The sequence below is a fragment of the Commensalibacter communis genome (genome assembly GCF_947179105.1).
GTDB classification, from domain to species: domain Bacteria; phylum Pseudomonadota; class Alphaproteobacteria; order Acetobacterales; family Acetobacteraceae; genus Commensalibacter; species Commensalibacter communis.
On record NZ_CAMXCK010000002.1, the window covers coordinates 1 to 57671 of the forward strand.

The window sequence follows — 57671 nt, forward strand, 5'->3', positions numbered from 1 at the left end:
CCGCTCCGGTAAAAACACTTCTATACAAATTGAATAGAAGCGTCAATAAGATTCTTAACCTTTTTTTAAGTTTTTTTAAAAAATATCGTTTGGATCCTGAGAAATATAATAATTTTGCCAAAATTGCGCAGCATACTAACTTAAACGTTAACTATTTAAGATTGTTTTTTATGCATTTTTTATTCTCATACATAGCTCAACCTCATCAAACTTTACATTCATTACCAATTGCCATTGAGCTTGCAAGAAAATATCCCAATATTAAAGTCCATGTTGCATGTACAACAGAAAAGCATCTTACATATATTAAATCACTTGCTTCCTTATATCCTAATACGCCTTTACAATATCATCTCTTTGATTTGCCTAACGTATTACGCCAGACCATCGACCAGCAGGGAACGAATGCTGGTTTTAAATTGCTTACTCTATATTTGAATCGTAACTTTTTTAAACGATTCTCAGCTATTATTGTACCTGAAAGAACCTCTTTATATTTGAAGCAATTTGGCGTGACTGAACCAAAACTAATATGGACACGTCATGGTGCTGGAGATCGTGCTATTGGCTTTGCTAAGGACATAAGGAAATTCGATTTTATTTTGATGGCTGGAAAAAAAATCGAACAACGCCTTTTACAACAGCAGTCTATTCGGTCAGGTCAATATCAAACGGGCGTATATGCCAAATTCGATATTATACATAAGTTAAGAGAACAATCCCAACCTACTTTATTCAAAAATAATAAGCCTACTATTTTATATAACCCACATTTTAAACGTCACTTATCCTCTTGGCACAAATTTGGGCATAAAATTTTAGGACAATTTACCAACCAAAATCAATATAACTTGATTTTTGCACCACATTTTAGACTTTTCTATCCTCCATCTAAAAAAGACAATGATAGTTTTAAAGTATACAAGCAATACCCTCATATCCTCATTGATCTTGGCAGCCCCAAAAGCATAGATATGACCTATACAATAGGGGCAGATTTATATTTAGGTGATGTCAGCAGTCAAATCTCTGAATTTTTAGTTAAACCGAGACCATGCTTATTTCTAAATGCACATCACGCCCAGTGGGAAAAAGATGGAAATTATGAGGCATGGAAATTAGGTCCAGTCTTATCATCCCCTCATAATATATTAGAAAAAATAGATAAAACCTTTTTTTTACAAAAAAACTTTCTTCAATTACAAAAAGACTATATACGCAATACATTTGGAACTTTAAACAGCCCGACAGCATATATCGGGGCGAAAGCAATTGTTGATTATCTTCAAATAAGATAGGATAGTGGACTTTCAATAATTGCTTTAGAAAACTTGGTGGAATTTAATTGTGGAAATAACAAATTATCCTACCCCGACTGATTCAGGTATAAAAAAACGTTTTGGAGAGTTTGCTTCGCTCGCTGAAGCGCTTGATTATGCTGCTCAGGGTCAGTCTGGTATTAATTTTTATTCAGCCAAAGGGATTTTATTAGAATCACTTCCTTATTCTTTACTAAAAGAACAAGCCAAAGATACAGCTCGAAAATTATTAACTCTTGGACTTGAAAAAGGGGATCGCGTTGCAGTTATTGCTGAAAGCGATAGTGATTTCAGCCGAATCTTTTTTGGTTGTCAATATGCAGGATTAATTCCTGCACCAATGCCTTTACCCGTCGCTTTTGCTGGGAAGACAGCTTATATCGATACATTGCGTGGAATGATTAAAAATGCGTCCGCAAAAGCTGTTATCACCGCACAAACAATACAAAGTTGGACACCAGATATTATCAATGGTTTTCCTTTGCAATTTGGCGGCACTCCTGCTGAACTAACGCAGGTCGATACAGATTCAACTATAGAATTACCAACCGTTGACAGCGACGATATTTCCTATTTACAATTTTCCTCTGGCAGCACGCGCTTTCCAATGGGAATCGCAGTTACGCAAAAAGCATGCCTTGCAAACGTCAATGCAATTGCTAAATATGGTTTAGTTGTTCGAGAAACTGGTGATCGCTGCGTTTCTTGGCTACCTCTTTATCACGACATGGGATTACTTGGTTTCTTTATCACACCAATAACATGTCAATTAAGCGTTGACCTTTTGCCAACCAGAGATTTTGCTAGAAGACCTCTTGTTTGGTTAGATATTATTAGCCGTAACAAGGGAACTTTGTCTTATAGCCCTTCATTTGGGTTTGAATTATGCGCACGCAGAGCGCCCGCATCAACTTTAGAATTGGACCTCTCGTCTTGGAGGGCTGCAGGGATTGGCGGGGATATGATACGTGCTCATATTTTAGAACATTTTGCAGAGCAATATGCAAAATATGGTTTTGATAAAAAAGCATTTGTCGCAAGTTATGGTATGGCTGAAGCGACATTAGCATTAAGCTTTGCCCCATTAAATACGGGGGTAAAAACAGATACCGTTGATTTGCATATTTTGGAAACAGACGGCATAGCAAAACCTTGTGATGATCCCAATATGAGCACACGTACATTTACACTCTGTGGCCCCATCCTACCTGGCCATGAAATCGAAGTGCGTGATGAGGAAGGAAATATTGTGCCTGAACGTCACGTTGGCAGCGTTTACGTTCGTGGCCCCAGCTTGATGAAAGAATATTTTCGACAAGAAAAAGAAACCAAAAATGTTATCAGTGACGATGGTTGGCTAAGAACAGGTGATCTGGGCTATATGTTAGATAATGAAATCGTTATTACAGGTCGTGAAAAAGATTTGATTATTATTAATGGTCGTAATATTTGGCCTCAAGATCTAGAATGGTCTGCCGAACACCATTTTAATGCTCTCAGAAGTCGTGATGTTGCTGTATTTTCAATTGATACAGACGAACATGAGTCCATTGTTGCCCTTGTACAATGTCGTTTTCTTGATCCAAAAGAACGCCAAACATTACAAGATGAAATGACAAACTTATTCCGTCGCCAACACGGCGTTGAAGTATCTGTTATTTTAGTCCCCCCGCACAGTTTACCCCAGACCTCTTCTGGAAAGCTAACACGAGCACGCGCAAGAAAAATGCTACTCAATGGTGAATTTAATATTAACAATTAGACGTATAAATCAGACTTTGCCAAAATAGAAATCTTGAGCTTCATTGTTAATTAGAATATCCTATTTCTAAACTTTTGAACAAAATGACTGATTGTGATGATTTCACGATCAGTCAATATCAAACCAATCTAATTTAGAAGGTTACACCAATATGACCGAAACAATCGAAAGTGTTTCTCAAATAATTATAGAAACACTGTTAGAGAATCCAAAAGTGCCACGCAATATTACCCCAGAAAGCAAAATTATCGAAGATCTTGAATTCGATTCTCTGGCCGTTATGAATTTTGTGATGGAAATAGAAGACAAGCTTGATGTCTCCGTTCCATTAGATCGTTTAACAGACGTACGCACCATTCATGACCTTGCTGAAGCCATTATTTCTTTAAAATAAAAAGTTCAATTCTTATGGATATATTTACCAAATTTCAACCTCTTCATAATGCCTTTGAACAGTTGATGTCTATTTCTAAACACAATCCGTTTGGAACAACGATTGAAAAAATGATTTCTCCAACAATTGGTGTTATTAATGGTCGGCAAACTTTACTATTCGGAACCAACAACTATTTGGGACTAAGCCAATCGGATGCAGCACGTCATGCCGCAGCCGAAGCCGCTATGCAATATGGTGTGGGAACAACTGGTTCACGAATCGCCAACGGCACTTATTCTTTGCATCAAGAGCTTGAACAAGATTTGGCTAAATTCTTTAATCGTCGTTCTTGTATGGTGTTCTCTACGGGATATCAAGCAACGTTGGGTATGGTCTCCACACTGGCTGGTAAAGATGATTATCTTTTCCTTGATGCTGATTGTCATGCCAGTATTTATGATGGTAGCCGAATGAGCCAAGCTCAAATCATCCGTTTCCGTCATAATGATGCTGATGATTTACGCAAACGTTTACGCCGACTTGGGGATATTCCTGGAAACAAACTGATTGTTGTTGAAGGCGTTTATTCAATGTTTGGGGATATTATTCCCCTTAAAGAGTTCGTTGAAGTCAAAAAAGAAGAAAATGCTTGTCTGATGATTGATGAAGCACATTCTTTTGGTATTTTTGGCGAACATGGTCGTGGGATAGCTGAACGAGATCAAGTTGAAGCAGATATCGACTTTACTGTTGGTACCTTTTCTAAAAGCCTGGGGACTGTTGGGGGATATTGTGTCTCCGATCATCCTCAGATGGATTTGTTGCGTCTTTGCACAAGACCGTATATGTTTACAGCGTCTTTGCCACCAGAAGTTATTGCTGCAACAAAAGCAAACTTAGAGATTATCAAAAATCATCCTGAATTAATTCATAAATTAATGGATAATGCGTCTCGCTTTTATCATGCATTACAAAATGCAGGCTTCCTAACGGGCCCTGATATCAGCTCTGTCATTTCTGTTATTTTAGAGGACTTACCCCAAGCTTCTCAGTTCTGGAATCGTGTCTTGGAATTAGGGGCTTATATTAATCTAAGCTTACCCCCTGCTACTCCAGATAACCGTCCATTGTTACGTGCTAGCATTGCGGCAGCACATACAACTGAACAAATTGATCAACTTGTGCAAATTTATATTCAAGCTGCACAAGATGTTGGCGTAGCTCTGAAAATTTAACAATCAACGTTTAAAAACACCTTGGTGGTATAATCTGATTACAATCCAAGGTGCATTCATCAAGGGGTGCTTTTTTTGAAATGGTGTCAAATGAAGTTCAATTCCTTGATGCCTCTTTATTTTCCATGCAATATATTCAGCCCCCCCTTGAAAAGTAAACGCTGCTTTAATAAGCCTGGCGATATTTAGCGGGCGACCTAAACATTGTCGTAATTTCCATTTTTTATGAGCATCCTCACGTTCCATATCTGCCAAATTGACAATGTAACGATTATCCTGAGTTTTTGTAAAAGGGATCCCCAATCCACGCCATCCTGCTTCTAATAATTGAGTAAAATAATCCTCTCTATTTTCTAAGATGGACATTGGACGATTCTTAGCTTCTACCCTCAGTTCTGCTCGGTAAGTATGTGAAAATAAATTACACCAAAATTCCTTACCTTTGTTCTCTTTGGAACCAAGAAATGCTGCCCACCAAGATGCTGTTGTAACAGCTCTGACTAAACAACGAAAAATATTCTGAGAAGCCGCTTGATCTCTAACCCACAAGATTTTAACAGGTTGACAAAACCGCGCCCACATCGTTGTATCGATGGATTGCAACCCTGTTGCTCGCCTTAATTGTTTTAACGATAGAATCGCAACTTTGGCTCTTAAAGAAACCTCATCATCATTTAATTCATGATATTCGATATTGGGAGGCAAGAACTTGTTTGCATAATAACAGCCTGTTTGATCTTGATACCAATCGGATAAATCTTCACAAACAATATAGAAATCTAACAGTCCTGTTAAGTCTTGCTTCCACAGACTGGATCCATAATAGATAACCCCAATTGGATTCCTGCCTTTTAAAATGGATTTTATAAATTCAAAAACAGGTTTTGGGACATCTTCAATTTGATAAGATGATTGTAAAAGCGAAGTAAGCAACATAGACAACCACTATAAACGAACAAAAGAAAATTCAGGACCGACTGATAAATACACTTGATGGTCATTACCTGTATCATAATGCTCCCCATCCATTATAATTTCCTTTTCTATTGTCATTGAAATGTTCTTTGCAATTCCACTTTGATAAGAAGGGTTATTTCGTAACCATAATGGTGATTTTCCACGTAATAATGCCCAACAAGCAGAAATTAATTTTGAGGGATAAGAACCCACATTTAAATAATGTAACCGTTGATCGTCATGCTTACCTCCCCAAAAAGGCCACATACCACTTGATAAGCTTTGTAAGGTCGTCGCTATAAAAAGAAAACTATTTTCTGAAAGAATTTCTTGCTGATCGTATTGCAGTTCACATTTCTCTCCTTTTAACCACAAATCTCTTGTCTGAGGTGATAAAAGTTTTAACAAGGCAAAGATAATTGTAATCCCAACAGCCCAGTCATGCGCAAAATTTTTAAGAATCGTTGGGTTATGTGCAATATTAATTGCTCTTGTAAAAGCTGCTGCACCCGCAAACATACCTAAAATAGCGGTTTTAGAGGGATCTGACCATTCGATTTTTAAAGCATGTCGATGTTGAACTGAATTAATTAACCGTTGCCTTTCGTGTAAAATTTTAATCCTTTGCAGTGCTTGGACGCCACGCACACCAAAACCAATATCCTTAGCAATTAAATTCGTGTTGCCAGAAGGTAAAATAACCAACTTTGGTATTTTATCCGAATCGTAAGCATGATAAATACCTGTCATTACCTGACTGATCGTTCCATCGCCTCCATCGACGATGATGCATTCGACGTTTTCAGCAGCATATTGAACCATCATTTGGTTCAGCTTGTCGATCGTATCAGGCATACAATAACGACTACCTAACCATCCTAATGCAAACTTAGTAAAGTCTGCATTTTCTTTCTCATTTTGATTTAACCGACTGGTTGGATTTTTAATCAAAGCAATATTTTGTATCACAAACGGTTTCCAACATTCTATATAACTTGTTTTTCAAAAAGAAGAGTCGTAATAAAAAGCTAATATTTTATAACCTTCTCTTGTCTTTTATGAAAAAATCAATAAAAAAATCAACTATATTCTGCCATACTTATATATTATCATAAAACAAAGATCATCAGCTAAAGGATAGTTACTTTTGAAACGTTTTACGATTGCTCATATTTCTGACATTCATTTACCACTAGAAACTATTCAATTTTCAAAGCTATCTCTTTGTAATAAACGTTTTCTGAGTTTTCTATCGTGGAAAAAGAGACGTCTTATTTTACAAAAAAAGAATCTTGATCTGGTTATTGGGGATATGATTGCTCACTCTCCTGACCTTGTTTTGATTTCAGGCGATCTAACAAACCTTGCTTTGCCAGAGGAATTTAAACAAGCTGCAGAGTGGTTACATCAACTCCCTTTTCCAAATGTTCGTGTTGTCCCAGGAAATCATGATTGTCTAGTTAAAACCCAATGGCATAATACCCATGCTTATTGGACACCTTGGACTAAAGCTTATGCCCAAGAAGATTACCCGATTGTAACAAAAACCGATACAACTGCAATTATTGGTATTTCCACGGGCGTACCAACATTACCTTTTTTTGCTAGTGGTTTTATTGGTCGCGATCAATTAGAACGAATCAAAGAAGCTCTGCGCAAAGCAAAAGAAGAAAAACTTTTCCGAATCGTTATGTTACATCATCCCCCCGTGTCTGGAATTACCAAAGAACGAAAAGCGCTTAGAAATAGAAAAGAATTGAAAAAAATTCTACTCGACGAAGGGGCAGATATGATTTTGTATGGTCATACCCATAAGACAACAACGACAAGATTCTTGCATACCAATATTCCAATGCTAGGGATCGCTTCTGCCTCGTCCAACGCTGTTCGTATACAAAGACAAGCTGCTTGGCGTAAAATAACTCTGGAATCACAAGAAGATATGCTACATGTTAATTTTTCAGTGAGAACTGTAGATAAACATCAACAATTTATCGAAAGATCTTCTTTTTATCTAAACCACAAACCTTAGTTTCCTGCCTTGTCAAATAACAAACTATCCTCCCACCATAAGAAAACGCTTTGGTCCTACCTTCTTCCAGGAACGTTGGATCATTATTGCTTGTCTTTGGCGCTACCGACTTTTTTAATTGCTCTTGGTATTATCCTCACAGCTTTAATGCTCGAGCGTTTATTGGTATTACTTGATTTGCTTGCTGCGGATAATAGCCCCCTTAGCACCTTTTTGGGACTATTGACTGATCTTGTACCCCATTATTTGGGACTAGCTATTCCAGCGGCATTTTGCGTGGCAATTTTTGCCAGCGTAAGACAAATGAGCCTCAATAGTGAAATTGAGGCGCTGCTCAGCTCTGGGATCTCATTATCTCGTTACTCCCGCCCTTATATGATGTGTGGAGTAGTCATCAGTATTTTATGTATTATTTTATATGGTTATATACAACCTTATGCACGTTATGATTTTCGGGCTGCTTTTTTTTATGCTTCGCATTCAGGATGGGTTCCCAATATACAAAGTCATACTATTGTGAAACCCGATGATAATCTTGTCATGGTCGTTGATAAAGCGACTGAACATGGAACACGTTTATCGGGTATTTTTATTCGACAAAAAGCACTAGACAAAGTCAAAAACAAAACAACTGAACATATTATTGTTGCAGAATCAGGCTCTTTTTATACGGTTCAAAACCGCTCTAAGATACAACTCAATTTATTTAACGGACAGAATTTGACTTTAAATTCCAACAATAAGAATAATATTACTGACTTTACTAAAGCTGAAAAAAACCTAAAACAACAAGGTAAAAAAGTGACCTTTCGTGAACGTGGGGATGATGAAAGAGAATTAACCATCACAGAATTATTTCAACAACTACGCCATCATACTAACATTACACCTATTGCTGATATAAGAGCAGAATTCCATTTTCGACTGGTCAGAGCATTATCCATTCTTGGCATTCCTATCCTTGCAACTGGACTAGCGATTATGAAAAAACGTAAAAAACGTAATTGGGGATTGGGGGTTGCCGCAGTTACTTTACTCGCATATGACCATATTCAACAGTTCGGCACTGAGCTTGTTGCCACAGGACATCACTCAGCTTTTATTGCATTATGGATGCCGTTGTTCGTATTCTTCATGATGTGCTATACTATATTGCTATTTAAAAGTGGTAATTTACAGTATCTTTTTATTTCTTTATTTAAACGTTCAGCAAAGCATATGGATAAATAGTGAACAAAATGTTTAGACGACATCAATTAATTATTTATCTTTCGTTACGATTACTAAGCATCGTTCTAGGCACTGCTATACTACTGACCATTATTATGGAAGCATTAACCCTTCTTGAGCAAATGTCTCCTATTTTAGCAAGACATTTAGGATGGATTGGAATTGCACATTATATGGGGTTACGTCTACCCTTATTATTTAGCTCTGTTTTACCTCTAAGTATGTTAATTGGCACTATTGTAATGCTGACGCGACTTACATTAAACAATGAGGTAACCATTTTTAAAGCTGCAGGATTATCTTCCCTTGGATTTATAACCAAGCTGTTACCCGCAGCCATACTGCTTGGAGTCATTTGTTTCATCTTTCATGACCAAATCACACCAAAATCAGAACTAAATTTAGCAATTTGGTGGAATAAAACAGACCCTACACCCGAGAAGGGTAAGGGATTTTATTTCTATCAAAATCTTGATATCGTTAGCGTTGATTATATCGCATACGGTGGCAATACAATCAAAGGGTTAACGATTTACAAACGCAAAGATTTTTCTCATCTAGATTCTATTTTAACAGCTGAAACGGCTCAATATAGCAATAAACGATGGCTGCTTTCCAATGCCAAAATATTGCATATTGCACCTGGCGTTCCCCTAGAATTTACAAATCTGACTAAACCCGAAGAAATGATTTGGGAGACACCTTTAACACCACGTACATTGATAGGACTTTCAGTACCTGCCTTGCCTCAGTCTTTACATATCATGCTAAAACAACTATCAAATGCAGCAGAGCCATTCCGGATACCTACAAATACAATTAAAACAACTATTTGGGCACGACTTTTCATTCCCTTTATGTTTATTGTTATGTTGATTATTGCCATTCCTGTCACCTCAATCCCTCCAAGAGCTGGATTAAAAAGCTGGTTGCCTGTATATTGTCTAGGAGCAGGATTGTTGTTTATTATTTTTCAGGAAGTTCTGCGCGCTTTGGGTAAAGCTGGGACATTACCTGCGCCTATTGCGGTCATTCCCTCACTGCTTATATTTATCTTAGCAGCCAGTGCTATTATTTTAATGATTGAAGAAAAAACATGAAAAAACAATCTATCTTTCAAATTATGCGAGACCAAGAGCTACGCTCTGGTCGTAGCTACGATTTAGGTAAAATGAATTTAAAGGAATTATGGGTTGCCTATTTAACACACGGCACAATTTTGCTTTATTTTGGCCTTATTCTTGCCTGCATTGTAGGTATTTATTGTACATTCACAGGATGGATACCCATTCTTAGTTCTACTATCGTTATGATTTTTGGTTTCCCTTTAATTTGGTATATTATCCATCGTTGGATCATGCATGCTACCTTTTTATATCAAATTAAATGGACAGCCTCTTTGTGGAAAAGGATTCATTTTGACCACCATCAAGACCCCCATCTTTTAAACGTTCTATTTGGTTCCCCTTTGAATACAATCCCAACCATTCTGATTGTAGGCGGTGGAATTGGATTGGTCGTTGGTGGAATACCAGGAGCATTTGCTGCCATCGGAACGGCTATATATATGGCTTGTTTTTATGAATTTTTTCATTGTATTCAACATCTTGGATATAAACCAAAATCCCAATATGTATTGCGTATCAAACAATTACACATCATGCATCATTTTCACTTTGAAAAAGGTAATTATGGCATTACAAACTATTTCTGGGACAGAGTATTTGGTACTTTTTATGCTGACGCAAAAAGTCGTCCTCGCAGCCCAACCGTATTTAATATGGGATATGATATCAAAGAAGCGGAACGTTACCCTTGGGTTATGTTAAAAACAGGATCTCCTCCTCGTGATCGTCCTGAAGGGTCTAATTTTCGTGAGCAAAAAAAATCATCCACTCAACAGGAACAAAAGGCAGCTTAGGATATAATATGGAACGTGAAACTGTTAATGCTCTGATATTAGCTGGCTCCAGAGAAGGTCAACAAGATCCTTTGGCAAAACAAGCTCACGTTTCTCATAAAGCGATCTTACCTATATTAGGACGACCTATGATTGAATATGTTGTCCAAGCTTTATCTAAGCTCAGCAACATTAATAAGATTGCAGTAACGATTGAACAACGCTCCATTGTTCAAGATATCCTACCTGAATATATTCAATATTTACCCGCGGCCTTGGGGCCAAGTGACAGTGTAATTCAAGCCATTGAAACCCTTGGAACACCTTTGCTTGTCACGACAGCAGACAATCCATTATTACAACCTGAATGGATCAGCCATTTTTTAAAAGAAGCTGAACTGACAAAATGTGATATCGCCGTGGGTATTGCCCTAAGAGAACAAATAGAAACGGATGTACCAAATACACGCAGGACTTATATCAAACTTGCAGATGGTTCCTTTTCTGGTTGTAACTTATTTTTATTCAGAACTCCTCAATCTATACAAGTTGCAAAATTATGGCAAAAACTTGAGGAACACCGTAAGAAGCCAGTTAAAATGGGCTATTTATTGGGAGGTAAAATCATTTTAAGATACTTATTAAAATGCTTAACCAGAAATGCCCTGAAAAAAAGAATTTATAAACTTACCAAAGCAAAAACTCATTTTGTAGTAATGCCTTGGGGACAAGCCGCTGTTGATGTCGATAAACTTGAAGATTTAAAAGTCGTTCGTACACTCATGCAAAATTAATACATCCATGCGTATTGCCTATATCATCAACTCCATGGAAGGTGGCGGAGCTGCTTTTCCAATCCCAGCGATTTTATCATTAATGCGGGATTATGGGGCAGAGGTTAAAATCTTTGCTCTTGCTCAAAAAGATGGCAAAGCGTTACCAGCTATACGTAAAGCGTTTATACCAGTCTCAGTCAGGGAGGGTGGTTTAAAAGACCATATTCAAAGTTTCCTATGGCTCAGACAACAGCTTCGCGTGTATCAGCCAACCCATTTATGGACTTCTTTAACCAGGGCAACATTGTTGGGGCAACTGGCTGGATTACAACTCGGTATTCCTGTTGTTAGTTGGCAGCATGCTGCTTATCTGAAACCATGGAATTTGAGACTCTTAAAGGCAACACGTTCTTTGTCACAATTATGGATTGGGGATTCAAACAAAGTAACTACTTTGACTCAACAACGTTTAAAAATTCCTGATGAAAAAATAATTACTTGGCCAATTTTCAAAACGTCCCCAGACACGCCCAAAGCAAAGACATGGGAAAAAGGGCAGGTCATTCGAATTGCCTCGATGGGTAGATTACATCCTGTAAAAGGATATGATGTGTTGATCGAGGCATGCCATTTATTAACGCAATATGCTAACGTTCCTCCTTATAAGATTTCTATTTATGGAGAAGGCATAGAGTATGAAAAACTAAAAACACTTATTCAGCATTACCACTTAGAAAACCAAATCCAACTAGCAGGGTTCACACCTCACGTTGCGCAAACCCTTAGACAATATCATTTGTATATCCAGCCCTCTCGTTCTGAAGGGTTTTGTATTGCTGCTCACGAAGCTATGCAAACGGGATTACCTGTCATCGCAAGTAATGTTGGAGAGCTTCCTTTTTCTATCCAAGATTATCAAACAGGTCTGACTATTCAACCAAACAATCCTGAAGCTTTGGCAAACGCATTATATGAATTTTTGCAACAACCCGAATTACTTTATCCTATGGGTCAGCTAGCCAGAGAAACAGTTATGAACAGTTTCTCTGAAGACCGTTTTAACACAATTGGTCAACTAATTTATGAACGTATGAAGCATTTTACTCCACGACAAAATTAATAGCCAATATATTAAGATGTTTTTACCAGCTATATAAAAACATCCATTTTTTTTCTCACATGATATAACGTGTCAATTTTTAATCGTTGGAACAGAGATTGATCCATTTTTTTAGCATCAATTAATGTGTAATTCCCTAACGCACTAAATGTATGTATTCCATGAGAATAAGATCCAAAATTTACATTATCTGCTTTCAGTCTCTTCACAATATGCGCTTCAAACTTGTATGGCGTTAAACAGGTAATCTTTAGAAAAGATAGCCCTCCTCCATAAGTCATTGTACAATCTTGCGTCGGCAAAAGAATCTCGGAATCGGTAACCACGACATTTCCACCAGGTCGAGAACTTGATGGGGTAATACGCACCGGATTCTGAGGATGGGTTTGCCAAGGTCCCATTAAATTTTCAGAAAAAGCAATCGACAAGACACTTTGACGGCTATATCCTGAATTCGCAGGCGTATAGAACATCCACCACAAACCGTTATGAAAAAAAATGCTAGGATCAATGGCCACTTCTGGAAAAGTAAATTCTGATACTGGCTCCCACTGATAAGGAAAACGCTTCGCTTTATATAATGTTGTTTTGCCAGATTTATATGCCTCTGGCAGCATATAAATCTGCCCTTGACCTTTAATCATCATTGGATAAGACAAATGCCATGGCTCTTCTAATACCAACGCTCTATCTAAAAGGCGTAGAGCTTCATCAAGAATCAAAACCTCTATACGCCCGTGCCGATCCCTGTAATCATAGCTTTCAGCGAAAATATAGAATTTACCGTCTTGATGTAACCCAAAAGGATCAGCTAAAAATTGAAACGTAGGTTCTTCACGCAACCAATGAATATGATTAATGCCTTCGTAAATCACTGTTTCCATCGGGGCTTTGATAATCCCTACACGCCAAATATCTGTCTCATAAATAGACACGCGCCGTTTATCCTTTGATTGTTAAATCTCGTCCAATAGGATGACTTCCATTGGTTGCTCTAAATAAGGTTTCATTGCCTTGACTAAATTCTGAAAATGTTCAGTAGTCATATGAAGATCAAGAACTTCTTGGCTACTCCAATGTTCTATGAAAATCACACGATTATGGTTTCCTTGTTCGAAATAGGCGGTATAAAGATGATTGCCTGCTTCTTTACGAGATTGGGCAACGCATTCCTTCACTACTGAAGAAATATTTTCCCACGCACCTGACTTGAGATCACATCTTGCAATTAATCTTAATTCTTGTGACACTTTATTCTCTCCAACTATTTTCTATCATTTCGAGTTTTCTCTGTAGAATTCTATATTCTATTGATATCCATCTTTAAAAAGCATAGAATCTGTGCTTTAAAATAGATATTGCCATCATTTGTTCAAAAACAGAGCATATATCTTATTTGCTTTTTAGCATAGTTTATAACATATCAGAAAAAAAGATATTGATGATATCGCTATTCTATAATTTACAATTTCTTTGTCGAGGTTAATCTTATTATGACGGATGCTCTTTCTCATCGCTTTGAAGCTGCACAAGCTATTGTTAAAAAGGCCGCTGAAATGGCCATGGCAATGCGCCCAGCACCAGGAGGTCCACAAGGATCCTTGAAACATGCTCAAGATTGGTTAACCGAAACAGATGGAAAAGTAGAAGCTTTTATCTCCCAAGAAATTAAAAATCTCTTTCCAGAAGATGGTTTTCAAGGTGAAGAAGAAGGGCAAACCAGAACAGGAGCCCTCAGATGGGTTGTGGATCCTATTGATGGTACATCCAATTATGCTAGAGGTCGTAATCGATGGTGCGTTTCCCTTGGTCTGATGGAAGGGAATACACCAATCTTAGGAATTATCGCAGCACCCCCAGTTCAAGAATTCTATACCGCAAGATTGGGACAGGGTGCCTTCATGAATGGTCAACGCATTCATGCTTCTCCTGTTACCGACCCTAAAATTGCAATGGTAGAGTTAGGGTGGAGTCATGTCAGTAAGAGAGAAGAATTCCTAAAACATGCCAATGCTATTTTAGAAACAGGTGCCATGATTCGTACGCTAGGGTCTGGAACAATGTCTTTGGTTGATGTCGCCAGCGGCAGATTGGACGGACATTTTGAAATGGCGATTAATCTTTGGGATGTAGCTGCTGCATTGGTCTTATTACAAGAAGCTGGGGCAAAAGTCTCCCCATTCCTAGAAGATGGCGGCTTGCATCAACCAACTCCTTTATTAACAACCGCACCTGGACTGGCTGACCTTTTATCCAAAACGGTCAATATGCCTTTACGCACTGCCTAATTTTTTCTATTTCTGAACTTTTTTATGTTTAACAGATGGAACACATGAAATTTTATCAATCTCTTTTACTTTGCTTTACAGCTGCTTTTGGGATCAATCTATCTAATACTGCACATGCCAGTACAAAATCAGAACAATCTTTGGTCGATCATGCAACTTTGGCTGTTCAGGATATTTACAGCAATGTCTCTACAGACAATAATCTTTATAGCCGTCTCAAAGAAGCCAGAGCTGTCATGATTTGCCCAGCAGTCACGCGAATCTCTTTGGTGTTTGGAGGATCTGGTGGCAGTTGTGTTCTATTATCCAGAGACGCCCAAGGATCTTGGTCAAGCCCTGCTTTTTATAAAATGTCCAGTGGATCTTTTGGAATACAATTAGGCGTTGAAAACGCCGAAATCATGCTGTTCGTGATGAATGAAACCAGCTTGCGTTCCTTATTAGATAGCCAATTTACAATGGGCGCCAGTGCTTCTGCAACAGCAGCCACAGCCAATAGTAGCGCAGACAGTGGTGCCGCGAATATCTATACCATTCAAAAAAGTTCGGGATTATTCGCTGGTGCAGCTCTGAAAGGATCTAAGCTTAAAATTAACAGCAAATCAAATCACAATTATTATAATGAAACCGTTGGGCCAGAAGACATCGTGATTGCAATGCGTGTTAATAATTCTGGGGCAGATCCACTAAGACGGATTCTTATGAAATTAAGTAATGAAGCAACATCATCTACTTCTAAAACAAAGACAAAAACGAATAAAAAGCAACAAGATAATGACAGTGGAGATATCGATTCTGGAGCCATTCAATTAGCACCAAGTGGAAATAATGGCAGTATTAAATCAGAAAATTTAGCCCCACCACCAGCTGCTAAAAAATATTAATAATCAATTTATCTAGCCAATTTATTTGGCTATTTTTTTTCTTTATAAGTATGCACGTTATGATTATGCTCAGTCAACGTGCTGGAAAAACTATGCCCACCCGTCCCATTTGCAACAAAATATAGCATATTTCCATCGGCTGGATGTGCTACCGCTTCTAAAGCTGCTTTTCCCGGTGAACAAATCGGAGATGGTGGTAAGCCAGCTATCCAATAGGTATTATAAGGACTTTCAACTTCCCAATCTCGTCTTAATAGAGGACGATCTAACTTTCCATGACCGTCGGTCAATGCATATATAACCGTCGGATCGGACTGTAACCTCATCTCTTTTTGCAAACGATTAATAAATACGCGAGCAATCATTGGTCGTTCGCGAGACAAGGCTGTTTCTTTCTCTACAATTGAGGCAAGCGTTAACAATTCACGTGGTGTTTTAACTTGTACAATTGGTTGGCGATCTTTCCAAACTTGATCCAAAGCCTTTTGCATAGCCACTTGCGTTCTTTGTAATAATTTATCTCGAGAGTATCCAAATTCGTACGCATAGGTCTGAGGTAAAATACTCCCCTCTGCAGGGACTTCAATATGGCCTGTTAAAAACGGCGCTTGATTAATCAAATCTGTAATTTGATATCTCGTTAATCCTTCGGGAATGGTCAGTTCATGTTGTACAGGCTTTGCATGACGCAAGATTTGTAACACTTGGTGTATAGAAGCATTTTTAGGAAAAGAAAATTCTGCTGCGTGTAATGTACCTTGATTTGCGGTCATTTTAGCAGCGAGTTGGAAGACAATTTTATTAATAAAATCATTTCCAATAACATGCTCGGTCTGTAAGTGCTTCAAGATTGCTTCTGTATTACCCTTTGGAATCACAACATTCTTGGTAACTTGCAAGATTCCTGGTCTAGAGTAAATACTTTTTCCGAAAACGAAAATAACAGCAAAGAAAACCAATAATGCGCCCAAAACTATAAAGAATTTACGCATTACGATTTATCCCCAATCTATGAATTAGACCTTTTTAAATAGTAAAGAAGCGTTAGTACCGCCAAATCCAAAACTATTAGATAAAGCAATGTTCACTTGACGTTGCTGTGCTTCATGAGCAACACGATCAATTACTGTTTCTTTAGACGGACTATCAAGGTTCAAAGTCGGTGGCACAACATTATCACGAATAGCAAGCAATGAGAAAATCGCTTCTACCGCACCTGCTGCACCTAACAAATGGCCAATCGACGTTTTGGTTGAAGACATTGCTAGTCTTTTACCAGCATCACCAAATAGACGCTCTACAGCTTCCAATTCGAGATCGTCTGCTTTTGTTGAAGTACCATGTGCATTGACATAGTTAATATCTTCGACGGCAATTCCTGCATTTTTAATTGCGGCACGCATGGCTCTATAAGCACCATCATGACCTTCAGCTGGCGCCGTAATGTGATACGCATCACCAGACATTCCATATCCAATGACTTCACCATAAATCTTTGCGCCACGGGCTTTGGCATGCTCGTACTCTTCAAGAACAACGATACCAGCACCCTCGCCCATGACAAACCCATCACGATCTTTGTCCCAAGTACGAGAAGCTTTTTCAGGAGTATCATTAAATCCCGTAGATAATGCACGCGCAGCAGAAAAACCAGCAATCCCCAAAGCGCATACTGCAGCCTCGGCACCACCAGCAACCATAACGTCTGCATCACCTAAGGCGATCAAACGCGCTGCGTCACCAATTGCGTGAACGCCAGAGGCACAAGCTGTCACTGCAGCATGATTTGGCCCTTTGAAGCCATATTTGATGGAGACATAGCCGGAAACTAAATTGATTAGCGAAGATGGAATGAAAAATGGAGAAACCTTACGGCTTTCACCTTCGTGGACTTTGACCGAAGTTTCATAAATGGTTTGTAAGCCACCAATGCCAGAACCAATCATCACACCTGTGGCACAACGCTCATCCTCAGTTTGTGGAACCCACCCAGAATCTTCTACTGCTTGAATTGCTGCGACTAGACCTAAATGAATAAAGCGATCCATTTTTTTCTGATCTTTCACAGGAATCCATTCTGCAAGATCTAATTTGCCTTCACTTTTCGTGCCCGAAGGCACTTCACCTGCAACACGAGCAGGAAGACCGGAAGCATCAAAACTACTGATCGCGTTAATACCGCTTTCACTAGCAACAAGACGCTTCCACACGTTATCAATACCAATTCCAAGAGGGCTTACAATCCCCATGCCGGTTACAACGACGCGACGCTGACAAATCAATTTACTTTCTGCCATCTGGTTAACCTATGTACCTCTTGAAATTAAGTAACTATATTTAAAAAATTAAGCTGATTGCTTTTGTTTTTCGATATAATCAATCGCATCTTTAACAGTTGCAATTTTTTCAGCTGAATCTTCAGGGATTTCAACGCTAAAAGCTTCTTCAAAAGCCATAACTAATTCAACTGTGTCTAAGCTATCTGCGCCTAAGTCATCAATAAAAGAAGCTTCTGGTGTTACTTTGGCTTCTTCAACACCAAGATGTTCAACAACGATTTTTTTTACTTTATCGGCGATATCGCTCATCTAATTCTATTCCTTCTACTTGCTTTAAGCATTTCTAAGTGATCTTGACTCTGTTATATTTCAAAGGTTTATTATACAACAAACCTAAATTTTGTAATATATTAGCATGGGGCATATCACATTTCTTGGTAATAGCCAAGCCAAACTTAAAATTACATATACTCATTTACATTAACCAAATAAATCTTTATTAACATAACGTCAATACATGATTTTTACAACAGTAGGTTGATTAAATCATCACCATCCCACCATTCACATGTAGTGTAGATCCCGTTATCCATTGCGCTTCATCAGAAGCAAGATAAGTTACTGCCGCTGCAATATCCTCAACTTTACCCATTCGACCACATGGAATTTGCTCTAATAATTTTTCTCGTTGCGCTTCTGAAAGTTGGTCTGTCATTGCTGTTTCGATGAACCCTGGGGCAACCACATTCACCGTAATTCCACGGCTGGAAATTTCTAATGCCAAAGATTTACTCATTCCAATTAATCCAGCTTTTGCAGCAGAATAATTGGCTTGACCTACATTCCCAGTCACACCAACAATCGATGCAATGTTGATAATACGCCCATAACGACGTCGCATCATTCCTTTGATCGCTATTTGACTGAGTTTAAAAGGCACAGAAAGATCAACATCCAAAACCGTTTGCCAATCTGCACCCTTCATCCGTAACGCCAATGCATCACGTGTTAATCCTGCATTATTGACCAAAATATCAATCGGAGCACCAAAAAGCTCTTCTGAGCTGGGGATTAGTGCCGCCACAGACTCCGAGTCTGTTAAGTTAGCCACCTGAATCTTGGTCTTTTCATTACCACCTAATTTTTCTTGGACTTCCTTGAGTATGTTTTTTCTTGTACCAGATAAAACAACTTTGGCTCCTTGGGCAATTAAAGCTTTTGCAATTGCTTGGCCAATGCCACCAGAAGCCCCAGTAACTAGTGCAACTTTACCGTCTAATCTAAACATGTTCATTCCTTATGATTAGCTTTAAGAATTCGAAAAAATAGTCACAAATTGATCAATATCTGCAGGTTCTCCGATTGAAAAAACCTGACGATCTTTGGCGGTTCGGCGCATTAAATTAGATAATACTTTACCCGAGCCAATTTCAAAAAAAACTTCCACTTCTTTATCGATCATGAATTGCATTGTTTCTGCCCAACGAACGGGCGCAGTCACTTGTTTAACCAACAATTCTTGCACTTCTGTCAAAGCGGTATAAGGTTGAGCTGTTACGTTCGCCAACACAGAACAATTGAAAGGTTTCAACATAGCATGGCTAAGTTCTTCTTGCATTTTTGTCGCTGCTGAAGCCATCAAAGGACTATGAAAAGGGGCAGATACTGTTAATTTAACAACCCTGCGTATTCCTTGCTCTGTTGCAAACGCCACTGCTCGATTAATTGCATCCATATGACCAGAAATAACCACTTGCCCATTACCATTATCATTCGCCACGGCAACCAAAGAATCAGGTTCGCTACTATGCTGACAAATCATTTGAGCTTGCGCCATATCAGTGCCTAATAACGCCGCCATACCTCCCATCCCTTTAGGTAAAGCATTTTGCATGGCATCACCACGCACACGCAGCAAAGCAGCCGTTGTTGCAAAATTAAAGACGCCCGCCATACATAATGCAGAATATTCGCCCAAAGAATGTCCTGCGGCAAAAGCAATATTTTTTGCAAGATTCAATCCCGCTTCTTTTTCCAAAATACGGACAACAGCCATTGAATGTGCCATCAAAGCAGGTTGAGTATTCTGCGTTAACGTTAATTCATCCTCTGGCCCCTCCATCATCATTTTTGATAAAGGTTGTTTTAATGTCTCATCTAATTCTTCAAAAACCTCACGAGCTACGGGAAATGCTTTCGCAAGCTTTTTACCCATTCCGACATATTGACTACCCTGACCAGGGAAAAGAAAAGCACTAACTGCCATTGATTATTCCTAAATAAACTATAAATAAAAAAAATAATTGAATAAAATACCAAAACTATTCCATACTATCGCAGGAATCTCACGCAAACGCCAGTTCCAGCATTTATAAAAGTGACGAGACGCATTTCCCAATGCTGCAACAGCGCACGTGCGCCACCCTAGTAAAAAAAACAACCAACGACATCGCGGCAAATGATAAGCGTTCGATACGACAACTAATCGTGTCTGTTTTGGTATAAACCCTAATTTTTTTAACAGATTGCTACACAGCAAAACAGATTCAATCGTTTTTGTCGCTTGCGTTTCACAGATAATTTGTTCCTCTAGCACGTCATTTTCAATCAAAATCTGCTTCATCACCTCAGCTTCGGTTACTCCTCTTTGAGGATTCCCACCAGTAACGATATATAATGGAGAGAGAGACAGTTTTCCATATGCAATCGCAACATATATCCTCATCATCAAAGCACGTTTGGGTGTTCCATCGGCATTTAACGCTGCACCAAAAACAAGAATCGGCTGAGAATTCATTCAGCAACTCTTACAAACAACTGATTAATCGATTGTAATTTTTCAAATGTTTCTTTCCACAAAGGCAGAATCTTTTTCTCTGGAACCCCTCTGGCTTTAACAATTTCTACAATTTCACCCAAGTTACGTTTTCCATCAATTAAGCCTAAAAAACCTCTGGCCTGTGCTGGTAACGGAATCATTACTGTTAATGTTCCAAAGGCAAAAGGCAATAAATTAGATGGCAGTATTTCACTTGCTAGAATCTCACCTGGTTTTTCCCGCATAAAAGGAATGGATTCAAGATCCATAGGATCAACGAAAAACAATTCATCCTCTGACCTACGAATATACACAACGTGCGTTGCCATGTTCCCTGCAAGTCCTTCGGCAATAACTGCCTGCGTGCGAGCATCTAATTGATCGATTTTTTCACGAAATTTAGGATCAGTGATTAAATATTTAGGATCATAACGAGCAGGTTCAACAAAAGCATTAATCTCGAACCCTGTTTGTTGGATCAGATCCCATAATGCATCAACTGTATAAGCACGATCTCTTGGGTTCAATAACAAGTCATAAATACCTGCATCCCCACCGGTTAAATGGTCACCAAAATTACCATTGGCTCGTAACCAAGCTGTTTGAGGCAGATGACGCAACACTCGTTTCGCCATGTCTAAACGTTGTGCAGGCTTTTCTTGAATGGGGACAAGATGAGAAAGCGCATCTTGAAGCATATATACACCCGTGCGACCATGTGGCGCATAGACCATCAGACCGATACCACCACCGATATTTAACGCCCCTTTTAAAATACGCAATGCTTTGTCGGGATCAAGCAAATGGTGCAATACGCCACAGCAATCAATATAATCAAACTTGCCCAAATTAAGTTCAGGCAGATCAAAAATTGATCCTTGTACAAACCGTAAATTAGTTAATTCACGAACTTTGGCACGTTCCTTAACAATCGTTAAGACTGCTTCCGCACGATCAAGACAAATAACTTCACCTGGACAATCCTGGCGCGCCATTTGTTGGGCCATCATAATTGCAGCATCCCCAGTGCCGCAACCTGCAACAAGCACCTTTAATGGATCTGTGATTTTCCTATAGCCACCAAAGACCCAATAATCAATTTCATTTAAATGACTAGGACTACCAATAAATAAACGTTTCTTTTCATCCAAAGGGTTACGCTCTGGATAAGGATAGGCCTCATATTGAGCAGCTAAGCTGATATCATGTTGATCGTGTTTTTTTGTCATTATGTTCTTACTACTAATTTTCCACGTTGCCAAGCTTCTGCCGCTTCATGCGCATCCATTCCATCAACACGCATTGCGTGTTCCATCAACTTCATAACCTGATTGCCCAAAGTCATCTCTTCTAGCTCATCAATCAAATCAGCACCCAGAGAATCGATCAACTGTTTTTTAATCAAAATGATAGCTTTTTGCTCTTGAGCAAAGAGGTTCTTTGAATCTTTTAATTGATAAATCATCTCAGAATCTTCTAAAAAACTTGGCGAATATATAACCATAATCTTTGCTTCTTGAGAAGTCATGGCATCCCTATATCGACTGATTACTTCTTCATCTATAGCAGATTTTAGGACATATCCCACATCTATCAAGCCATACATTTGGAATGCAGATAACACACGATCATAAATAATTTCAGAAACAATCACTTCTCTATCTATGTCGGTAGATTGTAACAATTGATCAATAGATGTGATCTCTGCCTTAAATTTACTAGGTAAGGCTAGAAATAAAAATGGTTGGTATAAATTCCCAATCGCCTGCATAGAAGAGGCCGAATTCAATATGTCGCAATGAACATCTGGGGTCCATAATGTCGCAAAAATATCTATTTCCCCGTTACGAATCTCTTGAAACAAAGCCACAGTTTCGCCCGTTATCAGCTCTATGTCTGCGACACCATGGGCTTCTAATACACGTAAAACAGCTGCTGCTGCTGCTTCATGAACAGGAATATCAAAAAAACCCAATGTTAAAGATTCTTGAGTCACTATTTCTCCACCTTATTTTAGAAATTTATATTAATTATACTAAACCTGAGATTTGTTTTGCGTAAGATTTTTGTTGAAATTTGATAATGTGCATCATTATTCTAGCAAGGATTTTTTGTAATTTCATCGAAGGCATCCAACCAATGGCTTTAAATACCATATTCATCACACGAGCGACATGATGACGTTGATATAAAGACATTGCCTTCACCATATATAACGCAATACAACGTTTATGATTATAAGGCATTCCTTCTGGTTCATTGGTAATATGGAACGCAGATGCTAATTCGTCGTCTTGACTTTCTACAATACGTCCAATTGCAATTTTTGCCCGAGCCCATTTAGATAAATTATCCTGAGGCAAATATCGTCTCATACAATCATAAAATAATTTATAATGACGGAACTCATCCCCTGCTATCTTACGGCAGATCTCCTTTAAAACAGGTTCTTTTACATAATCAGCCAACGCACTATAGTAAGAAGATGTTCCGACCTCAACCATTGCACGGGCGATAAACTCGCCTGCGTGCGAACCCCTTATAGAACTATTCGTATCAAGATCTATTTTATAAAATTCTTTAAACCGATCAAAACTTTTTTGATAGTTCCAACTTGGATCAGCCATCATTGCCCACCGGCCAAGCACTTCACCATGTTGAACTTCTTCCACTTCCCATTGTTCAAACAGCTGCATTAATTCGGCATCATGAGCAAATACATTGTTTAAATAAACTGTGTAATCGACACTATTTCGTTCAACAACCGAAGCCGCTTTGATTAAAGGAACAATTTTTGGATCAATAAGAGATGGATCAAATCGATCCCATTTGATCTGTTCCATATCCCAATGCTTCATAATTTTTTACCTTGAAAAAAGATTAATATTCTTAATTTTCTAGATTATATATTTTTGAGTCCTTTAGAGCAAAAGAAAATATCTGCTCCAACATATTCAACTATATAGTTTATAAGAGGAAACAAAGCATGTGTCGATTATTTTTGGTATAATTGGAGCATTGCTCCATTTTGGGGAACGATCTTTATCAATCACACTAGCCCGAACCCCCTCCATAAAATCAGAACGCATCATTAAATGACTGATGACGCTCAAATCTTGTTCTAATACTTCCCTTAAATCAGATAATTTATTTTGCCAAGCCTTATAGGTAATATGTAAAGAAAAAGGACATGCCTGAGAAATCTCCTTTAAATCCTCTTTTGCCCAAAGAAAATTACTTTGTTTTAAATTAGATATAATTGTTTTTACGTCAGGAGCGTTATAAACACTCTCAACTTCTTGTAAAAAACTAGAATCATATTCTTTTTCACGTTTTAAAAAAGATAAAACATCATTCATATCGCGTTTTTCTAATTGTGTTAAAACATAATCAACCATAGAGGAAGATACCATATAATCGGCAAAACCCAATTTAATCGCTTCTTCGGCATGAAATCTTTTTCCTGTTAACATCATACGCAACCCTGTATATCCAGGTGCTTTACTAAACAGTAAATTACTTCCCGCATCCGGCGAAAGACCAATCATAACCTCTGGCATTGCCAAGACAGCACGTCCAGTCACAATACGATGAGAAGAAAAACAGCCCAATCCAACCCCTCCACCCATCGTAATACCGTCCATAATGCTGATAACGGGCTTAGGGTAGTTAGAAATATAATGAACAAGCTGGTAATTATGCAAGAAAACACCGACAGCTTGCTCATACTGACCCGCTTTTACAAAGGATGCAATTTCACGAATATCCCCACCTGCACAAAAAGCTTTAGCATGTGAACTGTTAATAACTATTTCTTGAATTAATCGGTCTGTTTTCCACAATTCTAAGTGCGATATGATTTCTTGCTGTAATGCTGCGTTAATTGCATTTAAAGACTTAGGGCGATTCAAGGTTAAAATACCTAATTTTCCTCTTTTTTGAGTTATAATTAACCGATTCATAACGCCCTCTCACTTCACTTTGGTAAAATATCTTACATCTTAACCGCAAAATTAACCTTATATAGAATGAACTAAATTTTACTATAACTTCTTTGTATAAAAATAAATATTTTACATTCCAAACATTTTATTGTTTTCATAACTCTTTTCTTAACTTATTTTAATCCTATATACAGCACCCTCTTATCTCGGTGACTTAGCCTGATAATAATTTAAGGATATCTTTATGCTTTCCCATAAAACTCTTAGTGATGACTTCATAATAGAAGAAACCTTCCCTATTCGACACGATTGGACAAGAAAAGAAGTCTCTGCATTATTTGCACTGCCTTTACCAGAATTGATGTTCAAAGCGCAATCTGCACATCGCATTTATTTTGATCCTACAAAAATCCAAGTTTCTACGTTACTTTCTATTAAAAGTGGGGGCTGTCCAGAAGATTGTGCTTACTGCCCACAAAGTGCTAGACATGAGGAAAAAATCAAAGCAGATCGTTTAATGGCAGTTGATAAAGTCCTTGAAAAAGCTAGAGAAGCCAAAGCAGAAGGTGCCACACGGTTTTGTATGGGGGCTGCGTGGCGTTCCCCAAAAGATCATGACTTGGAAACCGTTTGCGCCATGATTGAAGGGGTCAAAGAGTTAGGTCTTGAAACCTGCGTGACCTTAGGCATGTTAAACCTTGAACAAACGCTCAAACTAAAAAAAGCTGGGCTAGATTATTATAATCATAATCTGGATACTTCCGAAGAACATTATGAGAAAATCATTTCTACCCGCACCTATCAAGATCGTTTAGATACCTTGGCTTTTGTGCGTGATGCTGGAATCAAAGTCTGTTGTGGTGGTATCCTTGGGATGAATGAACAAGAAGCTGATCGTGCCAGCATGATTAAAAGCCTAGCCAACTTGCCCAAACATCCTGAAAGCGTGCCCATTAATCTCTTGATCCGCGTCAAAGGCACTCCTTTGGAAGACGCAGAAACCATTGATCCTTTGGATTTTGTGCGTACGATTGCTGTCACACGCATTGTCATGCCACAAAGTTACGTGCGTCTTGCTGCTGGCAGAACCGAAATGAGTCCTGAAATGCAAACGCTTTGTTATTTAGCTGGGGTAAACTCTATTTTTCTTGGTCAACGTTTATTAACCTGTCCAAACCCCGAGAAAAGCAGCGATCTAACGTTATTTAATAAATTAGGCTTACAAATTGCTGATAAAATGGTTGAAGCGTCTGCTTAATAATTTAAAAGGGCTTGGATTATTTCCGGCCCTATTTTTTAGTTATTAATAGCCTTGATATAAATTCTTGTTTGCGCAGGGTCTTTACAAGTTTTATCCAAACAATATCCAGAAATCCATAATTGTCCACTGCCGAACATCATTCCCTGCCAATTTGCAAACATCCCAATAAATTGTTGCTTTGCAACAGTTTTTTTTAACTTTGTGAGTAATAGTCTCTTCGTAATTGTGAATAAATTGCTGTTTATTTTTAATCAAAACACGCTTATTAGCAATGTCAACTTTCAAGGGATATTTAACCACCGCTGCCACAGCGGCTTTATTTTGATGGGCAATATCTTCTTTTAACAGACCTATAAAAGACTGATAATCCTCATGAGACCCAAACAGAAAATCCAATTGAGCATTCATTTGCTCTATTGTGTTAATCTCATCAGTTTGTAATGGTATTGCCACAGCATTTAGTGAATATATCAATGAACCAACCGCAATAAAAGCAATCATTATTTTGATTTTGGTCATGTATCGTCTCTGTCAAATTGAGATAAATTCATTAACATATTCCACGGAACTACATAGAATTGTTAATGCCAATAATTTTAACTCTTATAGCTTGATTAGTTTTTTGATCTTTATCTGGACAGGCGTTAGAATACCAAATTTCGCCGTTTCCAAAAGCCATACCACGGTAAGTTGAAATTAAATCCTTAAATTTTTGTTCTTGCACTATTTTTTCAATTTTGGGCGTAATAATTGCATCATAATGTTCTATAAATTGTTGCTGGTCTTTGATCTGGATCTGTTTTCCATTCAACTGTACCCACAATGGATATTTTACCATTTCTGCAACTGATTTTTTGTCTTTTTGGGTAACATTTTCCTGTAATACATGAAAGAAACCTACCGCAGTATAATGGCAATTAGACGTAATCGAATGATCTGATTGCTTAGAATTCACAATATTATTCTGTGGTTTTGCTGATTGTGCCATCAACTGAGTTGAAAATAAGATTGAACCAGCACAAAGACATAGTTTGATACTTATTGCTTTTAAATTCATAACCATTGAACTCCTAATTTTCGGTTAAATTTGGGCTTTCCATCGCAATAATCTTAGGGCGTTCATTACAACACAAACACTACTTAACGCCATTGCTCCACCTGCCACCGCTGGGCTGAGTAATCCAAAAACAGCCAAAGGTATACCGATGATATTATAAATAAATGCCCAGAACAAACCTTCTTTAATCCGTTGGCGTGTTTTTTGGGCAATATCTATTGTTGCAGCGACTAAACCTGGATGATTACGCATTAAAACAACACCTGCTACTTCAGCGGCAACATCCGTACCTTCGCCAATCGCGATCCCTAAATCTGCCGCTGCCAATGCGGGGGCATCATTAATTCCATCACCAACCATTGCAACAGAGCGCTTTTGACCAGCTTCATTGCCTAACTGAACAATAAACTTTTGTTTATCTTCAGGGCTTAGGTTCGCATGAATCTCATCTACCCCGACAGCGTTTGCAACCTTATACGCAGCTTGTTCATTATCGCCCGTTAAAATAACAGTCTTAACTTGCTTTGCTTTTAATTGGGCAATGGCTTTATCAGCACCTTCTCGAATATGATCTTCAAATGCAACGACACCTAATAGTTCATATTTCTCGTCTTTAAAGCAAACTAGCCAAGAAACTGTTGCGCCTTGAATATCGCTAGGTAACTGACTTCCATCCAATCCCAAATTTTCAAGCATTTTGTGATTGCCAAAAAGAAAGATAGCATCTGTTATCTTACCACTAATCCCTCTGCCTTGGTCTTTAATCACACGAAAAGATTCGGGGGTTATTAATTCTATATTTTCAGCTTGCGCTTTATTTAATAAAGCCTTTGCCAAAGGATGCTCACTACCCAAAGACAAACTGGCTGTCCATTGTAGAATTTGCTGTGCATTGAACCCTTCAGAAGGAATAACCGAAACAACTGATAATTTCCCTTCGGTCAAAGTGCCTGTTTTATCAAACCCTACAACTTGAATATGTGCTGCACGCTCTAATGCCTCGGCATCCCGAATCAAAATTCCAGATCGTGCTGCAGCCCCACATCCTGTCGCCAATGCTGTTGGTGTTGCAAGTCCCAAAGCACAAGGGCATGCAATCACTAACACAGCAGCTGCATGCAGTAATCCTTCAACCAAATATCCATCAATCCACCACCCAAAAAATGTTACCAAAGCAATCACAATCACGATAGGCACAAAGACAGCACTGATACGATCAACCAACTTTTGAATAGGTGCTTTGGAGGCTTGTGCATTTTCAACCAATTGCACAATACTAGCTAAACGTGTTTCCTTACCTGTTTTTTCAACTTGAATTAGTAAACGACCATTGGCGTTCAAAGAACCGCCTGTTACTTGGTCCCCTTTATTTTTCTCAACAGGAACAGCTTCGCCAGTCAACATCGATTCATCAACAGCACTTTCACCATCATAAACCACACCATCACAAGGAATACGCTCTCCTGGACGAACCACAACGATATCCCCAACATTCATGGCTTCACTTGGAACAATTATTTCTTGCCCGTCCACCCATTTACAAACTGTATCTGGTCTTAAGGCTTGTAAAGCACGAATAGAGGATGCTGCTTTATGTCTGGCACGTTTTTCCAACCAATGACCAAACAGAATAAAGGTAATGATTAAAGCTGAGCTCTCATAATATAAATGAGGTTCGGAATGTGCTGTTGGATTTAAATAATATCCAATTAATAAAACCGTACTAAGACTCCAAGCTGCACTGGAACCCAACGCAACCAATAAATCCATATTTCCAGCACCTGCTTTAACGGCACGATACCCAGCAATATAAAAATGCCTTCCTAACCAAAATTGAACGGGCGTTGCCAATAAAAACTGTATCCAACCTGGTAACATCCAGCCATGATGGAGTGATCCCACAATCATAGAAACCACTAATGGTAAGGAAAATGCAGCCGCAATTACCCATTGCAGAAAATCTTTATGCTGAGTCGCTTCAGAGCTATCCTCGATTTTTTCTTCTGGATTAATCCATTTCGCTTCATACCCTGCATTTTTGACAGCAGTTTCTATTTCGTTTATTTTTTGCTGAATGATATCGGGGTTTTGTAAAACAACTCTGGCTTGTTCCAGAGTCAGATTAACACTGACTTCATCTACCTCTTCAACACGCTTTATGACTTTTTCAACACGCCTGACACACGACGCACAAGTCATCCCTGAAATTGAAAAATCAACTGTTTTCGTAAGAGAAGATTCATCTGACATCTTTACTTCATCCTGTTTTTGTAGCCTAATATAAAAATAATTCTTATTATCATATAGTATATTTTTTAAACGGAGTTACAATCATGCAAACTTATAAAGTTGAAGGAATGACCTGCCAACATTGTGCCAAAGCAGTCAAAGAAGCTGTCGAAGCATTATCCAACGTTGACGAAGCAACCGTTAATTTAGAAGCCAAAACAGTGACTATAAAAGGAAATCCAGACCATGCAGCACTTAAAGCTGCTATTGAAGAAGAAGGATATGAATTAATATAAAAGAAAGCCTCTTATTTTACAGTAAGAGGCTTTTTATTTTTAACGAAACAATATAGTTACACTAGTGATGGTAAGGAAGGTCCATAATAGTAAAATAGTGTCATCACAATAGCCACAACCAAGAATCCTAATGCCATTGTACCAAAAAATAAAACAGCTTGTACACCATTGGTATTTTTTGCTTTTACTTCATATCCTTGCGCAAAGAGTAGTCTTTGTATTTCAATTAATTTTTTATCAAATAGAGAATCATCTTTTAAAATTATCTTAGCCTGACCTGATGCAGGATTAACTTCTGCAGACTTTACACCCTCTATATTTTTAATAAAATTATCAATATTCTGCAGGCTCAACTTCGAACCTCTATCCTCAAGAAAAAACTCAATCGCTTTTGATGGGCTACTCAGATTATTTTGCATCATATTGTTCCTTTTTATAAAAAAACCAAAACCATATATAATTATAACAAATTTTTAAGTAAATTAAAAAAGTATTTACTCTATTTGATAAACATCTCCACTTGATACAAAATTTATAGATTACATCCTCTATATCTATCAGCTTATAAATCAAAATCGTATAGATACAGATCATGATGATTATCACATAACAGATCAGTTCGAAAAAAAAGATATACCCTTAAAATACAGAGAACTTAAAGTAACTTGTTTACTTATATAAACGCAGCCAAAAACTTGCCAATTTATAGCAATATTTTTCTGACCAACATGAGCATGATAAAAAAATGAAAAGAAAACAATCACACGTAAAATAGCTACAAATTCTATTACAAATATTGCGCAACGCTCACCCCATTATAGTGCTTGTGACATTTCTTAACAGGGTTCTGTTATCGTTAGTTGGTAACCTGCACGATAAAGCATCGCTTCTATCTCAAGGCGTTTTCCTTCGGGAAAAACTAATTCAATATACTCGATTTCTTTAAATAGCTTAAGAAGGGTTTTAATCTTTTGAATACTTAATTCGGGTCACAACTTTTTTTACATAAAATTCTATAATTGTAGCTGAAAAGGTAAACTCACCTAACAAATGACTAATCCTCTCCCAAGCAGACCATTAAATATGCTAAAATTAATATTGACTATCTAATAATCCAATTAGATGCGCCTTGATATTGAGCCATTCTCCTGCAACAATGCTGTACATCACCGTGTCACGAATAGTACCATCTTTTCTTAAAGCATCGCCACGAACAACACCGTCTTTTTTAGCACCCAACCGTTCTATCGCACGTTGGCTTTTCAAATTAAAAATATCTGTACGCCATCCCACTGTTCTCGCTTGTAACGTTTCAAAAGCATATTCTAGTAACAACAATTTACAGATTGTATTTACACTTGTTCTTTGCACTGACTTTGCATACCAAGTATATCCAATTTCCAATCGTTGGACGGCTGGCAAAATATCATGGTAACTGGTCGTCCCAATTACACGATTATTTTGGTCGTCGATAACAGCAAAAGCAAATCTTTTTCCTATTTCCCTAGCTTGCAAAGCCGTGTGAATATAAGAATTAACCTCTGAATAACGTGGTGTTGAGGTAACTCTTAACTTCCACAACTCACCATCTTTACATGCTTGTTGTAATCCCTCTTGATGAGCAAGAGACAGTGGCTCTAAATGAATATTATCCTTTTCGAGCCGAACGGATGAATTGGGGAAAAACTGTTGGTTCATCTGCAAAATTACCTAAGACTGGTTAAAATCAATAGTACGAATATTTTGAATAAATTGTCGAATCAACGTAGGATCTTTTTCGCCTTTACGACGTTCTACACCAGATGACACATCAACCGCTTTTGCACCAGATTGTTGGATCGCTTGAACCACATTTTCTGGCGTTAATCCACCCGCCAATAGCCAAGGTTTAGGCGCATTCCATGCAGAAGTTAATTGCCAATCGAAGGTTCGTCCATTCCCGCCAGGTCTTGAATCAGAGTGATTGGGTGGTGCTTCTATCACCAAGCCGTCAATTGAGCAAGTTTTAGGAAGATCAGAGCGCTCTTTGATACCTTTAGCCAACCAAACAGGAACATCAAATGTTTCACGAATAGTTTGTGCAATTTCTGGTGTTGTATAAAGCTGTAAAATATCCAGTCTAACTGTTTCTAGAACGCGCTTCACCTCATCAAGCGTTGGTTTTACAAATAACCCAACCCTTGATATCCCCTCATTGTAGTAATCGGGCAATTGACGTACTTGATCGATGGAAATAAATCGTGGTGAAGATTCATAAAATACCAACCCAACCCAATTGACTTTAAGCGTTGCTAATAACTCATAAATCTCAGGATCCTTCACCCCGCAGATCTTAATCGCAGTCACCCTCTATTATCCTTGTAATTCATGAATAATTTGTTTTGCCATTTCTGCTGGGTTTTCTGCCCTCGTAATTGGACGACCAACGACAATCCAACTGGCGCCGGCTTGATGTGCTTGTATGGGTGTCATTACACGTTGTTGGTCATCAGCAACCGCATCTGCCATTCGAATACCAGGGACTACTAAAACAACGTCATCGCCTAATTGCTCCCTCAAATATGCTACCTCATGTGGGGAACAAACCAAACCATCTGCTCCAGCCGCCAATGCCATTTTACCCAATAATAACACTTGTTCCAGCGGAGATACAGAAATACCAATAGAGCCTAAATTCTCTTGGTTCATACTGGTTAAGATCGTAACAGCCAGTAAGATCGGTTTACTTTCGCTGGAAAAATGCTCATCAACTGACCTTCTTGCAGCACGGATCATATCCTGCCCGCCCAACGCATGAATAGTAAGCATTGCGGGTTTTACAGACGCCAAACTTGCAATCGCAGAAGCAACAGTATTAGGGATATCATGCAATTTTAAATCTAGGAAAATTTTTCTGCCCTGAGCGAGGCGACGTACTTCATCAAAGCCACACGCATAGGTATATTCCATCCCTATCTTTATCATTTGCCCAGTTGCATCAGCAATTTTTGCCCATTGTTCCGCTTGAACAGGGTCTTTGGTATCTAACGCAAGGATCAGTCCTGTATTTTTAATCATTTTTACACTATTTGGTTAAGGTCAATATTTCTGCGTCAGTTTCTGCGGACTGTCCAATTGTTGTTACAGGTTCCTGAGGAGTTTGAACAGGTGCGTGTCCAGCAACGGGCTGTGTTAAATTGTTAATATATTGTTCACGCAATTCGTTTAGTTTTTTTTCTAATTCTTGAATTTGTTTGTTAGCTGCTCTTACTTTTCGCCATTGTTTAACAATAGCAATAAACATCACTAAAACACCAATGATAAAAGAGGCTAGCCCCAGTAACAAAGCAAAAGTTCCAACAGAAACTTTCCAACTTAACAAAGGGAAATACATTTGTACGGGTTCTTCGTTAAATATTAAAAACACACCCAAAATAGCCAAAAACGGTACAATAATTATTAAACGCAACACTTAAAATATCTCCTTAAATTATCTAATTGAGGTATCATTTTCAAAATAGTATATAATATATTTTAGAATATAGATAAGCAATTTTACATCAGCAAAATTTAAAGCTACTCAATATTTCATAATACTCTGATGTGTCTCCACTCATAATATTAGTAATTCTAAATATGTAAGCATATCATAACGATATCAAATTAATTTCAAAATTCAGTAATCCTACTTTAAAAAAACGGAGCACTAATACCATATCACAAACAAATCTCTCATTTCCTATTCTGAAAATATAAATAAATTAAATTCTAATTTTGTCTTCTGTGTAATTTTTGTTATATAATTTCAACAAGAATAATTCATATACTTAAATAATAAAGAATAAATATCATGCCTAAAAAAAACCAGACTGTTAAGACAACCAAACTATCTGATCTTCAACTACACACCCAATACATCAAAGAAATAAGCCTAAAAATCCCAGCAGCGCCTTATATTTTTGAAAATATACCCCCCTCTCCTAACTTAACAGTAACTGTTGATGTCAATGCACAACAACTTGTCGAAGAACAACCTAATTTCGAAGTAACTGTATTTATTTCTTGTGTTAGTACAATCACCGACGATAATCTTACGAATTCTATTTTCAATTTACATCTTCAATATGCTGGAATGGTTACCTTTCCAACGCTTGAAACTTCTAATCTAGAAGATTTATTGATGGTGCATACTCCTGATTTACTTTTCCCAGAAATTAGAAATACAGTTTTGAATATTACTAGATCAGCAAATTTGCCCCCCGTGACTTTACAACGTATTGACTTTGCAACTATGTGGAAAGAAAAAAAAGAAACTAGTCCAGAATAAATACTTTAAACTGAATATTATGCCTTATTAAATACCAACAGGATATTATTGATTATGACTCTTAAAAAAATTATTGGTCAACCTGATGCAGGGGGTATTACCCCTATATCCTCACGCATTGCCTATGAAAATCGTTGGTTAAAAATACGCGAAGATATAATTAAATACTCAAATGGTTTGGATGGAATGTTCGGGGTTGTTGAACGTAATGAGTTTGCAGTTATTTTACCCCTGCATATTGAAAATAATGAAAAAACGGTAACCCTTATTCGTCAATACCGATATCCTGTTGGGGAATTTATGTGGGAACTGCCAATGGGTATGTGGGAGTTAAAACCCGATGCAACCCCTGAAATGGTCGCTGTGGGAGAACTTGAAGAAGAAACAGGTCTCCGTGCAAAAAACATGATTCACGCAGGCAGTTTTTACCAAGGCGCTGGCTATTCCACGCAAAAAGGTCATGTTTTTCTGGCAACCGATCTGACTCAACATACAACAAATCGTGAAGCGACTGAACAAAATATGACTTGCCATTCTGTACCACTTGTTCAATTTGAACAAATGATTAAAACAGGTGAAATTACTTGTATGGTTACTATTGCTGCATTCTGTTTATTACGCAGTAAAAAAATGGTTTAAACTTATTTACTTTATCTTAATTACTGGTCATGAACGGGAAAATACAGTATGGCAGCAGAACAAATCGGGCAAACACCATCAACTTCATCCAATTCACTGTTAAGACAAGTAACGATTATCGGAATTGCGATGATATCTGGACTAATTTTAGGCCTAATCTGTCATGCTTATGGTAAAAATATTTATATTACAAAAACTACAGACTTAGTTACATTCATTATGGGGGCATCCGATTTAATCGTTCACCTTTTCTTACGATTGATTAAAATGATTGTTGCCCCTCTTGTGCTGGCCACGTTGATCGCTGGGATCAGTAATGTACAAGATACCAGCACCATTAAAACAATTGGTATTAAAGTCATTCTGTGGTTTATCGCTGCATCTTTTGTTTCTTTGGCTGTGGGAATGGTATATGCCAATATTGTTCAACCTGGTGTTGGCTTTACTGACAATCCTCCTCCTATTGCTGCTGACCATTCTAGCTATCATTTTGATATTGTAAAATTTACCCTTCACATTGTACCAGATAGCATCGTTGATGCTATGGCCAAAAATGACATGATTCAATTGGTCGTTTTTGCAGTGTTCTTTGGCCTAGGTCTGGCAAGACTACCAGGAAAATCGGCACAAACGCTGCGCGATGGAATTGATGCGATGGGGCATGTCATGTTAAAAGTCACTGATATGGTGATGAAAATTGTTCCTTTGGTTGTTTTTTCATCTTTACTTTCCATCGCGACCCAAAATGGCGTCCAAATCATTGAAAAGTACGGTATATATTTAATAGAGTTCTATATACTTGTCCTTATTATGTGGGCCATATTAATCGGCGCGGGATATTGTATGATGGGGAAAAAAGTATTTAAACTTCTCCCTTTTATTTCTGAACCTGTTTTAGTTGGTTTCTCAACAGCCAGCAGTGAATCTGCATTCCCACGTTTATTAGAAAAACTAACTGAATTTGGTGTTTCCCCAAAAATATCTGCTTTTGTTCTGCCTTTAGGATATAGTTTCAATCTTTGTGGAACGATGGTGTTTCTTTCATTTGCAGCAATCTTCATTGCCCAAGTTTATCATGTCAACATGCCTTGGGATAAACAGATGATGATGCTCCTTGTGATGATGATTAGCAGCAAAGGGATTGCTGGCGTTCCAAGAGCATCAACTGTTATGCTGGCAGCTGTAATGCCAGGTTTTGACATTCCCGCAGCAGGGCTTGCGTTGATTGTAGGGATTGATCAGTTTCTTGACATGGCCAGAACTGCAACCAGTGTATTAGGAAATGGAATTGTTGCTGCGATTGCCGATGAATGGGATCAAAAAGAGCAGCTTAAAAAAAGCAAAACGACAACTCTATAATTTTTTATTGTACAAAATTTTGAAAAAAGATTAATCATCATGAATACATCTATTGAAACACAGCTTATCGATGGTAAAGCTTTTGCTGAAAAAATGACTAAAAAAGTCGCAGCTCAAGTGGCAGAATTACAACAAACGACAGGGGTAACGCCAGGTCTTGCGGTTATTCTTGTTGGTAATGATCCCGCCAGTGAAGTTTATGTGCGTAATAAAACGAAACAAACACATAAAGTTGGTATGCGATCATTTATGCATTTGCTTCCTGAAACAACTACTCAACAAGAATTGTTAACCCTAATACAAAGATTAAATAATGATCCAGATATTCATGGTATTCTTGTTCAATTGCCGTTACCAAAACATTTAGATTCAGATCCTATTATTCAGGCAATTTTACCTGAAAAGGATGTCGATGGACTGACTGCATATAATGCAGGAAAATTGACCCTTGGACATACAGATGGATTCATTCCATGCACCCCTTTAGGATGTTTGTTATTATTGCAACAAGAACTTTCAAATCTACGTGGATTAAATGCTTTGGTTATTGGTGCCTCTAATCTAATGGGCAAACCTATGGCACAACTGCTCTTAAACCAAGGTTGTACAGTCACAATAGCTCATATTGATACTCGAAATACAGAAGAGCTGGCAAGACAAGCAGACATCCTGATCGTCGCCACAGGATGTAAAGAACTGGTCAAAGGGTCTTGGGTAAAGAAAGGTGCCGTCATTATCGATGTCGGAATAAATCGAATCACAACAGCAGAAAACAAAGTAAAATTGGTTGGTGATGTCGCTTTTCATGAAACATTAGGTATCGCAAGCAAAATTACGCCAGTACCAGGTGGGGTGGGTCCAGTAACAATATCTTGCTTATTATACAACGCCTTAAGTGCAGCCAAAAAGAAAAAGTAACGATAAAGAATTATAAATTCTACATAAAAAACAATCATAAAACTTGTAAAACGTTCTTTCAGACATTACCTACATATTTAAATTATAAATAAGCTGGTGCCATACTTTCTTTATAATTCACGAAATATTATAATGGATTAAAAACAAAATGTCTGAAATTGAAACCCTATCTCTTTTATTTGACTCTGCTTGGTATCTTGCAACATATCAAGATGTTGCAATGGCAAATTGTGACCCATTAGATCATTACCTTTCTTTCGGATACCGAGAAGGACGTAACCCTAATCGTTTTTTTAACACTAACTTTTACCTAGCCTCCTATCCTGATCTTGCACAATCTTCAATCAATCCTTTTATCCACTACATCTTATATGGTGCTTCAGAAGGTAGACTTCCCCGTTCACCTGGTTCAATGCCTTTACCTCCAATTACTTTCGATATTTTTCTACAAGAAGAACTTATTGAGATTGAAGATACTGATACATCAGAAAGTATATTAGAAACTCCTGAAGAGCCTATTGAAGTTCAAGCAGAACAAGAACAGGAACAAGAGGAAGTAAAAGAAGAAATCGTTGTTGCCCCACCAGCAAAAGCTAAAACAACAACCAAAAAAAATCCTAAAGCGGCACCAAAAGCTAAAACTTTAAGCTCTGCAACTAAAAGAAAACGTACGACCACAAGCTTGAAATAAGTGGTTTATTTGAATAGGTATCATGATCGTTGATTTTTTTTACGATGATGATACCTATTTGATTTCTATTTTGCTTTTAATAAACGTTTTTGGTAAGGCGACAAATGTTTTCCCAAAGGAACATCAGAACCACTAGTTTGATAAGACGCATTTATAATTTTTAACTTATATTGATTATTCAAAGAGGGTGTATGAGAGTGATAATTACCAATCGCTTGCATTAAATCGCCGTTCGTTTCTTTTAAATACAACTTCATAATTGCCCCCGCCACAGCAATATTATAGCAACTATCTTCTTTTAACCTTTTATAAATTATATCTCCAGTTTCGCCTGTTGTGCGTCGTAATGGCTCTATCCATCGTGTATTAATTTGCATCACACCTAAATCTTGTGTTCCATTTTTATTGTTCGAAACAATACCAGGTGCACCGCCCTCAACACGCTGTATTGATGGCAGAACATTGGGTGGCAGATGATGAAAAGACGACACCATCACCATACATTGAAGATACGGGGCAACCATAAATAACCTATTATTTTAATTTACTGTCATCGTAAAATTGAACATAAACTGTGTTACGATGACTTGCAGTCATTATTAAATCTTTATACTATATATCAAACAATAAAGGATAAAAAATGACACGCATTTCAATCGAACTCATCCCTCGAGATAAAGATAGCTTGACGCTCGATATGAATAATATCAAGGAATATTTTTCCGTCGCAGATACCATTAATATTCCTGATCTGATGCGTTTCCCTTTACGAAGTTGGGAGGCTTTTGATATTACGTATCCTTTATATCCAAATACAATTCCTCATATCAGAGCCATTGATATTGACCCCAATGCGCCATTACCAGGATATAATCAGTCGAACCTCGAAGAAATATTGGTTATTCAAGGTGATCCACCAGCAGACCTCCATAAAGTAACATATCCCAATACAACGGAAATGATCTTACGTCGCTATCAAAAAGAACTGCCCCATCTTACTTTATATGCTGCATTTGACCCATACCGTCGCTCTCCTAAAGAAGAATTGGAATATATCCAATCTAAAGAAGCAGCGGGAGCAACAGGTTTTTTTACACAACCTATTTTTGATGAAAAGATGCTAGAACTTTGCATGGATTGGCTACATGATAAAAATGTATTTTGGGGATTGTCACCCGTTGTTGGCCCAAAATCGAAATCTTATTGGGAAGTCACCAATCGTGTTATTTTTCCACATCATTTTGAACCAACATTAGAAGCCAACATCGCTTTCGCCAAGCGTGCATTGCAATTAATCAAACAAACCAATAGCAATACTTATTTAATGCCATTACGGGTTAAACTTGAGAAATATTTACCCCCCTTGATGGATGTTTTTTTATAGTTTAGCGGATTGTAGCGCATACAAAATACGCACCCAAGACCGTATCCCCTTATGAAAAGAACGTAAATTATATTTTTCATTGGGGGAGTGAATGCAATCATCAGCATTTGCAAACCCTACTAAGAACGATTCAATCCCAAATTCACGTTGTAAATCATTCACGACAGGAATGGCACCACCACTACCAACAATGGCTGTTTCGCAACCCCATTCGTCTTGTAAAGCCTGACAAACCGCTCCCAAAATAGCACCCTCTAGCGACACCATGCCAGCTCTTGACGCACCATGAGATTCAAATTCAACTCGGCAATCTTGAGGAATAAGAACAGACACAAAATCGCGGAAATTCTTTCTAATTTTAATAGGATCTTGGTGTCCTACTAACCGAAAAGAAATCTTGGCAGACGCTTTTGCTGGAATAACGGTTTTGAATCCTGCACCTTGATAGCCACCACTGATCCCATTAATTTCACACGATGGACGACACCATGTTTGCTCAATGGCATTAAAAGCCTGTTCACCCGCAGACTCTTTTAACCCAATAGGGGATAAAAGCGCTGCATCCGTTTTACCAATTTCCTGCCACTTTGCTCTAATTTCAGAAGGAATTTCTGGCACGCCTTCGTAAAATTCTGGAATGGTGACACGACCTTGATCGTCTCTTAACGCTGTAATGATTTCAGACAAAACTTGAATAGGGTTACGTGCAGCATTACCATAAATCCCTGAATGTAAATCTCTATTAGCAGCGTAAATCGTTACTTCTTCACCAACTAATCCTCTCACCATTGCGGTGATTGCAGGCACATCTGCTGTTGCCATATCCGTATCGCAAATAAAGGCCATATCAGGATGTAAATGTTGTTTTTGTTCAGCTAGAAAAGCTGGCAGGTGTTCTCCACCACTTTCTTCTTCACCTTCCAAAAGCACCGTAATCCGAACAGGGAACTGACCCGTTTCTGTATAAATTGCACGACATGCTTCTAAGAACGTTAATATTTGTCCTTTATCATCGGAGGATCCTCGGCCATGAATCACATCTTGTCCTAAATTACCTTTAAGCATACATGGTTCGAAAGGAGGAATTTTCCACAATGCAATCGGATCAACAGGCTGAACATCATAGTGACCATAAAATAAAATATGTGGCGCATTCGTTGCCGAAAGCTCTTGTGCAAGGATAATAGGATGTCCTTCTGTTTCACAAATGCGTGTGACAAAGTTGAAAGACGTTAGATATTCTTTTAACCAATTGGCTGCATTGCGACATTCATGTGCATAAGTAGGGTCGGCTGAAATGCTAGGAATTTTTAATAATTCAAATAATTTTTCTAACGATTCAGATAGTCCTCGATCAACAGATCCTAAAATTGTTTGCAAAAATATTTCCTTTCTTTATCCATACAACCATTTTATGATTATAATCATTTTCCAAAAATAAGAAAAATCTATCTTTACCACGGACAGGATTTTTAAATTAAGAACTGTACTCTCACATAATGCCTATCAATAGCCTTAAACCCAGCCCAATTACATTAAAAATTCTCGCTGTTGTAATATTTAATCTGATTTGTTACATCAATGTCGGTATGTTCTTTACCGCGATATCAGTATTCGTGCATCAGTCCCTCCACTATAATTCTGTTATTGCTGGAATGGCCGTATCTGTGGCTTATATTGGCACATTTCTGACGCGACCAAGTGCAGGTAGATGGATTGACACCAAAGGGGCAAAAAGTTCAGTCATTATCGGATTATGTGTCAGTGCTATTGGTGGTATCTTTACCCTTATTTCAACGTTATTTACAACCTTTCCAATAGTAACATTACTTATTATTATCCTCGGGCGATTATGTATAGGTGCCTCTGAAAGCTGGGCCTCAACGGGAACTAATCTTTGGAACATCAGTCGAACAGGAATAGAAAATGCAACGCATGTTATTTCTTGGAACGGGGTGACTTCTTATGGAGGAATGGCGATTGGGGCACCATTAGGTATCTTTTTATTAAACCTTCCGGGTCATTTTGGTGGACTAACCACGATTGCTATTGTCACAATCGTTCTTGCTGGCGTGGGTGCTGTGCTTGCATCTACTTATTCTAATATTGCTCCCACCCCGTCGACTATTCCTCCGCTTCCTTTCACCACAGTTTTTATGCGCGTGTTACCTACTGGTTCAGGTCTTGGGCTAGCAACCGTTGGTTTTGGCAGTATTCAAGCGTTTATGGCACTTTATTTTGTATTTAATGGATGGAACGGTTCTGGTTATGTCATTACTCTTTTTGGAATATGTTTTGTTTTCATTCGTTTTATTTTTAAAAATGCTATTCATAAATATGGTGGATATATGGTCTCTATTGTTTCCTTGAGTATTGAGACAATAGGACTATGTTTCATTGCATTTAGCCACTCTATTATCGGAACATATATTGGTGCTGGATTGACTGGTTGTGGATTTTCACTGATTTTTCCTGCTCTAGGCATTATTGCTATTGCCACAGTCGGTGCAGAAAACCGAGGATCCGCTTTGGCATGTTTTGGTCTTTTTCTTGATATCGCTCTCTTTATCGCAGGACCATTATTAGGATTTATCTTATTTCATTGGGGATATTACTGGTTGTTCCTAAGCGCTGCTATTTTCACCTGTGCAGGAACAATATTAACCTATATTTTGCACTATCAATCAAAATATCGTAACCTGACAGCATCTAATCAAAATCACATTATAAAAAGTTAAATTAATGTCTACATATACACATTCTGTCACAGTTTTTTGTGGGTCTCATCTGGGTAATAATCCAGCTTTTGAACAAGCTGGCAAAGATCTTGGAAAAGGCTTGGTGCAAAATAACATTCGTCTTGTTTTTGGAGGTGGAAATGTCGGTATTATGGGCGCTGTTTCCAATACTGTCATCGATCTAAACGGCGCCGTAAAAGGCATCATCCCCAAATTTTTACAAAAAAAAGAAGGGGAACATTCCCGCGTTCAAGATCTTATCGTCACCCAAGATATGCATAAAAGAAAAGAAATCTTATACCAAGAAGCAGATGCATTTTTGTGCCTGCCAGGCGGTATCGGAACTTTTGACGAGTTTTTTGAAATATTAACCTGGAAACAACTACATCTGCACAATAAACCCATTATCATTGTCAATATTGAAAATTGGGCAGAACAAGTTTGTAATCAACTAAAAGCAATAGTCGATCAAGGGTTCGCTGATGCTGGCATCTTAAATCTATTCGAACTTATTCAAGATGTGCCAACCACTTTAAATCGTTTACAAGAATTATTTGACTAAGCTAATTTAACTTGATCATAATCCATTTGCTAAAGATTATGATCATCCATCACGAAAATTTAGTTTACTTTGTTAAAAAATCTTTATATCGCCAATCGTTCCAATTTTCTTTTTCATGGAGCTTTTAGCGACGATACAATTCCAATAAATTTTTAATCTTGCGAGAGATATTTTAAAATTTATTTCATAATAGTCAAATTGTCGTTTAACAAACGAATAACTTCATCTATATTTTCTCTTGGACTTAACACATTAGAGTTAATCGATGCAAAGAGTAATCCTGTTATGTTTAAGCGATCTGGTATGTCATATTGGGTCAAATCCTTTTTATTAATAAATACAAGAACCTCTTTATAAGCCTCAAAAATCTGACAAACTAGTCCCCAAGTTCCATGTGCTCTGTCAAAATCATGTAACCAATTATTTATAATAAAAGAGCATACCACTCCAAAATACATTGCAGAATCTGCCATATGTTTTATAAATATATAGTACCAATTATGTTTGTTTTCGTACATATTATCAAAACATACCGAAAAAACACTCAAATACTCTTTTAAAAGATGATTGTAGAACGCGGTCTCTTGTGCGTTATCAATCCCTTTCATATCTTTTGCAATCACATCTACGATGCATGTATTAGTAATACAAATTATATCAGGTCCGCCAGAATATACAGGATCAATAAATGCAAAGGCATCACCAGATAATGCCGTTCGATTTTCTGATATACAATATGAAGATATACATGCATATTTTCTTAAATACTTAAAATCAAAAATAGGATTTTTTTGTTTTAAATAATTATAAAAAGTTGGCTCATAACATTAAAGCCATTCCTATGTTTTCTCTAAAGTCGACAACTCATCCCACTGATATATATTTTTACCAAAAGCTGTACCTATGCTAGTTTTACTTTCTGACAAACGTAAAACCCAGATCCAATATCCTTTACCATCTATATGTTAAGAACTCACGCTTCTATCGATACCATAAAACGCATCAGGTATGTCCACAGGATAAATCTCATTAACTAGTACCGCTCAATCGACCCGAAACCAAACTGATGAATTCGGTAAAGGATGCTTAACAGATAGACCGTATTTTTGAGTTAAAACTCTTTTCATACCAGAGGCATCAATTAACCACTTTGTCTATAATTTTCTTTTCTCTTTTCCTAATTCAACTACATAAATATTTTTAATGTGCTCTCTTCTTCAACTTTAATAAAGCGTGTATTTTGTAAAATTTCCACTCTATCTTTGATTGATTAAAAGCATCATTTTCAAGACGTCCCCGTTCAAATTGATAAGAACTCTGAAATGGAAATGAGCTAATACCCATCTCTTTATATGAATCGCCATCGGTATTAATAAATCGCATTCCCATTTTAAGAAAATATTCTTGATCGACATACTTAGCGCCAAATATTTTTCTTAGATAATATGCTCCAATCTCAATTGTCACCTCCCCAACTTTAAAAGAAACTTTGTTCGTGCGGAAACTGGCTTTCATGGATTATACAAATAGGAATATGGGGATTTCTTGCAACAATTACTGAGCTAAAGATAATCCTGTAAAACCACCACCAATGATGATTGCGTCATATATCATTATAAACCTCTACGTTAATAATTGCGATTAAAAAATTATCAACGTAGAGGTTTGTTTCGAACAATGAAACCTTTAATGAATCAAATACCCTCAAACATATTTTTATGATGCACAAAACTATTTAATTGTGCGTAAGCAACCCCAGCATCTATACCAAGTTTAATTAGCCCAGCGATCTGGCCTGGATTTGACAACAGACTTTTTGCCATTTGAATTCTATTTAAATTGCCATCATGGGACAAAGCCATACAAGCAAGAGGTGGTAAATCCCTTGCTGCCGAGTCACAAACAACTCTTAAAACAGCAAAGGGGATTTGGTGATCTTCACAATATTGCGCAACAATACCGCTTTCCATATCAAGTGCCACACAGCCCGTCTTGCAAAAAAGCTCTTGCTTTTCAGCAGAAGCGGTTATGATTTCATCACTATGTAACAAAGCACCGACTTTAATTTTGGACTTTTCCGCACCTAGTTTCAACCGCAAAGCTGGGTCTGAAACATAATCTTTTCCATTTACATGAATAACATTAGGTAACAAAATAGTACCGGCTTTGATTAATGGATCCAAACCTGCGGCAAAACCAAAAGAAACAATCGAAGTAACATTTGCCATAATCAAACGATTCAAAGCGATTTTTGCCCCTTCTTTTGTTGCCCCACTTGCCTCTATAGCCGCAGGATACAAATGACGAGCTAATTTCGCCTCTGATTGCATCCCAACCAAAACGCCGATACGTTGTTGCATTTAAAATCCTACCTCGACTTTACCTATGTTACTGGATTGTAAATTCCGATAACGTGACAAAGCAAATAATGGAAAAAATTGACGATATCCATGATAACGCAAATAGAAAACTCTTGGAAATCCAACAGCATTATAAGGATCTTCATTCCACTGACCATCAGCTTCTTGATTTTCCATCAACCATCGAATACCTTTTTGCACTGCTGGGTGTTGATGTTGCTTTGCTGCCATCAGTCCCAGTAAAGCCCATGCTGTTTGAGAGGGAAGACTGGTATGATGCTGACCAGGAGTTGCACCTTCGTAAGATTCTTCGCTTTCACCCCAACCCCCATCAGGGCGTTGCACACAAAGCAACCAATCAACCGCTTTTTTAACCGCAGGATCTTCTTCAGAAATGCCGACAGCATTGAACGCACATAATGCAGACCACGTTCCATAAATATAATTTGTTCCCCAACGACCAAACCACGCACCAAATTTTTCTTGTTCATCGCGCAGATATTGAATACCACGATCAATAACTGGTTTATCCTCTGGATGGCCTAATTGTGCAAGGAAAGAAATACAACGGGCCGCCACGTCCACTGTTGGTGGATCAAGCAAAGCACCATGATCGGAAAACGGAATGTGATTCAACAGCATTTTGTTATTATCAATATCAAAAGCACCCCAGCCACCATTAGAACTTTGCATTCCAATAATCCATTGGCGTGCACGTTCGATAGATTCCTGATGTTCAGGGTTGCCTTGTCGATGAAGCAGCATTCCCACTACGGCTGTATCATCAACATCTGGATAATAGTCATTGCGATACTGAAATGCCCAACCACCAGGCGCCACATCAGGACAATTAATCGCCCAATCCCCTTTGACATCCAGAATTTGGCGATCTTTTAACCACTCTGTTGCCTTAGCAAGCTTTTGCACTGTTTTTTCACGATCAGCAGCGCGAATACCAGAGGCTGTTTCGAACATTGCATGTCCTGTCAACGCGGTATCCCAAATTGGTGATACACAAGGCTGGCAGTAGGCTTCGTCGTCTTTAACGACCATCAATTTTCTAACTGATTCCCAAGCAATTGCTGCCCGAGGATCATCATCACGCATACCCATGCAACGAAATGACATCACAGTATTAGCCATTGCAGGATAAATCGCGCCTAATCCATCTTCACCATTAAGGCGTTTTTCAATGAATTCCACTGTCTTTTTTTGAGCATATTTACGTAAACAAGATGGAAATATTTTTTCGGCAGGACGAACGACTTTGTCAAGATATTTAAATAAATATCCCCACTGAGAACGAAATGGTCCTTTGATCCATTCTTTAATTTGATCTGGAGGCGTTACAAAAAGTTCTTGCACATGAATATTATGACGATTAACGGCTCTGCCCTTCAACGAAACCAACAAAACTAAAGGCGCAATAACGGTTCTGGACCAATAAGACATATTCCATACAGAAAATAACGCCCATTTTGGCATTAACATCAACTCCACTGGCATTGCAGGGGTTGCATGCCAAGGAACTTCACCAAACAAAGCCAGCTGGGTGCGTGTGAAAACATTGGATGCTTCGGCTCCACCATGTGCTAAAATTGCCGTTCTTGCACGCCTCATATGAGGGGCATCGATATCATCACCAATCGCTTTGAGCGCAAAATAGGCTTTCACCGAAGCTGAAATATTAAAATTCCCACCATAATAAAGAGGCCATCCCCCATGATCGCCTTGAATACGACGTAAATAGACCCCAATTTTTTCTTCTAACTCTGTATCAATACGATCAAGAAAATGTTCTAATAAAACATATTCAGCGGGGATAGTTGCATCTGCTTCTAATTCAAAGACCCAATGTCCATCGTCATTTTGACGATCTGCCAATATATTTTGTGCTTGTAAAATAGCATGATCTAATGCTTCGTCCTTAATCGTATTTTCCAAAGAGTCAACATGGTCAAGCATAATCAAATATTTCCTTTTTATTGATACAATACAAAGTATTTTTGGATAAATATTTATCCTCTTTGAGAGTAATAATATCGTTTCTTAGAGGGGCTGAGAAGAAAAAATAGCTTCCGCGGCTCCAAATCCAGAACGAATAGCTCCTTCGATTGTGGCTGGCAACCCTGTTGCAACCCAATCACCTGCTAAAAATAAATTGTGATATGGCGTATAACAGGACGGACGGCGATGATTTTGCTCTACTGTCGCAACAAAGCTCGCTCGCTTTTCCCACAAAAGACGATGATTAGGGATTTCCTCGGGTAAAGCTGTTTCTACCACAGGAGATAAAACTTCTTTGACCTCTTGCCAAATCAAAGAGGCTAAATTCTCAGGCTGACATCCCATAAAACGATTTGCTGCACTTACTGTAATAGAAATTACGCCTGGTTTGACAAATATCCATTCACTAATACCACCAATGACACCCACAAATTTGGCTTTATCTATACTACCCTTCACTCGCAAGTCAGGATCAACCGCATAGTGTAGGTTTAATATACTTTCAAATTGATTCGGTACTTTTACTTTTGGACATACTGTACCCAATATTTGCTCTGCAACGTGTGCATTCAGTGCCAAAATAACACTATCATCAGGACCCACCTCAATTTTATCATTATTCATCACAAAATAATCAATTTTACCCTCTTCAACATGCAATTCTGAAAGGCGTGATTTTGTATGAATTTTACCACCCTGCAAGCTAATTAAAGAGATTGCAGGTTGTACAAATGTTTCCGATAGACCTTCTTTCGGAAAATATGGAATACAGGCTTTACCACCCTTCATCAAAGATTGGCGCATCACTGACCCAAGCAACAAAGCACTACCTGCATCACAAGACGTATTCAAAGCCGAAACCGCAAAAGGTTTTAATAAGCGACGGGCAAATTGTCCATTCACCAAACAATCAGCAACCGTTTGTTGGGTGTCTGCTTTTAAAAACTTCCATAATGCAAATAATTCTGGAAATTTAAAATCAGGAACACGATGTTTTGCAAAAAATAACCACCAAGGAAAACTCCCTTTGGAAAGTAATAAATCCCAACGTTTTCCAACTTCTAAATCAACAAATGGAAATAACGGATATCCCGACCCAATCAAACTATTGGTTGCATCAATCATCCGTAGATATTTAAAAACAGCCTCATTTCCTGACAAAATTAAATGATTCCCATTATCAATGGTTCGATCTAATTGAGCGTCATAAAAAGAGCGGGCTCTACCCCCTAAACAAGGGCTACTTTCGTATAAAATAACCTGAGCATCAGATCGTTGAGATAAAGAAACCGCAGCAGATAAACCTGCTAGTCCACCACCAATAATATGAATATGTTTTTTTGCCATTATGAAATATCTATCTCTTCAATCCAATAAAGCTGACCAGCAAGCCAATGCCCGTTACTGCAACTTTTTCAAATATTGATAAAGAAGCTCTTTGAAAAGGTTGCTTCCAACCTAATTTTCTTTGTTTAATCAATACATACCCGTAAGTAATCGCCATAATCGTTGCAGGCCGCAGCGACTTTTGACTACATTGTGCTGTAAATCGACGAGCTAATTTATAATGATCGGCAGCTCTATAAGCCAAAATATTACAAACTTGATCCACACCAGGATGATTGATACATTTTTTTGGTTCTAAGGGTAAACGAAACCGTTCTAATAATTCTTTAGGTAAATATAAGCGACCCCGTTCAGCATCTTCTTTAATATCACGTAAAACATTTGTTAATTGTAGGGCTCTGCCTAAATGATAAGCAACTTCTTGAGCGGAATTCGAACTATCACCAAAAATACATACGGCTAGGCGACCAACGGCCGAGGCAACACGATCACAATAAAGATCCAACGTCTTTTCATCTGGGGCAACAATAGGATGCTCTACATCCATTTCCATGCCATCAATAATATCAATAAAATCTTGTTGTTTCAGGCTAAATCGTTGGATCGTTGCTAATAAAACTTTCTCAACTGCGTCTTCTGAATGCCCATCATATAGACGAGGCATTTTATCGCGCCACTCTTGTAATAAACGCCGCTTTGTTGAAATATCGCCCTCTTCATCCGCAATATCATCAACAATACGACAAAAGCTATAGAGCGCATACATACCATAACGACGCTCTGGTGATAAAACCTGCATTCCAGCAGCAAAAGAGGTCTTTGATTTGCAAACAATATTTTCTACATAAGTCAAATCAAGTTCGCTGCACCCCATAATCTGTGCAGCTTCAGCTAACGGCTTACGCATAATGTCTGATCCGACCTTTCTTTTGTATGACAAAATTCAATAAATGTCACAAATACCAAGTTACTAATAAATATACAACCTTCAGCTATATATCTTTTTTTTCTAATTAGATACAGGTGAATGGTATCCGACATATCACATATTTTTACATAAAATGACGAAAAGATTTCAAAGTAGAACATAAAACATCCTTTTTGCTGAGCTTTACACGCCCTGCCAAGGGATCCTCTGTTCTTAACCGTTGGGTCAAAAATTTAGCCAAATAAACAATCACTGCAGATTCTAAACGTAAACGCCGATCACGTGTCAGACGAGGCAAATCTTCTGCTTCTTTATTTAATGCATCAATATAATCCAGCAATCTATTAAATATTTTCCGCAAAGGAAAACTGGTTTTATCAGCCAATATATCATCAATAGTCACTTGATATTCTTGCATTAAATCAGACGGAATATAGCAACGATCTAGTTTTATTAAATCCGTTTTACAATCTTGCAAATGATTCAAAATTTGCAAAGATGTGCATAGCGCATCAGAAGCTGGTATCGTATCTGGCCCTTCTTTATGTAATTTTAACAAAAAATGCCCGACAGGATTAGCAGAATAACGACAATAATTTACCAATTCATCTAATGTTTTATATCGAGTTTTGACTGCATCTTGACGAAAAGCAATAATCAAATCCGTTGCCGTATCAAAAGAAACACCTTTTTCAATGAAGCTGTTATGTAAACGCCGCGCCGTCCAAACATCAGACCGATCTGGCGCGGGAACGTCTTTACATAAAACCGCTTCCATTCCATTTAATCGATTAATCTTCTCTTCTGGGGTCAGGGTTTCAGAATCCGCTATATCATCAATGACTCTTGCAAAATCATAATAGGCTTGGACATGGGGTCTGAGTTGCCGGCTAATTAATAAAGAACCTACGGGGAAATTTTCGTCTTTAGCCGCTTTTCCAGAAGAAACGTCTTCTTCTCCCCAAACTGAAGAATCATATAAGGTCGATTTACTTGGTTGAGAAGCCATCATTTATTATCACTTTGTGCATTGGTTTGTTGAATTTGATCAGAGCTTACCATATCTGATAGTTGAATATGTAACTCTTTTTTATCCACTCCGATCGCTGGATCTGTATATGACCTGCCTTTCCACATCATTCCTGTGCCACGGTAATAATTCATTGCTGATCCAATTGTTGCCAGTAAATAAAACAAAGCAATCAATGGAAGTGCAAATATCCATAAATATGACAAACGAAATCTGGATAACGTAGGAATAAATGAACCAATCGAAATACAATATGTAGCGATTGCAAAATGTTGCGTTAACCCATGCGTTGTTATCATGAGTATAAATGGTGCAAACCACATCAAAGACATTAAAAGAATTGTTAATAAAAGAAGCGGCACAGAATAGCGTAATTGCACATAAGCCGTTCTGGTAATCATATTCCAAATATCACTTAATAGCTCATAAGGTCGCAGTGAACGTGCAAGACTGCTATGCCCGAGATAAATATTACCGCCATTTTGTTTAACAAAACTTGCCAACGTAACGTCATCAATCAGCGCAGACTTTAAAGCAGCAATTCCACCTATTTTCTCAAGCATTTCGCTGCGAAGTAAAACTGTTCCGCCTGCTCCGGCTGCGACTGAAGAGCTTTTTTTATTTACTTGAGCAAAAGGATATAGCATGCAAAAGAAATAAACAAAGGCTGGAATAAAGGTTTTTTCATAAATATTTTCACATCTTAGTTGAACCATTTCAGAAACTTGATCCAATTGATCGACCAATGCTTTATGAACTAATGTGGTGAGATGAGAAGAATCATGTTCAATATCAGCATCAGTAAAAAAGAAAAATGTATTTTCGGTAGAATATTGCTGCTTAATATAATCTATACCTGTGGATAGTGCCCATAATTTACCACTCCATCCTGCAGGACGCAAAGCGGTTTCAATCACTTCTAATCGATTTTGAAATGCAGAAGGTAAGCTTTTTTGATAAGCTCTAACAATATCGCCTGTATGATCAGTACTCGCATCATCAACGACTAAGACTTTATATCGCCCTAAATAATCTTGATGTAACAAAGAATGGGCGACACGCTCTATTGTCTCGGCCTCATCACGTGCAGGGATAATAACAAATACATCTGGCCATTCTTCTATCGAATCGATTATTGATTTTGAATAAGGATATAAAATTGGCTCTCTGTGCCAAAAACGCCCGTGAAATAGAAATAACCAAATCCAAATAATAAAAGAACATATTGCAACGATCATCATCATAAATACTCTTAATCTACTATTCTATATTCGAATATCTGTTCTAAAAAATTACGTCATTCTTTTAACTTCTCATTCAATATTTTTTAACGCACATATCCTTGTTGGCGAAACCAATCGACGGCATCTTTGATTGCCTCATGAGCGGGACGATGACGATATCCAAGTTCCCTTTCAGCCTTTGCAGAAGAGAAAAACATTTTTTTATAAGACATCAATAACATTTCACGAGTTACGCGTGGTTGTATGCCAAAGCGATTAGCCATCCACTCTGAAGCAATCGCCACAGGCCAAATCAATTTTTGGTTTAAACGCATCAACGGTGGTCTGACGTTCGCAATCTTAGAGGTCATCGCAAAAAAATCTCGCAGAGACATATTTTCTCCGCCAAGAATATATTTTTCACCAATCACGCCTTTTTCCAAAGCCAATAAATGCCCCTCGGCCACATCATCCACATGGACAATATTTAGCCCCGTATCCACATAAGCTGGCATTTTCCCTCTGGTGCAATCCAAAATCATTTGCCCTGTGGGGGTTGGTTTGATATCTCTTGGGCCAATAGGCGTGGATGGATTCACAATGACCGCAGGCAGTTGATTTTCTTGAATCAGTTTTAAAACAGCTTGTTCAGCTTCATATTTTGATTGTTTGTAAATTCCAATAATCTTATGCACTGGTGTTGTTTCATCCGCAATGCTGCCATCACCAACCAATCCTAAAGCCGCAACAGACGAGCAATATACAATTTTTTCAACCCCTGCCCTTTGAGCCGCCAACATTAAACGACGAGTACCCTCTACATTAATCTTTATCATTTGAGCAGGATCAGGAACCCATAAACGATAATCTGCAGCAACGTGAAAAAGATATTTGCATCCTCTTAAAGACTCTTCAAAAGCCTCTGGGTTTAATAAATCACCCTCAACAACTGTTGCATCCAGTCCTTGTAAATTGGCTTTGTTACTATTGGGGCGGGTCAATACTCTTAAATGATGGCCTCTTTCAACCAATTTTCTTGCAACAGCTGAACCAACAAAACCTGTAACCCCGGTAACGAAAGTTGAGGTAACCATAAAACCCCCCGATCAAAAAATATAAAAATTTCACATATAACGTTGAATCTGTTATTGAATAATACGTTAAAGAATATTGTAATCAATTTTATATATAATTACTATGTATTCCATTAAACGCAATAATAACTACTCTATATAAAAGATGCACGGTCTACTTTGAAAAAAATTTCAATAATTTTATTTTTTCTGGGGCTCAGCCTCATTATTGCTGGTGCTGCTTGGATAGGTGCGGATAGTATCTTTAAATCTGTATTTTCTATTGGATTAGACAGACTTCTCCTATTATGTCTATGGCAGTTATTGATTATTGTCGTGTTAAGCTGGGCATGGCATTGCATCTGCCCAGAACTGGGGATCATAAGACTTTTTTGGGCAAGAAACCTCAGAGAAGCTGCTGCTACATGTTTGCCCTTTTCACAAATTGGTGGGATCGTGCTGGGAGTACGTGCCGTTTGTTTTAAAGGCTATCGTTATATTAAAAACCCACCGACGCTATCCACCGCTCAGGGGATCAGTTCCAACATTGTTGATATTACAACGGAAACATTGGGACAAGTTGTGTTTATTATCATTGGCATCACAATCTTGCTCGTCGGAGGGTATCATACACAATTACAAGATATCCATCTTTTGGGCGCACAAATCAACCTTAAATGGTTTATCATTTTTGGGGTGCTATTGCTAATTTTTGGGTTAGTTCCTTTTATTTGGACACAAAGACAAGGCAATCTTTTCTTTCGTAAAATAGTCAATGGACTAAGCTCTAATATTGCCCAACAATGGAGCGGAAAAATTGTTTCAAGCGCAGATTCTTTACAAGAAGCACTAGACCAAATCTGGGCGCACCCAAAACGAGTAGTTTATAGTTGTACGATCCATTTTATTGGATGGGTTGGCAGTGGTATAGGAACGTGGATGTGCTATCATTTCCTAGGGACGAATATTACCTTGCTTGAAGCCATTACCATTGAAGCCCTTGTTTGCGTGGTTCTTTCTATTGGATTTTTAGTTCCTGCCAGTGTAGGAATACAAGAAGGTGCTTATGTTATTATCGGAACGATTTTTGGAATTGATCCTTCTTTATCTTTTGGGCTATCGATCTTACGCCGTGCACGTGATTTAATCATTGGTATCCCAACCTTACTATTGTGGCAGATCGGCGAAATTCGATATTTACGTCAAAATCCTCAAAAAGATACCGAGCTCAACATCACTTCCAATTAATCCATTTTCTTTGTTTTCACTTTTCAAATTGATCATATATCATGAACACTCCTCTCTTTCACCGCGTTACCGTTATTGGGCCAGGTCTAATCGGTTCTTCTATTTTAAGGCGTATCCAAAAAGATCGTTCTATCGCAACCCATACCGTTGCCTATGATAATAATCCAGATGTTTGTAAGCATGTTCAAGAACTGCAAATCGCAGATGAAGTTTGTTTTGACCCAAAAACCGCAGTTGAAAATGCCGATTGCGTTATTTTATCCATTCCTGTTGGCGCGATGGAAGAGGTTACCAAACGAATTGTTCCTTACATGAAAAAAGGAGCAATATTGACTGATACGGGGTCTACCAAAGCTTCTGTCATTGCTGCTATTGAGCCCCATCTTACACCCGATATTGTCTTTGTTCCTGCACATCCTATGGCAGGAACGGAATTCTCCGGTCCGGATGCTGGTTTTGATACGTTATTTGAAAATCGATGGTGTTTGATTACCCCCATCCCTAGCACAACGCAGGAAGCTACTGATAAAATCATTGCTTTTTGGAAAGATATGGGGTCGAATACACGTATCCTTTCAATCCAGCATCACGATAAGGTCTGTGCTATCGTCAGCCATTTACCGCATCTGATTGCCTTTACAATCTGTAATACTGCCGATAGTTTAGAAGAAGAAACAAGGTCTGAAGTGCTTGACTATGCTGCCTCTGGTTTCAGAGACTTTACCAGGGTTGCGTCGTCTGATCCAACGATGTGGCGAGATGTTTTCATCAATAATCGTGAAGCCATATTGGAAATGTTGGCACGCTTTACAGAAGATGCCCAAGCCATGGCAAAAGCTATCCGATGGAAAGATGAAGAATATATCACAGAAACCATTCAAAAAGGTCGTCGCATTCGTAAATCTTTGATCGAAAACAAACAAGTGCAATAATCTATTCACCAAGCTACACTCACTACAAAAATTATAGACAAAAGGCTGATTTAGACATTGTGAATCAATATGGCAACGGTCTCTTATGGACAGCTTACCTTAACCTGAGAGAACATTGTTATATTACATAATATCTATTACAACGTGGAGTAAACCCAGATTGTAAAAACAAAATCGGGCGTTCTCCAAGAAATTTCACAAATACTATATCCAAGAATACTGATCTGATCGAAATATTTAAAAACGATTAAAATATTGCTACTTTGCCTACTATTTTTAAAAATTATCTAGAAGCTGGGATTTCAGTTAAAAGCAGATCACGTTATTGACAGACAGAGTTTCAAATATAATAAAAACAGATATAATAATAACTAATCAACCCTATATTCTTTGATGATGTAAAATACGCAAGGTGTCGTAATGACAGAATCCGTTCCAACTTCAGAAATATTAACCGTCAAGCAACTTATCAGCAGCTTTGATTGGAACAATACCATATTAGGTTCACAGGATTCTTGGCCACTAAACCTACAAGCAATATTATCATTGGTTCTCAATACGTCTTCACCTATGATTATTTATTGGGGAAGGGAAAATATTGCTTTATATAATGATGCTTATGCAAAATTAATCGGCACGAAACATCCTGCTTTGCTGGGCAGACCATTAATCAATATATGGCCAGAACGTAAAGCTCATTTCAACCAAGTTGTCAGCGCTGTCTATCAAAAAGAAACCATTCGATATACAAGCAATTATCAAATTCCTGGCACACCCCTTCGGCATTCGACACCAACTCAAATCGAAGTAACTTACAATCCAATTCTTGGAGACCAAAATCAAGTTCAAGGCATGTTAAGTATTGTTACAGAATCAAGTTTATCAACCACTTCACCCACTCAAACAATTGAACAACTTATCGGTGGATTAGCGCACGACTTTAATACGTTACTGGCTGGTATTATTGGTAACCTAGAACTAATGCAAATGCGTATTGAACAAAATAAAGCTAATTTATTACCTCGTTATATTCACGCTGCCCAAAAAGCTGCAACGCAAGCCACTGAAATTACCCATCAGCTTCTTTCATTTTCAAGAAGACAAATTTTAACACCTCATATCGTAGATCCTAATCACACGATACAGGCTTTATTAGATACTTTTCAAAATTGTATCAAAGAAGGCAAGGATCATATCAAGGAACATATTAACTTACAAATTCAGCTAGAAGCTGATATCTGGTCTGTTTTTTGTGATCCAGAACATTTAAAAAATGCGATTTTGCATATCTTTCAAAATGCCTGCGAAGCCATTCATTCGTCAAATGGTAAAATTACTATAGAAACCCATAATGTTATCATTACACCGTCACATCCTCTTCGGAAATTTGTTAATCACGGAGAATATATTAGTATTGTCGTACAAGATAACGGGATTGGAATGTCTCCTGATATTATTAACAGAGCAACAGACCCATTTTTTACGACTAAACCTTTGGGAAAACGAGCTGGCCTTGGGTTATCGATGGCTTATGGCTTTACCAAACAGTCCAAAGGACATTTAACCATTGATTCTAATCCAAAAGCAGGAACGACAGTTAGTCTTTTTTTGCCTCGACACTATAATTCGATGACCATACACAAATTGAATAGCAATCCTATGAAAGCTAACTTACTTAAAACATTGCTTATTTCACAGAATAATCATCTATGTATGTTGCTTAGTGAAAACCTAAAAGACTTAGGATATTCAATGACTATTGCCCAAACAACCAAAGAAACCTTTACTTTACTCAAAAGTAATAGTCAATTCAACTTTGTGGCAATTGATACCCGTATTTTACCCAATACACCTACGGATTTTTTATCAACTATTAAGACAAGTTATCCTCAACTCCCTATTTTATTTATTACAGGATATGAAGAAATACCCATCATATTTGATTCATTTATTCGCGAACAAAATTTTATCATTCGCAAGCCCATAACCCATACCGTGCTTGCAGAATGTATCAAAGCTATTGAAGATTCTAAAAATCATTTAATTTCATAAAGAGAGATAAAAATATCTCTCTTTAAAATAATTAATTACTGAATATCAACCACACGAATTAAATTCGTACTGCCTGCTTGACCAAACGGCATACCTGCAATAACAACCATATGATCGCCCTTTGTAACGACCTGATAACTTTGAACAATACGTGATGCCTCTGCTACCATGTCTTCGACAGAACATGCTGGATTATCAACAGTAATGGAGTGGTAAGGATGAATCCCCCAAACCAGAGCAAGCTTTCTAGCAGATTCCAAGGTCGGAGTAACCCCAAAAATCATTGAATCAGGGCGTTCTCTGGACATACGTTGTGCTGTTTTCCCTCTACGCGTAAATGCAACAACAGCTGGGGTTTCCAAGGTGTTGCAAATCTTTTGAGCAGCAGCAACAATCGCATCTGCCACATTGTTATGTGGTTGTTCACGCGTTGCTTCCATCAATTTACGCCATTCTTCGTCTTTTTCAACACGACTAATGATACGATCCATAATCATGACAGCTTCTTTAGGATATTGTCCAGCAGCACTTTCAGCAGAAAGCATTACCGCATCTGCCCCCTCAAAAACTGCAGTTGCAATATCGGATGCTTCTGCACGTGTTGGCGTTGGAGATGAAATCATACTTTCTAACATTTGGGTAGCAACAATTACAGGTTTACCCAATTGGCGTGCTTTGCGAATGATCTTAATCTGAGCCAATGGCACTTCTTCTGGAGGCATTTCCACCCCAAGATCACCACGAGCAACCATCACACCATCCGTTAATTCAAGGATAGCATCAATATTTTGCATTGCTTGTGGTTTTTCCATTTTGGTCACAATCCATGCACGACCATTGGAAATATCTTTGGCCTCTTGAACATCTTCTGGACGTTGCACGAAGGAAAGACCAATAAAATCGACCCCGAGTTCCAATGCAAACTTAAGATCTTTGTGATCTTTTTCTGTTAAAGCAGGAATTGGTAAAATCATATCGGGAACGTTGACCCCTTTATGATTAGACAATGGACCACCAACGAGAACCTCGGTTTCAAGGAAATCTTTGCCAACTTTGCGAACAATTAAGCATAATTTGCCATCATCAAGCAGTAAACGACATCCAGGTTCAG

Annotated in this window: 59 protein-coding genes (1 of these 59 running past the window's edge); 25 read left to right on the forward strand and 34 right to left on the reverse strand. The window is 38.0% G+C overall.

All coding sequences use genetic code 11. The annotated features are described in order from the left end of the window. Window positions 1-170: 170 nt before the first annotated feature. The 4 genes from PQG52_RS04580 to spt all read left to right on the forward strand — a co-directional run bounded on the left by PQG52_RS04580 (window position 171) and on the right by spt (window position 4692). On the forward strand, window positions 171-1298 hold the full coding sequence (locus PQG52_RS04580; protein ID WP_271828611.1) for a sensor domain-containing protein: 1128 nt from the start codon (window positions 171-173) through the stop codon (window positions 1296-1298). 49 nt (window positions 1299-1347) lie between these two features. After that, window positions 1348-3081, forward strand: a complete 1734-nt coding sequence (locus PQG52_RS04585; protein WP_271828183.1) for a fatty acyl-AMP ligase — start codon at window positions 1348-1350, stop codon at window positions 3079-3081. 151 nt (window positions 3082-3232) lie between these two features. Further along, window positions 3233-3475, forward strand: a complete 243-nt coding sequence (locus tag PQG52_RS04590) for an acyl carrier protein (protein ID WP_271789542.1) — start codon at window positions 3233-3235, stop codon at window positions 3473-3475. A 14-nt stretch (window positions 3476-3489) separates the two neighbouring features. After that, entirely contained in the window at window positions 3490-4692 is a 1203-nt protein-coding gene (gene spt, locus PQG52_RS04595) for a serine palmitoyltransferase (RefSeq protein ID WP_271789543.1), read from the forward strand. A gap of 3 nt (window positions 4693-4695) precedes the next feature. On the opposite strand, the gene PQG52_RS04600 is transcribed toward spt, so the two are convergent. Next, window positions 4696-5628: a hypothetical protein gene (locus PQG52_RS04600; protein ID WP_271828184.1), complete on the reverse strand. Its 933-nt coding sequence runs from the start codon at window positions 5626-5628 to the stop codon at window positions 4696-4698. A gap of 9 nt (window positions 5629-5637) precedes the next feature. Continuing rightward, on the reverse strand, window positions 5638-6618 hold the full coding sequence (locus PQG52_RS04605) for a diacylglycerol/lipid kinase family protein (RefSeq protein ID WP_271828185.1): 981 nt from the start codon (window positions 6616-6618) through the stop codon (window positions 5638-5640). 178 nt (window positions 6619-6796) lie between these two features. On the opposite strand from PQG52_RS04605, the gene PQG52_RS04610 reads away from it, so the two are divergent. The 6 genes from PQG52_RS04610 to PQG52_RS04635 are packed head-to-tail and all read left to right on the forward strand — an operon-like array spanning window position 6797 to window position 12707. Beyond that, window positions 6797-7681, forward strand: a complete 885-nt coding sequence (locus PQG52_RS04610; protein ID WP_271828186.1) for a metallophosphoesterase family protein — start codon at window positions 6797-6799, stop codon at window positions 7679-7681. A gap of 9 nt (window positions 7682-7690) precedes the next feature. Further along, window positions 7691-8911 (forward strand): LptF/LptG family permease, encoded by a 1221-nt coding sequence (locus PQG52_RS04615; protein WP_271828187.1) that lies wholly within the window; start codon window positions 7691-7693, stop codon window positions 8909-8911. 8 nt (window positions 8912-8919) lie between these two features. Next, window positions 8920-10011: an LptF/LptG family permease gene (locus PQG52_RS04620; protein WP_271828613.1), complete on the forward strand. Its 1092-nt coding sequence runs from the start codon at window positions 8920-8922 to the stop codon at window positions 10009-10011. Beyond that, the gene (locus PQG52_RS04625) at window positions 10008-10832 is read left to right on the forward strand and encodes a sterol desaturase family protein (protein ID WP_271828188.1); all 825 of its coding nucleotides are present in this window, start codon (window positions 10008-10010) and stop codon (window positions 10830-10832) included. The genes PQG52_RS04620 and PQG52_RS04625 overlap by 4 nt, the downstream gene beginning before the upstream one ends. Before the next feature lie 8 nt (window positions 10833-10840). After that, complete coding sequence (locus tag PQG52_RS04630; protein ID WP_271828189.1) at window positions 10841-11605, forward strand: nucleotidyltransferase family protein; 765 nt, start codon at window positions 10841-10843, stop codon at window positions 11603-11605. Window positions 11606-11612: 7 nt separating this feature from the next. Beyond that, a complete protein-coding gene (locus PQG52_RS04635) occupies window positions 11613-12707 on the forward strand; it encodes a glycosyltransferase (RefSeq protein WP_271828190.1) in 1095 nt (364 codons plus the stop codon). A gap of 29 nt (window positions 12708-12736) precedes the next feature. On the opposite strand, the gene PQG52_RS04640 is transcribed toward PQG52_RS04635, so the two are convergent. Continuing rightward, a complete protein-coding gene (locus tag PQG52_RS04640; protein ID WP_271828191.1) occupies window positions 12737-13642 on the reverse strand; it encodes a glucosamine inositolphosphorylceramide transferase family protein in 906 nt (301 codons plus the stop codon). A gap of 21 nt (window positions 13643-13663) precedes the next feature. Continuing rightward, window positions 13664-13957 (reverse strand): putative quinol monooxygenase, encoded by a 294-nt coding sequence (locus PQG52_RS04645; protein WP_271828193.1) that lies wholly within the window; start codon window positions 13955-13957, stop codon window positions 13664-13666. 243 nt (window positions 13958-14200) lie between these two features. Between PQG52_RS04645 and PQG52_RS04650 the strand changes: the two genes are divergently transcribed. Both PQG52_RS04650 and PQG52_RS04655 read left to right on the forward strand, forming a co-directional pair. Next, on the forward strand, window positions 14201-14995 hold the full coding sequence (locus tag PQG52_RS04650) for an inositol monophosphatase family protein (protein WP_271828194.1): 795 nt from the start codon (window positions 14201-14203) through the stop codon (window positions 14993-14995). A 44-nt stretch (window positions 14996-15039) separates the two neighbouring features. Then, window positions 15040-15879: a lipid-binding SYLF domain-containing protein gene (locus PQG52_RS04655; RefSeq protein WP_271828195.1), complete on the forward strand. Its 840-nt coding sequence runs from the start codon at window positions 15040-15042 to the stop codon at window positions 15877-15879. A gap of 29 nt (window positions 15880-15908) precedes the next feature. On the opposite strand, the gene mltG is transcribed toward PQG52_RS04655, so the two are convergent. The 10 genes from mltG to PQG52_RS04705 form a co-directional block, all read right to left on the reverse strand. After that, window positions 15909-16871: an endolytic transglycosylase MltG gene (gene mltG, locus PQG52_RS04660; RefSeq protein WP_271828196.1), complete on the reverse strand. Its 963-nt coding sequence runs from the start codon at window positions 16869-16871 to the stop codon at window positions 15909-15911. A 24-nt stretch (window positions 16872-16895) separates the two neighbouring features. Further along, window positions 16896-18176: a beta-ketoacyl-ACP synthase II gene (fabF, locus tag PQG52_RS04665; RefSeq protein WP_271828197.1), complete on the reverse strand. Its 1281-nt coding sequence runs from the start codon at window positions 18174-18176 to the stop codon at window positions 16896-16898. Window positions 18177-18224: 48 nt separating this feature from the next. Beyond that, complete coding sequence (locus PQG52_RS04670; RefSeq protein ID WP_271789557.1) at window positions 18225-18467, reverse strand: acyl carrier protein; 243 nt, start codon at window positions 18465-18467, stop codon at window positions 18225-18227. A gap of 232 nt (window positions 18468-18699) precedes the next feature. After that, entirely contained in the window at window positions 18700-19446 is a 747-nt protein-coding gene (fabG, locus tag PQG52_RS04675) for a 3-oxoacyl-[acyl-carrier-protein] reductase (protein WP_271828198.1), read from the reverse strand. A 21-nt stretch (window positions 19447-19467) separates the two neighbouring features. After that, window positions 19468-20424, reverse strand: coding sequence for an ACP S-malonyltransferase (fabD, locus tag PQG52_RS04680; protein ID WP_271828200.1), 957 nt, complete (start codon window positions 20422-20424; stop codon window positions 19468-19470). 18 nt (window positions 20425-20442) lie between these two features. Beyond that, window positions 20443-20955 (reverse strand): YdcF family protein, encoded by a 513-nt coding sequence (locus PQG52_RS04685; protein ID WP_271828201.1) that lies wholly within the window; start codon window positions 20953-20955, stop codon window positions 20443-20445. Next, on the reverse strand, window positions 20952-22205 hold the full coding sequence (locus PQG52_RS04690) for a class I SAM-dependent methyltransferase (protein WP_271828203.1): 1254 nt from the start codon (window positions 22203-22205) through the stop codon (window positions 20952-20954). The genes PQG52_RS04685 and PQG52_RS04690 overlap by 4 nt, the downstream gene beginning before the upstream one ends. Beyond that, a complete protein-coding gene (locus PQG52_RS04695; RefSeq protein ID WP_271828204.1) occupies window positions 22205-22972 on the reverse strand; it encodes a glycine betaine ABC transporter substrate-binding protein in 768 nt (255 codons plus the stop codon). The genes PQG52_RS04690 and PQG52_RS04695 overlap by 1 nt, the downstream gene beginning before the upstream one ends. 34 nt (window positions 22973-23006) lie before the next feature. Then, window positions 23007-23834, reverse strand: coding sequence for a ferritin-like domain-containing protein (locus tag PQG52_RS04700; protein WP_271828205.1), 828 nt, complete (start codon window positions 23832-23834; stop codon window positions 23007-23009). 96 nt (window positions 23835-23930) lie between these two features. Next, window positions 23931-24938, reverse strand: a complete 1008-nt coding sequence (locus PQG52_RS04705; RefSeq protein WP_271828206.1) for an enoyl-CoA hydratase/isomerase family protein — start codon at window positions 24936-24938, stop codon at window positions 23931-23933. Window positions 24939-25164: 226 nt separating this feature from the next. Here PQG52_RS04705 and bioB point away from each other — a divergent pair, with 226 nt between their 5' ends. Further along, on the forward strand, window positions 25165-26178 hold the full coding sequence (gene bioB, locus PQG52_RS04710) for a biotin synthase BioB (protein WP_271828207.1): 1014 nt from the start codon (window positions 25165-25167) through the stop codon (window positions 26176-26178). Between the two features lie 93 nt (window positions 26179-26271). Here the strand turns inward: bioB and PQG52_RS04715 are convergent, their stop codons facing one another. The 3 genes from PQG52_RS04715 to PQG52_RS04725 are packed head-to-tail and all read right to left on the reverse strand — an operon-like array spanning window position 26272 to window position 29488. Beyond that, complete coding sequence (locus PQG52_RS04715) at window positions 26272-26700, reverse strand: hypothetical protein (protein ID WP_271828209.1); 429 nt, start codon at window positions 26698-26700, stop codon at window positions 26272-26274. Between the two features lie 49 nt (window positions 26701-26749). Further along, window positions 26750-27238, reverse strand: a complete 489-nt coding sequence (locus PQG52_RS04720) for a hypothetical protein (protein ID WP_271828210.1) — start codon at window positions 27236-27238, stop codon at window positions 26750-26752. A gap of 24 nt (window positions 27239-27262) precedes the next feature. Then, window positions 27263-29488 carry a heavy metal translocating P-type ATPase gene (locus PQG52_RS04725; RefSeq protein ID WP_271828211.1) on the reverse strand — a complete coding sequence of 742 codons (2226 nt, stop codon included), beginning with the start codon at window positions 29486-29488 and terminating at the stop codon, window positions 27263-27265. A gap of 83 nt (window positions 29489-29571) precedes the next feature. Here PQG52_RS04725 and PQG52_RS04730 point away from each other — a divergent pair, with 83 nt between their 5' ends. After that, window positions 29572-29763 carry a heavy-metal-associated domain-containing protein gene (locus PQG52_RS04730; RefSeq protein ID WP_271828212.1) on the forward strand — a complete coding sequence of 64 codons (192 nt, stop codon included), beginning with the start codon at window positions 29572-29574 and terminating at the stop codon, window positions 29761-29763. 56 nt (window positions 29764-29819) lie between these two features. Here PQG52_RS04730 and PQG52_RS04735 read toward each other — a convergent pair whose 3' ends face one another. The 5 genes from PQG52_RS04735 to PQG52_RS04755 all read right to left on the reverse strand — a co-directional run bounded on the left by PQG52_RS04735 (window position 29820) and on the right by PQG52_RS04755 (window position 33214). Then, entirely contained in the window at window positions 29820-30185 is a 366-nt protein-coding gene (locus PQG52_RS04735) for a heavy-metal-associated domain-containing protein (RefSeq protein WP_271789570.1), read from the reverse strand. A 670-nt stretch (window positions 30186-30855) separates the two neighbouring features. Then, the gene (locus PQG52_RS04740; RefSeq protein WP_271828213.1) at window positions 30856-31461 is read right to left on the reverse strand and encodes a GNAT family N-acetyltransferase; all 606 of its coding nucleotides are present in this window, start codon (window positions 31459-31461) and stop codon (window positions 30856-30858) included. Window positions 31462-31473: 12 nt separating this feature from the next. Beyond that, entirely contained in the window at window positions 31474-32109 is a 636-nt protein-coding gene (locus tag PQG52_RS04745; RefSeq protein WP_271828214.1) for a phosphoribosylanthranilate isomerase, read from the reverse strand. Between the two features lie 6 nt (window positions 32110-32115). Beyond that, on the reverse strand, window positions 32116-32820 hold the full coding sequence (gene pyrF, locus PQG52_RS04750) for an orotidine-5'-phosphate decarboxylase (RefSeq protein ID WP_271828215.1): 705 nt from the start codon (window positions 32818-32820) through the stop codon (window positions 32116-32118). A gap of 7 nt (window positions 32821-32827) precedes the next feature. Beyond that, a complete protein-coding gene (locus tag PQG52_RS04755) occupies window positions 32828-33214 on the reverse strand; it encodes a LapA family protein (RefSeq protein ID WP_271828216.1) in 387 nt (128 codons plus the stop codon). Between the two features lie 378 nt (window positions 33215-33592). Here PQG52_RS04755 and PQG52_RS04760 point away from each other — a divergent pair, with 378 nt between their 5' ends. The 5 genes from PQG52_RS04760 to PQG52_RS04780 all read left to right on the forward strand — a co-directional run bounded on the left by PQG52_RS04760 (window position 33593) and on the right by PQG52_RS04780 (window position 37676). Continuing rightward, window positions 33593-34069 (forward strand): protein-export chaperone SecB, encoded by a 477-nt coding sequence (locus tag PQG52_RS04760; protein ID WP_271828217.1) that lies wholly within the window; start codon window positions 33593-33595, stop codon window positions 34067-34069. Between the two features lie 54 nt (window positions 34070-34123). Continuing rightward, a complete protein-coding gene (locus PQG52_RS04765) occupies window positions 34124-34708 on the forward strand; it encodes an NUDIX domain-containing protein (RefSeq protein ID WP_271828218.1) in 585 nt (194 codons plus the stop codon). Window positions 34709-34756: 48 nt separating this feature from the next. Continuing rightward, a complete protein-coding gene (locus tag PQG52_RS04770) occupies window positions 34757-36067 on the forward strand; it encodes a dicarboxylate/amino acid:cation symporter (RefSeq protein ID WP_271789577.1) in 1311 nt (436 codons plus the stop codon). Between the two features lie 39 nt (window positions 36068-36106). Beyond that, complete coding sequence (folD, locus tag PQG52_RS04775) at window positions 36107-36985, forward strand: bifunctional methylenetetrahydrofolate dehydrogenase/methenyltetrahydrofolate cyclohydrolase FolD (protein ID WP_271828219.1); 879 nt, start codon at window positions 36107-36109, stop codon at window positions 36983-36985. Between the two features lie 148 nt (window positions 36986-37133). Then, window positions 37134-37676 (forward strand): hypothetical protein, encoded by a 543-nt coding sequence (locus PQG52_RS04780; protein WP_271828220.1) that lies wholly within the window; start codon window positions 37134-37136, stop codon window positions 37674-37676. Between the two features lie 65 nt (window positions 37677-37741). Here PQG52_RS04780 and PQG52_RS04785 read toward each other — a convergent pair whose 3' ends face one another. Further along, window positions 37742-38200 carry a lytic transglycosylase domain-containing protein gene (locus tag PQG52_RS04785; RefSeq protein ID WP_271828221.1) on the reverse strand — a complete coding sequence of 153 codons (459 nt, stop codon included), beginning with the start codon at window positions 38198-38200 and terminating at the stop codon, window positions 37742-37744. A 116-nt stretch (window positions 38201-38316) separates the two neighbouring features. On the opposite strand from PQG52_RS04785, the gene PQG52_RS04790 reads away from it, so the two are divergent. Beyond that, window positions 38317-39060 carry a methylenetetrahydrofolate reductase gene (locus PQG52_RS04790; protein WP_271828222.1) on the forward strand — a complete coding sequence of 248 codons (744 nt, stop codon included), beginning with the start codon at window positions 38317-38319 and terminating at the stop codon, window positions 39058-39060. On the opposite strand, the gene PQG52_RS04795 is transcribed toward PQG52_RS04790, so the two are convergent. Continuing rightward, entirely contained in the window at window positions 39055-40446 is a 1392-nt protein-coding gene (locus tag PQG52_RS04795) for a M20/M25/M40 family metallo-hydrolase (RefSeq protein ID WP_408869540.1), read from the reverse strand. The genes PQG52_RS04790 and PQG52_RS04795 overlap by 6 nt on opposite strands. A gap of 113 nt (window positions 40447-40559) precedes the next feature. Here PQG52_RS04795 and PQG52_RS04800 point away from each other — a divergent pair, with 113 nt between their 5' ends. Together PQG52_RS04800 and PQG52_RS04805 are read left to right on the forward strand one after the other, a co-directional pair. Next, a complete protein-coding gene (locus tag PQG52_RS04800) occupies window positions 40560-41798 on the forward strand; it encodes an MFS transporter (RefSeq protein WP_271828225.1) in 1239 nt (412 codons plus the stop codon). Window positions 41799-41802: 4 nt separating this feature from the next. After that, on the forward strand, window positions 41803-42360 hold the full coding sequence (locus PQG52_RS04805) for an LOG family protein (RefSeq protein WP_271828226.1): 558 nt from the start codon (window positions 41803-41805) through the stop codon (window positions 42358-42360). A 179-nt stretch (window positions 42361-42539) separates the two neighbouring features. Here PQG52_RS04805 and PQG52_RS04810 read toward each other — a convergent pair whose 3' ends face one another. The 9 genes from PQG52_RS04810 to hpnA all read right to left on the reverse strand — a co-directional run bounded on the left by PQG52_RS04810 (window position 42540) and on the right by hpnA (window position 52349). After that, on the reverse strand, window positions 42540-42983 hold the full coding sequence (locus PQG52_RS04810; protein ID WP_271828227.1) for a hypothetical protein: 444 nt from the start codon (window positions 42981-42983) through the stop codon (window positions 42540-42542). A 577-nt stretch (window positions 42984-43560) separates the two neighbouring features. Then, window positions 43561-43827: a hypothetical protein gene (locus tag PQG52_RS04815; protein WP_271828228.1), complete on the reverse strand. Its 267-nt coding sequence runs from the start codon at window positions 43825-43827 to the stop codon at window positions 43561-43563. Between the two features lie 227 nt (window positions 43828-44054). Beyond that, complete coding sequence (locus tag PQG52_RS04820; RefSeq protein WP_271828229.1) at window positions 44055-44720, reverse strand: phosphorylase family protein; 666 nt, start codon at window positions 44718-44720, stop codon at window positions 44055-44057. Further along, a complete protein-coding gene (shc, locus tag PQG52_RS04825; protein ID WP_271828230.1) occupies window positions 44721-46685 on the reverse strand; it encodes a squalene--hopene cyclase in 1965 nt (654 codons plus the stop codon). 84 nt (window positions 46686-46769) lie between these two features. Beyond that, window positions 46770-48074, reverse strand: a complete 1305-nt coding sequence (gene hpnE / locus PQG52_RS04830; protein ID WP_271828232.1) for a hydroxysqualene dehydroxylase HpnE — start codon at window positions 48072-48074, stop codon at window positions 46770-46772. A 10-nt stretch (window positions 48075-48084) separates the two neighbouring features. Further along, window positions 48085-48981, reverse strand: coding sequence for a presqualene diphosphate synthase HpnD (gene hpnD, locus PQG52_RS04835; RefSeq protein ID WP_271828233.1), 897 nt, complete (start codon window positions 48979-48981; stop codon window positions 48085-48087). 145 nt (window positions 48982-49126) lie between these two features. Next, the gene (gene hpnC, locus PQG52_RS04840; protein WP_271828234.1) at window positions 49127-50014 is read right to left on the reverse strand and encodes a squalene synthase HpnC; all 888 of its coding nucleotides are present in this window, start codon (window positions 50012-50014) and stop codon (window positions 49127-49129) included. Then, a complete protein-coding gene (locus PQG52_RS04845; protein WP_271828235.1) occupies window positions 50011-51276 on the reverse strand; it encodes a glycosyltransferase in 1266 nt (421 codons plus the stop codon). Before PQG52_RS04845 ends, hpnC begins: the two co-directional genes overlap by 4 nt. 83 nt (window positions 51277-51359) lie before the next feature. Next, window positions 51360-52349: a hopanoid-associated sugar epimerase gene (hpnA, locus tag PQG52_RS04850; protein WP_271828236.1), complete on the reverse strand. Its 990-nt coding sequence runs from the start codon at window positions 52347-52349 to the stop codon at window positions 51360-51362. A gap of 159 nt (window positions 52350-52508) precedes the next feature. On the opposite strand from hpnA, the gene PQG52_RS04855 reads away from it, so the two are divergent. From PQG52_RS04855 to PQG52_RS04865, 3 genes are all read left to right on the forward strand, one after another. Beyond that, window positions 52509-53576: a lysylphosphatidylglycerol synthase domain-containing protein gene (locus PQG52_RS04855; protein ID WP_271828237.1), complete on the forward strand. Its 1068-nt coding sequence runs from the start codon at window positions 52509-52511 to the stop codon at window positions 53574-53576. 41 nt (window positions 53577-53617) lie between these two features. After that, entirely contained in the window at window positions 53618-54508 is an 891-nt protein-coding gene (locus PQG52_RS04860) for a prephenate dehydrogenase/arogenate dehydrogenase family protein (protein ID WP_271828239.1), read from the forward strand. Between the two features lie 420 nt (window positions 54509-54928). Beyond that, on the forward strand, window positions 54929-56560 hold the full coding sequence (locus PQG52_RS04865; RefSeq protein WP_271828240.1) for an ATP-binding protein: 1632 nt from the start codon (window positions 54929-54931) through the stop codon (window positions 56558-56560). A 35-nt stretch (window positions 56561-56595) separates the two neighbouring features. Here PQG52_RS04865 and pyk read toward each other — a convergent pair whose 3' ends face one another. Further along, window positions 56596-57671, reverse strand: the 3' portion of a protein-coding gene (gene pyk / locus PQG52_RS04870) for a pyruvate kinase (protein WP_271828241.1). 370 nt of this gene lie beyond the right edge of the window; 1076 of the gene's 1446 nt are visible here — the last part of the coding sequence; the start codon falls outside the window, past its right edge — the gene reads right to left on this strand; the stop codon is at window positions 56596-56598.

Coding starts and splice junctions, on each gene's coding strand:
- PQG52_RS04580 (WP_271828611.1), top strand. CDS start 171: ATGCATTTTTTATTCTCATACATAGCTCAACCTCATCAAACTTTACAT.
- PQG52_RS04590 (WP_271789542.1), top strand. CDS start 3,233: ATGACCGAAACAATCGAAAGTGTTTCTCAAATAATTATAGAAACACTG.
- spt (WP_271789543.1), top strand. CDS start 3,490: ATGGATATATTTACCAAATTTCAACCTCTTCATAATGCCTTTGAACAG.
- PQG52_RS04600 (WP_271828184.1), bottom strand. CDS start 5,628: ATGTTGCTTACTTCGCTTTTACAATCATCTTATCAAATTGAAGATGTC.
- PQG52_RS04620 (WP_271828613.1), top strand. CDS start 8,920: ATGTTTAGACGACATCAATTAATTATTTATCTTTCGTTACGATTACTA.
- PQG52_RS04625 (WP_271828188.1), top strand. CDS start 10,008: ATGAAAAAACAATCTATCTTTCAAATTATGCGAGACCAAGAGCTACGC.
- PQG52_RS04630 (WP_271828189.1), top strand. CDS start 10,841: ATGGAACGTGAAACTGTTAATGCTCTGATATTAGCTGGCTCCAGAGAA.
- PQG52_RS04635 (WP_271828190.1), top strand. CDS start 11,613: ATGCGTATTGCCTATATCATCAACTCCATGGAAGGTGGCGGAGCTGCT.
- PQG52_RS04650 (WP_271828194.1), top strand. CDS start 14,201: ATGACGGATGCTCTTTCTCATCGCTTTGAAGCTGCACAAGCTATTGTT.
- PQG52_RS04655 (WP_271828195.1), top strand. CDS start 15,040: ATGAAATTTTATCAATCTCTTTTACTTTGCTTTACAGCTGCTTTTGGG.
- mltG (WP_271828196.1), bottom strand. CDS start 16,871: ATGCGTAAATTCTTTATAGTTTTGGGCGCATTATTGGTTTTCTTTGCT.
- fabF (WP_271828197.1), bottom strand. CDS start 18,176: ATGGCAGAAAGTAAATTGATTTGTCAGCGTCGCGTCGTTGTAACCGGC.
- PQG52_RS04670 (WP_271789557.1), bottom strand. CDS start 18,467: ATGAGCGATATCGCCGATAAAGTAAAAAAAATCGTTGTTGAACATCTT.
- fabG (WP_271828198.1), bottom strand. CDS start 19,446: ATGTTTAGATTAGACGGTAAAGTTGCACTAGTTACTGGGGCTTCTGGT.
- fabD (WP_271828200.1), bottom strand. CDS start 20,424: ATGGCAGTTAGTGCTTTTCTTTTCCCTGGTCAGGGTAGTCAATATGTC.
- PQG52_RS04685 (WP_271828201.1), bottom strand. CDS start 20,955: ATGAATTCTCAGCCGATTCTTGTTTTTGGTGCAGCGTTAAATGCCGAT.
- PQG52_RS04690 (WP_271828203.1), bottom strand. CDS start 22,205: ATGACAAAAAAACACGATCAACATGATATCAGCTTAGCTGCTCAATAT.
- PQG52_RS04700 (WP_271828205.1), bottom strand. CDS start 23,834: ATGAAGCATTGGGATATGGAACAGATCAAATGGGATCGATTTGATCCA.
- PQG52_RS04705 (WP_271828206.1), bottom strand. CDS start 24,938: ATGAATCGGTTAATTATAACTCAAAAAAGAGGAAAATTAGGTATTTTA.
- bioB (WP_271828207.1), top strand. CDS start 25,165: ATGCTTTCCCATAAAACTCTTAGTGATGACTTCATAATAGAAGAAACC.
- PQG52_RS04715 (WP_271828209.1), bottom strand. CDS start 26,700: ATGACCAAAATCAAAATAATGATTGCTTTTATTGCGGTTGGTTCATTG.
- PQG52_RS04720 (WP_271828210.1), bottom strand. CDS start 27,238: ATGAATTTAAAAGCAATAAGTATCAAACTATGTCTTTGTGCTGGTTCA.
- PQG52_RS04725 (WP_271828211.1), bottom strand. CDS start 29,488: ATGTCAGATGAATCTTCTCTTACGAAAACAGTTGATTTTTCAATTTCA.
- PQG52_RS04730 (WP_271828212.1), top strand. CDS start 29,572: ATGCAAACTTATAAAGTTGAAGGAATGACCTGCCAACATTGTGCCAAA.
- PQG52_RS04735 (WP_271789570.1), bottom strand. CDS start 30,185: ATGATGCAAAATAATCTGAGTAGCCCATCAAAAGCGATTGAGTTTTTT.
- PQG52_RS04740 (WP_271828213.1), bottom strand. CDS start 31,461: ATGAACCAACAGTTTTTCCCCAATTCATCCGTTCGGCTCGAAAAGGAT.
- pyrF (WP_271828215.1), bottom strand. CDS start 32,820: ATGATTAAAAATACAGGACTGATCCTTGCGTTAGATACCAAAGACCCT.
- PQG52_RS04760 (WP_271828217.1), top strand. CDS start 33,593: ATGCCTAAAAAAAACCAGACTGTTAAGACAACCAAACTATCTGATCTT.
- PQG52_RS04765 (WP_271828218.1), top strand. CDS start 34,124: ATGACTCTTAAAAAAATTATTGGTCAACCTGATGCAGGGGGTATTACC.
- PQG52_RS04770 (WP_271789577.1), top strand. CDS start 34,757: ATGGCAGCAGAACAAATCGGGCAAACACCATCAACTTCATCCAATTCA.
- folD (WP_271828219.1), top strand. CDS start 36,107: ATGAATACATCTATTGAAACACAGCTTATCGATGGTAAAGCTTTTGCT.
- PQG52_RS04780 (WP_271828220.1), top strand. CDS start 37,134: ATGTCTGAAATTGAAACCCTATCTCTTTTATTTGACTCTGCTTGGTAT.
- PQG52_RS04785 (WP_271828221.1), bottom strand. CDS start 38,200: ATGGTTGCCCCGTATCTTCAATGTATGGTGATGGTGTCGTCTTTTCAT.
- PQG52_RS04790 (WP_271828222.1), top strand. CDS start 38,317: ATGACACGCATTTCAATCGAACTCATCCCTCGAGATAAAGATAGCTTG.
- PQG52_RS04800 (WP_271828225.1), top strand. CDS start 40,560: ATGCCTATCAATAGCCTTAAACCCAGCCCAATTACATTAAAAATTCTC.
- PQG52_RS04805 (WP_271828226.1), top strand. CDS start 41,803: ATGTCTACATATACACATTCTGTCACAGTTTTTTGTGGGTCTCATCTG.
- PQG52_RS04820 (WP_271828229.1), bottom strand. CDS start 44,720: ATGCAACAACGTATCGGCGTTTTGGTTGGGATGCAATCAGAGGCGAAA.
- shc (WP_271828230.1), bottom strand. CDS start 46,685: ATGCTTGACCATGTTGACTCTTTGGAAAATACGATTAAGGACGAAGCA.
- hpnE (WP_271828232.1), bottom strand. CDS start 48,074: ATGGCAAAAAAACATATTCATATTATTGGTGGTGGACTAGCAGGTTTA.
- hpnD (WP_271828233.1), bottom strand. CDS start 48,981: ATGCGTAAGCCGTTAGCTGAAGCTGCACAGATTATGGGGTGCAGCGAA.
- hpnC (WP_271828234.1), bottom strand. CDS start 50,014: ATGATGGCTTCTCAACCAAGTAAATCGACCTTATATGATTCTTCAGTT.
- PQG52_RS04845 (WP_271828235.1), bottom strand. CDS start 51,276: ATGATGATGATCGTTGCAATATGTTCTTTTATTATTTGGATTTGGTTA.
- hpnA (WP_271828236.1), bottom strand. CDS start 52,349: ATGGTTACCTCAACTTTCGTTACCGGGGTTACAGGTTTTGTTGGTTCA.
- PQG52_RS04860 (WP_271828239.1), top strand. CDS start 53,618: ATGAACACTCCTCTCTTTCACCGCGTTACCGTTATTGGGCCAGGTCTA.
- PQG52_RS04865 (WP_271828240.1), top strand. CDS start 54,929: ATGACAGAATCCGTTCCAACTTCAGAAATATTAACCGTCAAGCAACTT.